We start from the raw sequence: 57,061 nt of genomic DNA on the forward strand, positions 1-57,061 counted from the left end.
GGGGATGCGAACTGCTCATGGACCCATCATCGTGGGTCGGTGATGGCTGTGAAGAGAGAGTCGAGATGCTCATCGGGGTCGTTTCTGATCTCGCCCTGCGGAGGCGGACTTGCTATGAACCACTGGTCTCAACTCACCCTGACACGCAGGGGTCGGGCGCACTCACCCGAACACGATGCAGTGCCTTCTGGAAGGCGATGTTCGAGACTTCCCTCTTCCATACTGCACCGCGACCTGGCTCCCCGCCTTCGCACAAAAGCAGGTCGCCCCGTTGCAAGGAGAACTTCTCGCGCTCCGGTTCGGTGAGGAGCACTGTGCGCAGGTCACGCAGGTCGAATTCACCCCAGCGCACGTTGATGTTGGCGAGGTAGGGCACGGGCTGCCCGGATGCCTTCTTGGCATCCAGCATCTTGCCCAGCTGGGTCGAGGCGATGGCACCGAGCGGTGTCATCGCAGTGGTGTTCCGTTCTCGCCAGGTTGTGAGGACGTTGTCAATCAAGCTGGAGACGCGGTGCTTCGCCTGACCGATACTGGCGTCGGCGGCGTCGAGGTGGGAGAGGTGCTCCTCGACGAGTTCCACGATCCGCCGCTGCTCGTTCAGAGAGGCAACCGGTAGCTGGAAGTTCGCGAAACGCCTCCACTCGATGGAAGCCACTGTCGTTCCCGCCTTGCGGCAGGTACTGAGAATCTGGCGCTCGAATGCACGCAGGCCGTACAGCACCCACTTCGGGTCAAGTCCTGGCCGTGGCGTCAGCGCCTTCATGTCCTGGTTCAGGGTGACATCGAAGGGGATGTAGGCAGAGGGCAGCGTGTGCTCCAAGATTCCGGAGCGGGTGACGATCGCAATCGAACCAGCAGGGACGAGCTTTGTGGAGGATTCCGCCACGGCTGTCGGTGAAATGTGGTCCTGCGTGTCGGAGAGAGTCAGCGTGCCCATGTCCTTGGGACTCAGCCATGGAATGTCTCCGCCCCAATAGTCCGATCGAGACTTCGAGGGCGTGCCGCCACCCGTCCAAACTCCCAGTTCCCCCAGTGGCACCATCTGCCAGGTCACGCGGTCAGCTCCTCGTTCAGGGCGGTCAGGATCTCCCCGGCGCGGGGGCCGAGGTCCCTGACGATCCCATCCACCCCACCCCGTTCGTCAAACGGGGCCACCTGCAGGTCATCGGTGGTGACGCCGGCGGAGTTCACCACCACCTCCACCATGTTGTCCAACCACCAGCGCTGCCTCTCGTCGAAGACCGAGCCCTGCTGCTCCTGCTGCAACAGCCATTCGGCGTAGCGGCGCTCCACCACCTCGCGATAGGGCACCAGCTCCACGTCGAGGCCCAGGGTGAAGCGCAGCAGGCTCACCAGGTCGGTCAGCGTGTGCCTGGTCGAGTGCTTCACCCGCCCGGCATCCACCTGCTCGTAGGCGGCCCACAGCTCGTCGGTGGTCCAGTTGTGCGGCGGGCGCGAAATGCGGTTGGCCAGCTCCTGTACGTCGGAGAACTTGATCCGCACCAGATGACCCTGCGCCTCCTGCAGCACCTGGATCGCGCTGATCTCGTCGCGGTGGTCCTCCAGGAACTGCTGCCAGGACTCCACCGTCGAGCGCGCCCGGTCCGGGTCGATCACGCCCTCGGCCAGGGTCAGCCGGTCGACGCTCACCTCGTCGATCACCCGGTCATGATGCCGACGCAGCTCCACGATGCGAGTACGCAGATCGGGATTGGTGGCCAGCGGCTTGATCGCCTCATCCAACAGGTCCTGCAGCGCGCGCTTCGGATCGCTGGCGCCGACGAGCATCTGGGCCTGCAATGCTGGGTCGACGGCCTCCACCAGACCCCGCACGATGTCGGTCGTCGACCGATCGGCCACCTCATCCAGCTCGGCGCGCTCGGCATCGGTGAGGTCCAGCTCCAGCTTCGCCAACCGCGAGGCCAGCGTTGCCACCTCATCCTCGCTGATCTCCAGCGTCGCGGCCTTCTTCAACAGCCGCTCCAGACTGATGCCTGCCACCCGGTTCAGCGGGGCGTCGCAGAAGGCGTGCTCTGTGACACCCACCGCATCCACCAACACGAAACGTGTCTTGGTCTTGGCATCGGGGGTGACGGCCTGGAAGTCCGCCGGATTGATCGTGCGGGCGCCACGACCCTTCATCTGCTCGAAGTACTGGCCCGAACGCACGTCGCGCATGAAAAAGACACATTCGAGGGGCTTCACGTCGATGCCGGGGGCAATCATGTCCACCGTCACCGCAATACGCAGCGACGGGGAATTGCGGAAGGCCTGCAGGTGACCCTTCGGATCACGCGCCTGGTAGGTGATCTTCGCCGCAAAGTCATTGCCCCTGCCGAAGACCTCCCGCACCTGCTGCACGATCTCCTCGGCATGCGCATCGTCCTTGGCGAAGATCAGCGTCTTGGGCACCTCCTCACGCTTCGGGAAGATCTCGGTGAACAGCTTGTCCCGGAAGGTCTCCAGCACCAGGCGGATCTGGCTCTTGGCCGTCACCGAGCGGTCCAACTGTGCCGGGACGTAGACCAGGTCATCCTCCAGCGCCTCCAGCCGCTCCTCTCGCGTGCGACGATCCACCTTCGGCACGATCGTCCCGGCGTCAATGGAACTTCCCTGCTCGCTGATCCGGGTGCTGATCCGGAAGATGTCGAAATCCACATTCACCCGGTCCGCCACCGACTGCGCATAGGTGTACTCACTGACCAGGTTCTGCCGGAAGAAGGCGAAGGTCTGCTTGCCCGGCGTAGCCGTCAGGCCAATCACGTGCGCATCGAAATACTCCAGCACATGCCGCCACACGCCATAGATGGACCGATGCGCCTCGTCGACGATCACCAGGTCAAAGGCCTCCGGCGGCAGGTCCGGGTTGTACGAGACCGTCACCGGGGAATCCGGGATGAAGGAATCCAGCTGCGGATCGTCGTCCTCGGGAACATCCTTGCCCTGCAGCACCGAATACACCCGCTGGATCGTCGAGATCACCACACTGCTGGAATCCAGCACGTGCGCACCCTTCAACTTCTGCACCGGCAACAGCTCCGTGAACCGGCGCCCCTCACCCGGGGTACGGAAGTTCTCGAACTCCGTCATCGTCTGGTCCGCCAGATTGTTCCTGTCCACCAGGAACAGGACCCGACGGAAACCGCCGGCCGTCAGCAGCCGATGGCACAGCGTGACCGCCGTGTACGTCTTGCCGGCGCCGGTGGCCATCTGCACCAACGACCGGTCGAAATGCTGATCGGCCAGGCTCTGCTCAATGCTCTGGATCGCCTCGATCTGTGCCGGCCGGAGCGGGGCCGTCGCCAGGGTGGGCATTGCCCGGACCTTGGCCCGCCACGTGGGATGCTGCGGGTTCTCCTGCGCCTCCCGGACAATCAGCGCCAACGTCTCCGGCTTCGGGAAATGGAAGAGCCTGCGCGACCGCGGCTGCGGATCGAAACCACTGGTGAAGCGCGTCTCGACGCCATTGGCCTCGAAGATGAAGGGCAACCTCCCGTCGACGAGTTCCGCCCGGCGCAACTGCGCGTCGGCATAGCTGGTCGACTGGAACTCCACACCGGTCAGCGAATGCCCCACCGGCTTCGCCTCGATCACCCCGACGACGGACCGCTCCACATAGAGCAGATAGTCGACGCGCCCATGCCCACGCTTGAGCACCGCCTCCCGACGCGCGACACCGGACGCAAAGGGATTCATCTGGTCGAGGCTCGCCACCTCCCACCCCGCCGCGCGCAGCTGGGCGTCGACCAGGTCACGCGCCCGTTCCTCCGCGTGAAGATTCGCGTCGTCGCTCATGGGTCGAAATATAGGACCCCTCATTGACTCTTTTCGTGAGACTGTGGAAAACGATGGCCCCGCGGGATGAATCCAGCGGGGCCATCGGGGCCCCCTTCGGCGGTCTCAGGGGGGGCGACGGCCCCCTTCGACAGGCTCAGGGAGCGGGCAGTCCCTTCGACAGGCTCAGGGGACGTGGGGCTCAGGCGTCCTCGGAATTGCTGGTGATGCCCGGCTTGCCGTCGTGGACGATCTTGCCCGGGTTCAGGTTGTGGCCGGGGTCGACGCCGTCGAAGAGCGCCTTCTGGATGGTGACGCCGCCCTCGCTGATGTCCTGGGCCATCCACGGCGAGTGCTCCTCGCCGACGCCGTGGTGGTGGCTGACCGTGCCGCCGTGCGCCATGAAGGAGTCCTGCACCGCGCGCTTGACCTGGTCATAGGTGCGCATGTTCTGCTCGGAGTCGTCGGCGATCGCGAAGGTGAAGTACTGGCAGGCACCCGCGTGGTAGCTGTGCGACAGGTGGCACATGATGAAGCCCCTCGTGCCGGCCTCCTCCCAGGCCTTCGTGGCGGCCTTGACCGTCTCGGTGTGGATCTCGACGGTGCGGCTCCACGGGGTGGCGGTCTCGGACACGTCGGCCGGCACGCCGATGTTGAGCAAGAAGTCGCGGATGTAGGGGATGTCGTACTTCTTCTGGTCGAACAGGGTGCCGGGGCCCTTGCCGACGTTCATCCCGCCCTGGCTGCGCACGATCTTGTTCACGGCGCCCTTGGCATAGCGCACGTGCACCGCGCTGCCCTCGAAGCCGACGAAGCTGATGCAGATCTGGTCCAGGTCCCAGCCCTTGGCCTCCATCAGCTTCTGGACCGCCTTGTTGGAGTAGTGGCTCACCTTCGACGAGCTCTTGCTGCCATTGGCCATCGAGAACTTGGTCTCGTTGGCGTCCGAGACGCGCAGCATCATCGGGCGCACGTCGGAGTGGGCGATCAGCTCGGCTGCCTTCAGCCCGGCCTCGTAGTTCGGGTAGAAGTAGGCCTGCACCTCACGCACCGGCGCCAGCTTGTGCACCTGCATCCACGCCTGGGTGATGATTCCCAGCCGTCCCTCGGAGCCGAGCACCATCTCGCGCACATTGGGGCCCGAGGAGTAGGACGGCAGCGGGCGCAGCTCCAGCAGCTGGGTGCGCTCGGCGTCGCCGGCCGGGGCGGGCATCACCATCTGCAGGCCACGGGTGACCTCGGAGATGTCACCGTACTTGTCCGACTGCGAACCGCTGGAACGGGTGGCGATCCAGCCGCCGACGGTGGACCAGACGAAGGAGTCGGGGAAGTGGCCCAGCGTCCAGCCCTCCTCGTTGAGCTGCGCCTCCATGTCGGGGCCCAGGGCGCCGGCCTGGATGAGGGCGATCTCGGCGGCCTCGTCGATCTCGAGGACCTTGTTCATCCGGCCCATGTTGACGCTCAGCACCTGGCGCTGCTCGCCGGGCTCCGCCTCCAGGGCGGCGACGATGTTCGAGCCGCCACCGTAGGGGATCACGACGGCATCGGCCTGGAGGGCGGCCTCCATCACGGCCTGCACCTCTTCGGTGCTGCCGGGGTAGATGACCGCGTCGGGCACGCGCCCCAGCTGGCCGCGGCGCACCCGCACCAGGTCGCGCACGCCCTTGCCGTAGGAGTGGATCACGCGCACCTCGTCATCGGTGTCCACATTGTCGGCGCCGACGGCCTCGACCAGGCGCTGGCGCAGCTCATCGGCCAGGATGCTGGCGGGCACGTCGAGCGCGGAGAAGTCCGGTGTCTGGAGGGGCTTGGCGAGGATGTCGACGCCCAGCACCTCCTGGGCGAAGGCGGGGAACTTCGGCTTGTTGTGCACCGCATAGGGCTTGTCGCCGTCGGCGCCCCACCCCCACCACTTCTGTCGCTTGACCTGGCTGCCCTGGGCGGGCTGGATGGGGCTGGGCTGGTCGCTGGTCTGGGTCACTGCTTCTCCTGCGTCTGGGAATCGGCGGTCTGGGGGTCCTGCGAGCTGCGGGCCTTCTCGAGGGCGGCGGTGTGGGCGTACTCGGCGAGCGTCTTCATGCCATAGGCGCGGGCGGTGGAGTCGTGCAGCTCCAGCACCTGGCGGCGCATCCGCTCGTTGAACTGGTGCGCGATCTCACCGGGCATGGGGTGCATCGGCGGGCCGATCACCACGTGGACGGTCGGACGGTTGAGCGGCATGGTCTTCTGCGTCGACGGCCATGCCGCGAAGGCGCCCACCAGGGCGACCGGGACGGCCGGCACGCTGCGCGAGATGCACAGCGCCGCCGCGCCCGGCTTGAAGGGCGCCATCGCCCCGGTGCGCGAGCGGGTACCCTCGGGGAAGAGCAGCAACGGGACGCCGTCGCTGAGCAGGTTGCCCGCGATCCCTTTGCGGCCACGGGTTCCCTTGCGGTCGACGGGGAAGGCGTTGAAGAACAGCGCGGTCGGCGCGGCCTTCCACCAGGCGTCGAAGAAGTAGTCCGCGGCGGCACCGGCCGAGAGGTACTGCGAGAGGCGACGCGGCAGCGAACCGATGATCAGTGGCGCGTCGAAATGGCTGGAGTGGTTGGCGACCGCGATGAAGGCGCCCTCCAGGTCGTCCAGGTTCTGCTTGCCGTGCACGTGCACGTCGAGCAGCCGCCAGATGGCCGGCTTGAGCATCAGCATCTGGGCGCTGCTGCGGGTGGCGGCCAGCGAACGGGAGCGGTAGCGGGCCCGCTCGCCGCCGGGGAAGTGGGGAAACTCGATGCGGGGCATCTTCAGTCGCCTTTCATGACCGGGAGCCGGGCTCTGGTCCTGGGGTCCGGGGGTCATTTCTTGTGCCTGCTCCTGGCCAGACGGCCCGACAGCAGGCGCACTACCGGCGGTGCCACCGGCAGGCTGGCCAGGAAGATGGCCGCCTTCCACTTGGCCGTGGGGATCGAGATGGTGCGTCCCTTCTCGGCGTCGGCCAGCGCCTCGCGCACCAGGACGTCGGGATCCACCCAGACGAAGCCGGGCAGGTTGTCGGTGCTGGCGCCGGCGCGCTGGTGGAACTCGGTGTGCACCCACCCGGGGCACAGGGCAGTCGCGGTGACGCCGGTGCCCTCCAGCTCGATGGCCAGCGCGACGGTGAAGCTGCGCACCCAGGCCTTGATGGCCGAGTAGTTGCCGCTGAAGATCCAGGCGCTGGTGGAGGAGACGTTGATGATGTGGCCGTGGCCGCGGGCCTTCATCGCGCGCCCGGCGGCGGCCGAGAGCTCCAGCACCGCGAAGGTCATCAGGTCCATCGCGCGACGCTGCGTCGGCAGGGCTTCCTTGTCGAGGATCTTGGCGTGCAGGCCGAAGCCGGCATTGTTCACCACCAGGTCGAGCGGATGGGCGGGGTCCTCGATCCAGTCCGCGATGCGTGTGACGTCCTCGGCCAGTGACAGGTCCGCCGTGAGGCAGGTGACCGTCACGCCGTGGATCTTTTCCATCTCGGCGGCCAGGGCCGTCATCCGCTCGGTGTCGCGGGCCACCACCACCACGTCGTCGCCGCGGGCGGCCAGTGCACGGACGAAGGCGTTGCCGATTCCCGAGGTTCCGCCGGTGACCAGAGCTGTTGCCATGCCTACAAACCTACGGCACTGTGGCGCCAGCCGTCGTCGTCGACGCCGGGCTCCAGGCCTCGACGCCAGGCGGTCGGCGCCCGCGAAGGCCTGCGGGGCAACTAGGATCGGGCAGGTCCGCACCCCGTCAGGAGTTCCCATGTCCGACCGTCGCCTGTTCGTTGTCCTCGCCCTCGCGCCCCTGTTCGCGCTCACCGGCTGTGGCGGTGACCAGGCCCCGAAGGCCGCGGACAGCCCTGCCGTCGAGGCCAGTGCGGCCTCCGAGGCGCCCGCCTCGCCCGTCGAGAGCGCGCTGCCCGAGGCTGCCGCCGTCGAGAGCGCCTCCGCCAGCCCGTCGGCCAGCCCCAGCGCCTCCGCCTCGGCCGCGGCACCCAGCGTCCGGCCCTCTGCAGCCGTGCCGAAGGATGCCAAGAAGTTCGCCACCGCCAAGCTTCCCGCCAAGGTCAAGGGCTACACCGGCCAGGTCGCCGAGCCCACCGACGGCACCAGCAATGGCATGTACACCGGCAAGAGCCAGGACGACATGCTGATGGCGACCCTCTCGCCCAGCCTCGACTTCACCCGCGTCGTCTCCGCCCTCGACAAGCCCACCACCACCGGGCGCAGCACCTGTGGCACGGCCAACGGCGTGGTCAGCTGCTTCGCCCAGCTCGACGGTGGAGTGCTGTGGGTGCAGGGCTCCAACAAGTCCACCGTCGACGGACTGGCCGCAGTGAGCAACGAGCTCTACGCCAGCTTCACGTAGTGGCGCCGGCTGGCCGGTTGCCGTGACGGCCGGTCAGCGCAGCCGGGTGTCCAGCTCGAAGGAGTCGCCCCGGTAGGAGTGCTCCCCGTACTCCAGGCCCCTGCCCTCGGCGTCGAAGCTGGTCCACTGCACCGTCAGCACCGCGTCGACGGCGGCCAGTGCCAGCAGGTGGCGCTCCCGGCTGGTGGCCAAGCGCGCCCGGATCCGCTGGTGGGCCTCGGCCTTGTGCATGCCGCGGCCGGCCAGCACGTCGTAGAGGCCGTGGTCGACGAAGTCCTCGGCCCGTACGTCGGTCAGGCTCGGCGGCAGCCAGGAGCGCAGCACCACCAGCGGGACCCCGTCGCTGTAGCGCAGGCGTTCCAGGTAGACCAGCGGGGTCTCGGGGGAGAGCCCCAGTGCCTCGGCCGCGATGGGGTGCGGGCGGGAGGCCTGCAGGCGCAGCACCTGGGTGCGCGGTTCGCGGCCGCTGGCCCGCAGCTCGTCGAACAGTGTGGTCAGGCCGTCGCGCTTGTGCACCACCTGGCTGGTGACGTGCGTGCCCACCCCGCGGCGGCGCACCAGCAGGCCCTGGCGGACCAGCTCGTTCATGGCCTTGCGGATGGTGGGACGGCTCAGGCGCAGGCGGGCGACCAGGGCGAGCTCGTTCTCGAAGGGGTCACCGGGCTTGAGTGCCCCGCTGCGGATGGCGTCGGCCCACTGCTCGGCGAGCTGGTGGTAGAGCGGCACGGGGCTCGTGCGGTCCACCACCACCGGGAGGGTCGTGGGCATGGGGACAAGCTAGCAGCAGGGTGTGAGGACGGTGGGCGCTGTAGGGTGACAATGTTCGACTTTGTCACCCCATCCGGGTGATTCCCTGTGACTGGTCGTCGACGACCCTCTGGAGGTCCCCGTGAACCCACGCCCCATTCCCGCCGTGCTGGCCGCCCTCGTGCTGCTCGCCTCCGGCTGTTCCGCCACCGGAGGCCGCGCCGCCGCCGAACGCTCCGCCTCCGCGGGCGGCTGCACCAGCACGACGATGACCGTCACCATGGTCACCCACTCGGCCCCCGGTGACGACTTCTGGGACCTCGTGCGCAAGGGGGCCGAGGACGCCGCCAGGAAGGACTGCATCAAGCTCGAGTACCAGGCCCACCCCGAGGGCGCCGAGCAGGCTGCCCTGGTCAACGCCGCCGTCGACAAGGGCGTCGACGGCATCGCCACCACCCTGTCCAAGCCCGACCAGATGTCTGGCGCCGTGCGCAATGCCGTCAAGGCAGGGATCCCGGTCGCCGCCATGAACGGCGGCGTCGACCAGTGGCAGAGGATGGGGGCCATCGGCTTCTTCGGCCAGGAGGACCGCGTCGCCGGCCAGAAGACCGGCGAGAAGCTCAAGACCGAGGGCGCCAGGAAGGTGCTGTGCATCCTGCACGAGCAGGGCAATGTGGGCAACGAGTCGCGCTGCGCCGGCGTCAAGGAGGTGCTGCCCAGCACCCAGACGCTCTACGTGACCGGCACCGACATCGCCGACGTACAGACCAAGGTGACCGCCAAGCTCCAGGAGGACAAGGAGATCGACACCGTCCTGGGGCTCAAGGCCTCGGTGGCGCTGACCGCGGTCAGTTCGGTCAAGGAGGCCGGCTCGAAGGCGAAGGTGGCCACCTTCGACACCAATGCCGAACTGGTCAAGGCCATCAAGGACGGCTCCATCAGCTTCGCCGTCGACCAGCAGCCCTACCTGCAGGGCTACCTGGCCGTCGATGCCCTGTGGCTGCACAAGACCAATGGCAACACCATCGGTGGCGGCAATCCCGTCTTCACCGGGCCGGCCTTCGTCGACAGGTCCAATGCCGACCAGATCGAGGCCTTCGCCAAGGCAGGAAAGCGATGAGCGGCTCCAGCGTCGTCGCCGCGGCCGGCGACGACCGCACCCGGCAACGCTCCCTGGTCACCCGGCTGCTGGTGCGCCCCGAGATCGGCTCGGTGGTGGCGGGCCTGGCGATCATGGCCTTCTTCCTGGCCGTGGCCCCGAGCTTCCGCAACCTCGACAACGTGGGCACGATCCTCTACCAGGCCTCGACCATCGGCATGATGGCGGTGCCGATCGCGATGCTGCTGATCGGCGGCGAATACGACCTGTCCGCGGGCGTGCTGGTGACCACGGCCGGCCTGGCCGCTGCCCTGCTCACCTGGTGGTTCAACCTGCACGTCTGGTTCGGGGTGCTGCTCGCCCTGCTGGTGACCCTGGCGGTCGCCCTGGTCAACGGCCTGCTGCTGGTGCGCACCCAGCTGCCCAGCTTCCTGACCAGCCTCAGCATGTTCTTCGTCCTGCAGGGCGTGAACCTCGGCATCACCCGTCTGGTCAGCGGCAATGTCTCCTCACGGGCCATCGACGACATGGCCGGCTGGAACTCCGCACGGGCCGTCTTCGCCTCGCAGTGGACCCTGCAGCTGGGCAGCCATGCCGTCGTGCTGCGCGTCACCCTGCTCTACTGGCTGCTGCTGACGCTGCTGGGGGCGTGGATCATGCTGCGCACCCGCCAGGGCAACTGGGTGCTGGCCGTGGGTGGCGACGAGTCCGCCGCCCGCGCCTCCGGTGTGCCGGTGCGACGCACCAAGGTGGCGCTCTACCTGTTCGTCGGCTTCTGTGCCTGGCTGTCGGGCATGCACCTGCTCTTCGGCTACGGCGTGGTGCAGTCCGGCGAGGGCGTGGGCAAGGAGTTCATCTTCATCATCGCCGCGGTGATCGGCGGCTGCCTCACCACGGGCGGTTTCGGTTCGGTGGTCGGCGCCTCCATCGGCGCCCTGATCTACGGCATGACCCAGCTGGGCATCAACTATGCCGGCTGGAATCCCGACTGGTTCAAGACCTTCCTCGGCGTGATGCTGCTGGCCTCCACGCTGCTGAACGTCTGGCTCAAGCGAAAGGCGGAACGTCGATGAACGCGGTTTCGAGCGGCCTCCCCACCCCGGAGCCTCCCGCGGCCAACCACCCTCGCTCGTCCCTCGCTCGGGGGCCAGTCCCATCCACGGCCCCGGGAGGCTCCCGTGGTGGGGAGAGCCCGATCCTCGAGCTTCGTGGGGCCGGCAAGAGCTACGGGAACGTCGAGGCGCTGCGCGGGGTGAACCTGGTGGCGCGGGGCGGTGAGGTCACCTGCGTGCTGGGCGACAACGGCGCCGGCAAGTCGACGCTGATCAAGATCATCGCGGGCCTGCACGCCCACAGCTCCGGCGAGCTGCTCGTCGACGGGCAACCGACGCGCTTCGAGTCACCCCGCGACGCGCAGGACGTCGGGATCGCCACCGTCTACCAGGACCTGGCGCTGGCGCCGCTGATGGCGGTGTGGCGCAACTTCTTCCTGGGCAACGAGATCACCCGCAAGCCCTTCGGCCGGCTCGACATCGCCCGGATGAAGCAGGTCAGCGGTGAGGCGCTGGAGCGGATGGGCATCGTCATCCCGGACCTCGAGACGCCCGTCGGCTCGCTCTCGGGCGGCCAGCGCCAGTGCGTCGCGATCGCCCGGGCCGTGCACTTCGGTGCCAAGGTGCTGGTGCTCGACGAGCCCACCGCGGCACTGGGCGTGAAGCAGTCCGGCGTCGTGCTGAAGTACATCGCACGCGCTCGGGAGGCCGGTGTGGCGGTCATCTTCATCACCCACAACCCGAACCATGCCTGGCTGGTGGGCGACCACTTCGTCGTGCTGAAACTGGGACGGGTCAGCCTGGACGGCACCAAACAGACCATCACCCTCGACCAGCTGACCGCCGAGATGGCCGGCGGTGCCGAGCTGGAGGCGCTGGCGCACGAGCTGCACGCCTGAGGCTCAGCCCTCACGTCGGTCCTCGACGGGCGCATCGGTCCACTCGACCACCTCGTCCAGGCTGACGCCGGGGGCCAGCTCGATCAGGGTGAAGGCCTCGCCCGTGACATCGAAGACGCCCAGGTCGGTCGCACCACCCCTGCCCTTGATCATGGCGCCCGGCACCGCCTCACTTGAGCAGGTCGCCGGACTCGAGGGACGGTCCCGAGAACCGCACAAAGGGTTCGACGCCCCGGCTGCGGCACACTGGCCAGATGCGTGTGCCAGACCTCTACCGACGTCTCTTCTGGCCCGTCTATGCCCCCTCGATCCTGTTCGGCGTCGCCGCAGGGTCGACCGTCCCGGTGCAGGTGCTCGCCGCCATGCACCTGGGTGCCTCGGCGGCGCTCGCGGCACTGGTGGTGGCCGTCGTCGGTCTGGTCCAGCTGGTCACGACGGTGCACTCCGGTCGTCTGATCGACCGCCTGGGCGACCGGCCCGCGATGCTGCTGGCCACGGTGGTGGCCGGTGCGCTGGAACTCGGCTCGGTCGCCGCACTGCTCTGGGACGGTCATGGTGCGCTGGCGCTGTTCATCGCCACCAGCCTGCTGCGCGCCCCGGTGGTGAACATCTGGAGCCTCGCCCGCCAGGCCTTCACCGCCGAGCGGGTCAGCGCCCACGAGGTCGGACGTGCCATGACCGGCCTGGGTGGCACCATGCGGATCGGCAACCTCATCGGGCCCCTGCTCGGCGGCGTGCTGCTCGTGTGGTGGCCGTTGTGGTCGGTCTACCTGCTCAGCGTCAGCTGCGCCGCGCTGGCGCTGGTGGTGCTCTACATCCCTGCGTTGGGCGGACAGCTGGAGGCTCCCGCGCTACGCCCGAACAGCGATCAAGGCCCGGTGACCGTATCGGCGCCCGGGCCCTCCCCGGCCGCACCGGGCAGGCGCCAGCCCCTCGGCGTCGACTGGTCGCGGGTGGTGCTCGCCGGCATGGCCATCACCTGCCTGCAGGTGGCCCGCGCCTCCCAACCCGTGGTGGTGCAGCTGTGGGGAGTCCACATCGGCATGCCCAGCTCCCACATCTCCTTGGTGGTCGCCCTTGGTGCCGCCGTCGAGGTGGTCCTGATGTTCCCCGGCGGTTACCTCAAGGACCGTCTGGGACGCGCGATCATCCTGGTGACCTGCCTGGTGGTCTATGGCCTCGGATTCCTGCTCATGGTGCCGCTCACCCACTGGGTGGGAGTGCCGGGCATGGTGCTCGCGGTGGTCGTGATGGCCCTGGGCAATGGGCTCGGGGCCGGGGTGAACATGACCATCGGGGCCGACCTCAGCCCGGCCGTCGGGCGCGCGCGTTTCCTGGGGGTCTGGGCCCTGTTCAGCAATGTCGGCGGGCTCGGCGGACCCTTGCTGATCTCGGGACTGGTGAAGACGGCCTCTGTCCCTGCTGCCGTCGCAGCTGTCGGCGTCGTCGCCGTCGCAGGTGCGGTGTGGATGGCGTCCACCGCGTCGCGCGTGGCGCTGCCCGCGGGAGTGCGTCGTTCGTCGGATGGCTGAGGCCCAGACGTGCGACGGGGCGCCCACCACGTGGTGGGCGCCCCGCCGTGACGTGTCGGGAGTTCAGGCGCCGATGGCCTTGATCGTCTCGCGCACCATCGCCAGCTCCTCATTGGTGGGGATCACCAGGATCTCGACCTTGGACTCCGGCGTGGAGATGCGGCGCGGCTGCTTGGAGCGGATCGCATTGGCCTGTTCGTCGAGCACGGCACCGAAGTAGCCGAGCTTGTCGACGACCATCTTGCGCACGTCGGAGGCGTTCTCGCCCACGCCGGCGGTGAAGGTGATGGCGTCGATGCCGCCCAGGTGGGCGATGTAGTTGCCGATGTAGCCCACCAAGCGGTGCACGTAGACGTCCATGCCGAGCTTTGCGTCCTCGTCCCCGGCCGCGATCAGGGCCGAGATGTCGCGCATGTCGGTCTTGCCGGTCAGTCCGAGCATGCCCGAGCGCTTGTTCAGCAGGGTGTCGATGTCGGCGACGTCCAGGTTCAGCTGCCGTCCCAGGTAGGCGTGCAGGCCGGGGTCGACGTCACCCGAACGGGTGCCCATCACCAGGCCCTGCAGTGGCGTGAGGCCCATCGTCGTCTCGATCGGGTGGCCACCGTCGATGGCCGACAGCGAGGCGCCATTGCCCAGGTGGCAGACGATCTGCTTGATCTCGCAGATGTCACGGCCCAGGAACTCGGCCACCCGGCCGCTGACGTACTGGTGCGAGGTTCCGTGGAAGCCGTAGCGGCGGATGCTGTGCTGCTTGGCCAACTGGCGGTCAATCGCGTAGGTGTAGGACTCGGGCGGCAGGTTGGAGAAGAAGGCGGTGTCGAAGACGGCCACGTGCGGCACCGAGGGCAGGATCTCCATGGCGGCACGGATGCCTGAGATTCCCGGCGGGTTGTGCAGCGGGGCCAGCCCGGACAGGTCCACCAGCTTCTGGATGACGGCGGAGTCGATGACGGTGGTGGAGTTGAACTCCTCGCCACCATGGACGGTGCGGTGACCCACGGCGACGGCGTCGCGGATCTCGGGACCGTGGCGGTGGAACATCTTGACGACGGCGGCGATGGCCTCGGTGTGGCTGGGGAAGTAGGTCTCGTCGTGGAATTCCTCGCCTCCGACCTCGTGGTCGATCGTCCCGGGCGTCGGATCCCCGACCTTCTGCACCAGGCCAACGGCCATCACGCTCTCGGTGGTGGCGTCGATCATCTGGTACTTGATGCTGGACGAACCACAGTTCAGCAGCAGGATGGGCTTCGGCATGCTGCCAGCCTAGTGTGCGGCACAGAGGCATGTTCACCCGGTCGGCCAGTTCTGGGGCGGGACCGTCTGCTCGTCCTGTGGCACGAGCAGGAGCGCAGAGAAGCCCCCGGGCCTAGCGTGGGGGAAGCGGCGCAGAACGGCCTGCGCCACCGTCCAGAGGAGTCCGTCGTGGCCACGCACCGCACGAGCGCCCGGGAATTCGTCGACCTGGTGGTCGACGAGGGCACCTTCCATTCGTGGAACCGTCCCGCCCCCGCACCCGCCGACCCGGTCTATGCCGCCGAGCTGGCGCAGGCCCGGGAGAGGTCCGGCCTGGACGAGGCGGTGCTCACCGGGCGGGCCAGCCTCGACGGCCACGAGGTGGTGCTGGTGGTGGGGGAGTTCGCCTTCCTCGGCGGCTCGGTGGGCCATGCCACCAGCGACCTGGTGCTGCGGGCCGTCACCCGCGCCACCGACGCGCGGCTGCCGCTGCTGGTGGCCCCCTGCTCGGGCGGCACCCGGATGCAGGAGGGCACCGCCGCCTTCGTGCAGATGGTCAAGATCGCCCACGCCGTGCAGACCCACCGACGGGCCGCACTGCCCTACCTGGTGCACCTGCGCCATCCCACCACCGGCGGGGTGCTGGCCAGCTGGGGCTCGCTGGGGCAGTACACCACGGCCGAGCCGGGGGCGCTGGTGGGTTTCCTGGGGCCGCGCGCCCAGCAGGCCATCACCGGGGAGCAGTTGCCCGAGGGGGTGCAGCGTGCCGAGAACCTGCAGTCCCGGGGCATCGTCGACGCGGTGGTCCCCGACGCACAGCTGCGCGGCGTCTGGGCGCGGCTGCTGGCCGCCCTGGGCACGCCGGCGGTCGAGGCCCCCAGCATCGACCGGGAGGACAGCACGCTCGCCGTCGCGGCAGACTCGTGGGAGGCCGTGCAGGCCAGCCGGCAAGACCAGCGCCCCGGCCTGGCCGAGCTGGTGCACTGGCAGGCATCCGACGTGGTGTGGTTCTCCGGGGCCGGCGACGGCACGGTGGACGGGGCGGTGCGAGCCGGTCTCGCGCGGATTGCGGGACGCAGCGTGGTGCTGGTGGGCCATGACCGCACCGTGCCCGTCGAGGAACGAGCCGTCACACCGGCAGGCCTGCGCCTGGCGCAGCGTGCCTACCGCCTGGCCGCCGAGCTGGGACTGGCGGTGGTCAACGTCATCGACACACCCGGAGCGGCGCTCTCGCAGCAGGCCGAGGAGGGTGCGCTGGCGGCCGAGATCGCCCGCACCCTGGGGCTGCTGGCCGACCTGGAGGTGCCGACGGTCTCGGTGCTGCTCGGCCAGGGCGGGGGAGGGGCCGCGCTGGCGCTGCTGCCGGCCGACCGCACCCTGTGTGCCGCCAATGGCTGGCTCGCACCGTTGCCGCCCGAGGGGGCCAGCGCCATCCTGCACCGCGACGGCTCCCGCGCCGACGAGATGGCCCGACGGCACCGGCTCTCGGCCGCCGACCTGCATGCCGACGGGGTGGTGCACGAGGTGCTGGGCGAGCCCTCGCCGATGGACGGCGAGGTCTTCAGCGCCGTGGTGACCGAGGCCGTCGGCCGTCACCTGGCCGAGCTGGAGGCGCTGGAGCCCGCCCTTCGGCTGGAGCTGCGCCACGAGCGCTTCCGCCTGCTGGGCTGAGCAGCCAGGGTCAGTACTGGGTCCCGCCCATGCGCTGGGCCTGCTGCTGCAGTCGCATGATGCGGTCGGCCGTCGGGGGATGGGTGGTGAACAGCTGGCGCACGTTCAGGCCCCCGAAGGGGTTGGCGATCATCATGTGGCTGGCATTGGCCAGCTGACGGGTGGGCTGCAGCGGAGCCATCTCCACGCCGCGCTCGATCTTGGCCAGGGCACTGGCCAGGGCCAGCGGGTCACCGGTGAGCTCGGAGCCGTCCTCGTCGGCGTCGAACTCGCGGGTGCGGCTGATCGACATCTGGATCACCGAGGCGGCCAGGGGAGCCACCAGTGCGGCCACCAGCACCCCGAGGCCGGAGCCGCGGTTCTCGTCGCTGCGTCCGCCGGAGAACATGGCGCCGAAGCTGAGCATCTGGCCCACCGAGCTGATCACACCGGCGATGGCGGCGGCCACCGAGCTGGTGAGGATGTCGCGGTTGTAGACGTGCATCAGCTCGTGGCCGAGCACGGCGCGCAGCTCGCGCTCGTCGAGCAGCTGCAGAATTCCCTGCGTGCAGCAGACGGCCGCGTGCTGCGGGTTGCGTCCGGTGGCGAAGGCATTGGGGCTGGCCGTCGGGCTCATGAACAGCCGTGGCATCGGCTGCCCTGCCTTGCCGGAGAGCTCCTCGACGATGCGGTACATCTCGGGTGCCTGCTCGCGGCTGACCGGCTGGGCCCCCATCGCGCGGATCGCCAACTTGTCGGAATTCCAGTAGCTGTAGAAGGTGGTGGCCACACCCATCAGGGCGAAGATCCAGATGAAGCTGGAGTTGTTGGTGAACGTGGCCATCGCGCCGCCGACCAGCAGCAGCAGGCCGAAGATGCCGCCGAACAGGGCCGCGGTCTTCAGTCCGTTGAAGTGCTTGTGCATGTCTCCCAGAACACCATGGCGCGCCAAATCCTTCCGTGAGGCCGGGCCCGGATGCCAAGGGGGACAGGGGGGCAGGAATGCCACGAGGGGCCGCCCGGATCGGACGGCCCCTCGTGGGGTGGTGCGTGATGGCTCAGAGCTCGCGCAGCGGCGATCCTGCGCCGGCCGGACGCTCCTGCGCCTGGATGGCGGTGATGGCGACGGTGTTGACGATGTCGTCCACGAGGGCACCACGCGAGAGGTCGTTGACCGCGCAGTTGAGGCCCTGCAGCACCGGCCCGACGGCCAGGGCACCGGAGGTGCGCTGGACTGCCTTGTAGGTGGTGTTGCCGGTGTTCAGGTCGGGGAAGATCAGCACCGTGGCGCGTCCTGCCACCTCGGAGCCGGGCATCTTCTTGTTGCCGGTGGCGGGGTCGACCGCGGCGTCGAACTGGATCGGTCCCTCGACGAGCAGCTCCGGGTCCTTCTCGCGCACGATCCGGGTGGCCTCGCGCACCGCGTCGACGTCCGGGCCGGAGCCCGACTCGCCGGTGGAGTAGGAGATCATCGCCACGCGCGGCTCGATGCCGAAGGCCTTGGCCGTCTGCGCCGAGCTGATGGCGATGTCGGCCAGCTGGTCCGGGTTCGGGTTCGGGTTCACGGCACAGTCGCCGTAGACGACGACCTTGTCGGGCATGCACATCAGGAAGGAGCTCGAGACGACGTTGACGCCCGGCTTGGTCTTGATGAACTCCAGGCTCGGACGGATCGTGTTGGCGGTGGTGTTCACCGCACCCGAGACCATGCCGTCGGCCATGCCGAAGTGCACCATCATCGTGCCGAAGTAGGACAGGTCGGCCATCCGCTCCTTCGCCTGCTCGAAGGTGACACCCTTCTTGGCGCGCAGGCGGGCGTACTCGGTGGCGAACTTGTTGAGCAGCTCGTCGTCGGAGGGGTTGACGATCTTGGCGGCCGACAGGTTGATGTCGAGCTTGCGGGCCCGCTGGTTGATCTCCAGCGAGTCGCCCAGCAGGACGATGTGGGCCACATTGCGCTCCAGGATCTCCGCGGCGGAGAGCAGGATGCGGTCGTCGGAGGCCTCCGGCAGCACGATGGTGCGCATGTCGTGGCGGGCCTGGTTCATCAGCTGGTTCTCGAACATGCGCGGGGTGCGCAGCTCGCTGGGGTGACGATCCAGCGAGTCGAGCAGCTGGGCCGCGTTGATGTTGTCGGTGAACAGTCGGCGCGACAGGTCCATCTTGCGCGGGGAGCTGGTGCGGGTGCCCTCGAGGCGTGCCAGGCGCTCGGCGGCCGCCAGCGTGGTCACCGTGGTGTAGGCGATGGGCAGGCGCTGGTCGATGGTCTGCAGCAGCTCGCGGATGCTCTCGGGAACCTCGTAGCCGCCGGTCAGGATGATGGCGGCCAGGTCGGGGAAGTCGTTCGAGACGTGGGCGGCCACCAGACCGGGCAGCAGGTCGGTGCGGTCGGCCGGGACGACGACCGTCTGGTCCTTCTCGAGGCGCTTGAGCAGGTTCGGCAGGGTCATGCCGGCCACCAGGATGCCCAGCGACTCCTTGCCCAGCTCACGGCTGCTGCCGCTCCACATCGTGGCCTGGAGGGCCTCCACCTGCATCTCCACTGTGGGCGCGGCCAGCTGGCTGGTCTCGGGCAGGACGCCGGTGACCAGGTCGGGGCGCAGGCCGGCCAGCGCGATGCGTGCCTCGTCGGCCAGCTTCGGGTCGACGCGGGTGGCGATGACGCCGAAGATCGAGTTGTGCGAGGCGGTGAACTCCTTGAGGCCCACCTCGGCGGAGCGCTTCACCTCGTCGACGGTGCGGTTCTTGCCGCGCACGGCCAGCAGCACCGGGGCGTTGAGGTTGGCGGCGACGCGGGCGTTGAAGTTCATCTCGATGGGGGCCGAGACGTCGGCGTGGTCGGAGCCCACGATCACCAGCGCGTCGTACTTGTCGCGCAGCTGGTCGTAGCGCTCGACGATCGTCGACATGGCCTGGTCGGGATCCTCGGCCAGTTCGGCGTAGCTGATACCGATGGCATCGTCGTACGACTGGGGCACGGCCTTCTGGGCCACCAGCGTGCGGGTGACGATGTCGTCATCGGCGTGCTTGACCAGCGGGCGGAAGACCCCGACGGACTTCACGGAGCGGGCAAAGGCTTCGACGAGTCCAAGAGCGATCGTGCTCTTGCCGACTCCACCTTCAGAGGACGCGATATAAACGGCTTTGGTCACGTCCCGAGACTATCCCCTCGCACCGCCGCCCCCAACCGCGGGAGCCACACTTGTCGCGGTGGTCCGTCCTCACCGGGGGGCGGCGCCGGGCATGCCGTGCTGCACCAGGTGGCCGACCACCAGGCCCGCCACCAGGCACAGGGCGCCTCCGGTGAGCACCAGCCAGTCGGCACCCCGCAGGGCGGCGGTGACGAAGACCAGCAGCAGGCCGGGCGCATAGGCCATCCAGAAGGCGCGCGTGAGGGACTGCTGCCGGGCCGCGGTGCTGCGGTGGGCGGTGACGAAGCGGGCGAAGACGCCGATGCAGATGGCCACCAGCACCAGGCCCAGCACGATCGCCACCGCCGGCACGAAGATCATCCACAGGGCGGCGGCCAGCGCGCCGGCCAACCCGAGCAGGACGAAGTGGAAGGCATACTTGCGGGTGGTTCGGGCGTCGATGGCGCGCACGCCCTCGCTGTCGGCGAGGGTGCCGGTGTTCTGGTTCATGCGTCCAGTCTGGCAAAGATCGCGGCGGGCGATGATTCGCACCCGTGCCCGATGTCGGGGCCGATGGGTAGGCTCGACGCATGATCCAGCTCGGTGCCCACGTCGACCAGACCAACCCGATTGCCGAGGCCGCCGCCATGGGTGCGACGGCCGTCCAGTTCTTCCTGGGCGACCCGCAGGGGTGGAAGGGCCCGAAGATCGCCTATGAGGGCGGCGCCGAAAAGCTGCGGGCCGATGCGCAGGAGGCAGGGGTCGAGCTGTGGATCCACTCGCCCTATGTGATCAACCTGGCGAGCACCAACAACCGCATCCGCATCCCCTCGCGCAAGCTGCTGCAGCAGACCGTGACGACCGCCGCCGAGATCGGCGCCGCAGGGGTCATCGTGCACGGCGGCCACGTCACCAAGGACGACGATCCGGCGGTCGGTTTCGACAACTGGCGCAAGGCGATCGACGGGCTCGACATGGCCTGCCCGGTGCTGATCGAGAACACCGCCGGCGGCCAGAACGCGATGGCCCGCCGTCTGGAGCGCATCGACCAGCTGTGGACGGCGATCTCCACCGCCAAGGGCTTCGAGCAGGTCGGTTTCTGCCTGGACACCTGCCATGCCCACGCCGGCGGCAACGAGCTGGTCGGATTGGTCGAGAAGGTGAAGGCCATCACCGGGCGCATCGACCTGGTGCACTGCAATGACTCCCGCGACGCCTTCGACTCCGGCGCCGACCGCCATGCCGCCCTGGGGCAGGGGCAGGTGGACCCCGAAGGGCTGGTCGAGGTGGTCCGGCTCGCCGGATCGTCGATCATCCTCGAGACCCCCGGCGACGCCGCATCGCACGCCACCGAGATCGACTACCTGAAGGAGAAGCTGGCCTGAGAGCCGCGAGCGCATGACCATCGACGAGAACACCACCGCACCAGCAGCCACAGCAGCACCAGGAGAGGGCTACCACCTGGCCAGGATGCTGGTCGACTCCGCCCAGCGCTTCGACCAGCTGCCCGCCTACCGCACCGAGGCGCCCGACGGCAGCTGGCGGACCACCAGCTACCGCGACTTCCACGCCCAGACCCAGCAGATGGCCTGCGCGTTGGTGGGCATGGGCCTGCACCCGGGGGAGCGGGTGGCGGTCTTCAGCGCGAACCGTCCCGAGTGGTCGATCACCGACTTCGGGACGCTGGCGGCCGGCGGCATCGTCGTGCCCATCTTTGCGGCCTCCAGCGCCCACGAGGTGCGTCATGTGCTCGACGACTCGGGCGCCCGGATCGTCTTCGTCGGCAGCGCGCGCGAGGCGGAGGTGCTCGGACGGGCACTGGCCGGGGCCTCCGAGGCCTTCACCGTCGTCGGCTTCGACGAGATCGACGGGCTGGACTCCTTCGAGCGCGTGATGGCCGGCGCCGACCGGTCGCTCCTGCCCGAGGTGGAGTCCCGCACCGCCGAGGGTTCGGCCAGCGACATCGCGACGATCGTCTACACCTCGGGCACCACCGGTCGCAGCAAGGGCGTGATGCTCACCCATGGCGGCTTCGGGCAGCAGTCCGAGGCGATCGACGACTGCTGGGACTTCCGCCCCGGCGACCAGTCGCTGTGCTTCCTGCCGCTGGCGCACTCCCTGGAGCGGCTGTGGACCTTCCACGTCTACCGCTCTGGCTGCCTCAACACCTACTGCACCGTCCCGAAGCAGGTGGCCCATCTGCTGGCCAAGGCACGCCCCAACCTGCTGGTGAGCGTGCCGATGCTCTTCGAGAAGATCATGGCCGGCGCCAAGGAGCAGGCCTCCAGCCCGGTGGCCGCACGCACCATGCGGTGGGCCCTGCGCGTCGGGGGACAGTGCCAGCGCGCACACCGCAAGGGCAAGCGGCCCCACCTGTGGTGGCGCTCCCAGCTGCCGCTGGCCGACAAGCTGGTGCTGTCGAAGATCCGCGGCGCCGTCGGGGGAAACAAGAAGCTGATGGTCAGTGGCGGGGCGCCGCTGCGCCGCGAGGTGGAGGAGTTCTTCTCCGCCGCGGGAATCCTGCTGGGGCAGGGTTATGGCCTCACCGAGGCGGGCCCGATGATGACCATCTACCGGCCCGATCACTACAAGCTGGGCACCGTCGGCTTCTGCATCAAGGGTGGAGAGCTCGGCATCGGTGCCGGTGGTGAGGTGCTGGTGCGCGGCGGCAGCGTGATGAAGGGCTACTGGAACCAGCCCGAGGCCACCGCCGAGGCCATCGACGCCGACGGCTGGCTCCACACCGGCGACGTCGGCTACGTGGACCCCGACGGTTTCGTCACCATCACCGACCGGATGAAGGACCTGATCGTCACCGCCAATGGCAAGAACGTCGCCCCGCAGGCAGTGGAGGCGGCGCTGATGGCCGATCCGCTCTTCGAGCAGGCTGTCGTGGTGGGTGACGCCCGGCCCTGCCTGGTGGCGATCCTGCAGCCGAGCCCCCAGGGCTGGGAACAGATCGCCGTCGAGCTGGGCCTGGAGGGACTCTCGCCGGAGCAGCTGGCCGTCGAGCCACGGGTGCGTGAGCACCTCAGGGAGCGGGCGGCCGTGCTGACCCAGGACCTGGCGCACCACGAGCAGGTGCGTGACGTCGTGCTCAGCCATGGGCGTATCACGATGGCCAGCGGATTGGTCACCGCCACCATGAAGGTGCGGCGACGTCTTGTGGGCAAGGAATTCGCAACCGAGGTGGCCGAGACCTACCGGGAACTGGCGGAGCGCAGACGACGCAGCTGAGGCTTCGCGGGCCCCTCAGCCGGTGGCGGAATGTGGTGGCTGGCGTGGTGAATGTCGTGATCAGGTGCCACAATCTAGAAGTCCTTCCTACGGAACCGTAGGTTTCACTCCTCCTGGAGGATCGCAATGGAGCATCTCGCCCACATGTTCCGCTCGACCGTCGCCGAGCACGGTCAGCGGCCCGCCACCCGCATCCGCCAGGACGACCACTGGCTGGTGCAGAGCTTCGACGAGCTCGACGCCGCCGTGCGCCGCAGCGCCGCCGCACTGGTCCATGCCGGGGTCAAGGCAGGCGACCGGGTGGCGATTTTTGCCAACAACTGCCCCGAATGGCTGCAGGTCGACTTCGCCTGCATGACCATCGGCGCCATCCCCACCCCGATCTATGCCACCAGCACGCCCGAGCAGATCCGCCACATCATCAACGACTCCGGCGCCAGCTTCGCCTTCGTCGGCGGCCCCTCCGAGGCCGAGCGCTGCCACTCGGCCCGCGACCAGATGCCCAGCCTGCTCGGCATCGTCAGTTTCGAGGCGACCGAGGTGGACCAGGTGCGCAGCCTCGCCGACTTCGACGCGCTGGAGGGGGCCGACCTCGACGCGCTGACCGAGGAGGTGGAGCGCCGCTTCGCCGCCGTCCGCCCCGAGGACCTGGCCCGCATCATCTACACCTCCGGGACCACGGGCGATCCCAAGGGTGTGATGCTCGAGCACAAGGCCGTGATGGCCCAGAGCGCTGCGCTACGCAAGGGCCTGCCGATCACGCCCGAGGACCACTCGCTGTCCTTCCTGCCCTTCTCGCACGCCTTCGAGTTCGCCTTCACCATGCTGAACCTGGAGTGTGGCGCGATGGTGACGTGCGTTCCCAATGCCAAGGACGTGGCCGACCAGCTGGTGCTGGCCAAGCCGACCCTGATCGCCAGCGTCCCCAAGCTCTACGAGAAGGTCTACGCCACCGCCCACGCCAAGGTGGCCGACGACCCTGTGCGCAAGCGCATCTTCGACTGGGCCCTGAGGGTGGGCGGCCAGTGCCAGCGCGCCCACCGCAAGGGCAAGCAGCCCAACCTCTACTGGCGTTCCCAGCTGCCGCTGGCCGACAAGCTGGTGCTGTCCAGCATCCGCGAGGCGATGGGTGGCAACAAGACCGTCATGGCCTGTGGCGGGGCGCCGCTGCGCATCCAGGTGGAAGAGTTCTTCTCGGCTGCCGGGCTGCTGATCCTGCAGGGCTACGGCCTGACCGAGGCCTCTCCGCTGGTGAGCTTCAACCAGCCGACCGGTTTTCGTTTTGGCACCTGCGGCCCCGTGATGGACGGCGGCGAGATCGGCATCGGCGAGGGCGGTGAGATCCTCTTCCGCGGACCCAACATGATGAAGGGCTACTGGAACCAGCCGGAGGCCACCGCCAAGACCATTGACGAGGACGGCTGGCTGCACACCGGCGACGGAGGCTACGTCGACAATGACGGCTATCTGGTGATCAATGACCGCCTGAAGGACATCATCGTCACCCTCAACGGCAAGAACATCGCCCCGCAGCCCATCGAGGGACTTCTGCTGGCCGATCCGCTGTTCGAGCACGCCGTGCTCCTGGGTGACAACCGGCCCTGCCTCACCCTGCTGGTGAAGCCATCGGCCCCGCACCTGGCCGAGATCGCCGAAAAGCGCGGCATCACCTACACCAGCCCGACCGAGCTGATGGAGAACTCCGAGGTGGTCGAGGAGGTCCGCCAGCGCGTGCAGGCCCTCACCGCGAAGCTGCCCAGTCACGAGCAGATCCGCGACCTGCGCGTCCTGCTCGACGAATTCACCATGGACAATGGCCTGCTCACCCCGACGCTGAAGGTGAAGCGTCGCGAGGTGGAGAAGCGCTTCAGCGAGATGGTCGACGAGATGTACGCCAAGCTGGCCGAGCGTCGCAAGGGGGGCCAGAACAGGTGACCCTGCGGCGGGGTCAGTCCTCGTCGGGGTCGGCCAGGCCGAGCTGGACGTCCTCGGCGTCCTGCTCGGCCTGTTCATCGGCCTCCAGCGCCTCGATCCGGTCCTCGTCGTCCATCCGGCCTGCGGGGCGGAAGTCCACCTCGGCGGCGCGGCAGACGCGCGCGTCGACCTCGGGCAGGTTCGTGGTCCACACCAGGCGGTTGGCCAGTGCCACCAGCTGTTCGGCGGTGAAGTGCAGCTGCTCGTAGGAGCCTTCACGGGTGGTGTGCGCGTCCTCGATCAGCGTGACGTCGTAGCCACGGTGCAGGGCGCCCATCGCTGTGCTGTGCACGCAGGAGTCGCTCTGGGCGCCGGTGATCCACAGGTGGCTGGCGCGGGCACCAGCTCGGGCACGACCTGCCAGCCCGGGCTGGCGGCGTCGAGGCCGCTCTCCTGGTGCCGCACCCAGACCACCGGAGTCCCGGCGATCCTGGCCCGGGCCACCAGGTCGGCGATGGTCTCGACGACCCGGTGCGGCTGCCAGCACCGGGCCATCACGTCCACCTGGACGTCGACGACCAGCAGGGCATCGCCGGTGCGGCTGGTGAAGGTGGTCATGCCGGGCTCCTCGGGTTGGGATGGGCATGATCCTAGAACCTTGCTGAACGGGGTTGTGGCCGGCTCCCCCGAGGGAGCCGGCCACAACCGGTCTATGGTGTGTTGTCGGCCGTGTGGCCGCGCCGGGTCAGGCGGGACGCACGGCGCCCGAGACGGGCATGGTGCCCATCGAGACCTTCTCGACGCTCTTGCCGGGGCGGGGCGCGTGGATGACGTCGCCGTCGCCGACGTAGATGCCGATGTGGCTGCCGCCGTAGAAGATCACCAGGTCGCCGGGCTGCAGGTTGCTGGTGGAGACCTTCTGCAGGCCACCCCACTGCGCGTAGCTGGTGCGCGGGATGCTCACGCCCGCGGCGCGCCAGGCGGCCCGGGTGAGGCCGGAGCAGTCGTAGCCGCCGTTTCCGGTGCCACCGTAGGAGTACGGGGTGCCGAGCTGGGCGTGGGCGAAGTTGACCGCGGCCTGGGCGCTGGAGGAGCTGGGTGCCGAGCTGTTCACCGAGGAGGTGACGCTGCGGGCGCTGCTGGTGGCGGCCAGGGCGCGCACGGTGCTGGCGCTGCTGGAACCCAGGGCGTCGAGGGTGCGGGCGGTCGCGCGGCCGGTCACGGTGATGCCCTTGGAGGCCTGGAAGTCCTCCAGGGCACCCTGGGTGATGGTGCCGAAGTAACCCGTGCGGGGAACCTCGAAGCCAGCCCGGGTGAGCTGGGCCTGCAGCTGGCGAATGGCCTCGCTGCGGTTGCCGAAGACGAGCCCGGAGCGGTCGGGTGCCTTGGTGGCCTTGACGGTGCGGGTCTGCTGAGCGGGGGCCGGCTTGGCCGAAGCGCTGTGCGAGCTGCCGCCGTCGTTGCCGCTGGGCGCGAAGGCCTGTGCGGAGGGAGCGGTCGCCATCAGGGAGCCGCCTCCCAGGGCGACGGCTGCGACGGCGGTGCTGGTGCTGATGCGGAACTTCGACATGGTCTTCCTTTGCTGGCGGGGCCTGGGGTGGGAGAGCCCGCCCGGTGGGGTTGGTCTTTCGGTGTCCGTTGCTGTCGCTGGTGCGACGGAGACCGACACTACGTTTCTAAGAAATTCTCACAAATAGCGAAAAGTCCGACCCGGCCAACACCCGTGCTTCCGGCAGTCGGCCAAATGCCTTGTGGGAATGCGATTCCGACGCCAATTCCGGGTGTTGCCGGGTGATGGAATCGCTCATTTCAAGTGAGCGAAGCTGAGGGGTCCTTGGCAAAGCCTGTGGATCAGCTGTAGCGCCAGCCGGTTCGGGAAGGCCACGAGGGGCACCCGATGACGGGTACCCCTCGTGGCATGGATCGCGGGCCCTGCCCGTCAGGGGTCACTTCTGGACGAAGACCGCCACGGTGCGCGCCGGCACGGTGAAGGAGGAGCTCTTCGCATTGAAGGCCGCCTGCTTGACCACCGGGTCGCTGCCCTTGGCCTGCACCGGGCTCAACTGGTAGCCCTGCGCGCCCGGCACCGTCTGCACGACGGCCTTCGGCGTGGTGTTCCAGACCACCACAAGACCCTTCAGCGCCGGGTCGGCGTCACGTCCGACGGTGTCGTCGATGCGCTGCACCAGCACGCCCTGACGCATCTGCTCGGTGCCCTGGACCGGGTAGGAGACCTTGGCCTTGACCTGCTCGGCCGAGCCCAGGCGGAACAGCGGCGTCGAGAAGCGCAGCTTCAACAGGTCGGCGGCCTGCGCCGAGGCCTGCTGCACCTGTGTCTGGCTGGGCTTGTTCTTCGCGTCGGCGAGCAGGGGCTGCATGAAGCCGTACTTGGCCTCGTTGTCAGCAGCCGGCGGGAGGCCCTTGCCGAAGCCGTTGTCGGCGCCCGTCCAGTCGAGCCGGTTGAACCAGTCACCCGAGTTGTAGGAGTTGCGGTCCAGCGACTTGCTGCGCAGCAGGTCGGCACCGGCGTGCCAGAAGGAGGGCGTCTGCGCCAGCGCCGTGGTCGACAGGCTGACGGTGTTCATCCGCACCCGGTCGTCCACCGACGTGGTCGGCGGCATCTTCATGGTGATCGAGTCCCACAGGGTCTCGTTGTCGTGCGCGTCGACATAGGTGATGACCTCACCGGGCTGGCTGGCATAGCCGGCCGGGGCCCCGTTGTAGTCCACCTCGGAACCCTTGACGACCTTGCCCTCGCTGGTGCGCAGTGCGTAGTCGGACAGGTTTCCTGCCAGGCCCAGCGCCACCAGGTCGGTGTCGTGGGCCAGACTCGCCGGGGCCTGCTCGTTGATCGGAGCCCCATTGGGGTCGGTGGCCTCGCCGGAGCCGAAGCCCTGCTTGCGCGGGTCCTCGTCGAAGGGGCCACCGCCGCGCACGGCATCACGCAGGCGGTCGTTGAAGGTGCCGATGTCGGTCCCGCCCAGCTGGCCCTGCTTGGCCTGGGTGAACAGGGCATTGTCGGCCACCTCGCCGAAGTTCCAGCCCTCGCCGTAGAGGTAGATGGCCTTGCCGTCCACCCCGTCGCGGGCCAGCGTCAGCCGGTCGAGGGCGGCGCGGACGTCGGCCATGTTCTGCACCGAGTGGTGGCCCATCAGGTCATAGCGGAAGCCGTCGACCTTGTAGGCCTTGGCCCACAGCACGGTGGAGTCGACCATCAGCTTGCCCATCATGGCGTGCTCGGTGGCGGTGTTCTGGCAGCAGGTGGAGGTCTGGACCGCACCCTTGGCGTCCAGGCGCTGGTAGTAGCCGGGCACCACCTTGTCGAGCACGCTCTTGGCATCCTGCCCGGCCGCCGGGGTGTGGTTGTAGACCTGGTCGAGCACCACGCGCAAGCCGTCGGCGTGCAGGGCACCCACCATGGTGCGGAACTCGGCGACGCGGTGGCCGCCGTCTGCCGCGCTGGCGGTGGAGGCGTAGCTGCCTTCCGGCGCCAGGTAGTGCAGCGGGTCGTAGCCCCAGTTGTAGCCGTCGGCGTCGGCGATCTTCTTGATGCAGGCCTGCTGCTCCTTCGAGTCGGCCGGGTAGGAGTCCAGGTCGCAGGGCGGCGTGGCCTGCTTGGCCTCGTCCTCCTCGATCGTGGCGATGTCGAAGGTGGGCAGCAGGTGCACCGTGTTCAGGCCCGCCTTCGCGAGGCTGCGCAGGTGCTTGGTTCCATCGCCACTGCTGGCGAAGGCCTTGTAGGAGCCGCGGTCGGCGGCCGGCACCGTCTGGTCACCGATCGAGAAGTCGCGCACGTGCAGCTCGTAGATGGTCGAGTCGACGCTCTGGGCGAGCTTCGGCGAGGCCGTGCTCGTCCACTGCTGCGGCTTCCACTTCTTGCTGGACAGGTCGACGGCCACCGAGCGCGTGGAGTTCAGGGTCAGCGCCACCGAGTAGGGATCGGTCACCAGGTTGGTGACCACCTTCTGCTCCGACGGAGCGAAGACCTTCACCTCGTAGAGGTAGCGGACGTTCTCCAAGCTCCGGCTGGTCACGGCCTGCCAGGTGCCCGAGGCATCCTTGGTCATCCGGGTGCGGGTGGCCTTCGACGCGTCCTGGTCGGGCGAACCCGCCGGCCAGGTCAGCAGGGTCACCTGCTGGGCGGTGGGGGCCCAGAGCTGGAAGCTGATCCCGGCACTGGTGAAGGTGGCGCCGAGCGTCTTGTCCTTGGCCTTGGCGGCGTACAGGTCGTCGAGCACCTTGGGGACCTGCACCCCGGTGGCATCCATCACCTGGCCGAGGTCGTCGTACTGGGCGACGGCCACCTGCCCGGTGAGGATCCTGCCGGCCTCGCGCACGGCCCGACGGTCGAGCTGCAGGGCCAGGTAGCCCTTCAGCTCGGGATGGGCCGCGAGCTGCTCGGCGGGGATGCCGGCCGGGTCGAGGGTCAGCTCGGCCTGCTGCGCGTCGGCGCCGGTGAGCGTCTCGGCATCGACGGCCAGGGCGCCGGTGGGCGACCAGTGCAGGCGCCAGTCGAGCGTCGACGGGTCGACGCCGGCGGGCACGGAGCTGGCGGGCCAGGCGATGGTGTCGCGGTCGAGCCAGATGGCCTTGGCGGCCTTCAGGTCGGGGGCGGCACCAGCCTTCGAGGCGCTGACGGTGGTCTTGTGCGTCGCCAGCTCGTAGCTGATCGTCATGACGGTGCCGTCGGCGGGCACGGCCATGGTGATGTTGTTGCCGTCCTTGGCGCCGCCGTCACCGTAGTTCTCGTCCCACGACAGGCCGTGGGCGATCTTGAAGTCGTAGTTGCCGGTCGGGATGGCCGCCGAGCTCCAGGTGTAGGTGCCGTCGCCGTCGGGATCGGTGAGCCACGGCCTCATGCAGTCCGGGGACCAGTCGGCGGCGCAGCCGAGCTTGGCCTGGAAGGAACCGGCCGCGGTGATGATCGGGCCCTCGGCGTCGCTGGTGGCGTAGTGACGGGCATGGTCGTAGTAGAAGGTGACCGTGCCGGGGCTGGTGTAGGTGAGGTTGGAGCCGCCTGCGGCACCGCCGGCGCCGTAGTTCTCGTCCCAGCCCTTGTCGATCGCGGCCTTGTAGGAGTGCTCGGCGGCCGGCACCTGGAAGGTCCCCTTCCACACCTGGTCCTTGGCGTCGAGCGTGAGCTGCGCCTGCTCACAGGCAGGCTGCCAGTCCTCGGAGCATCCCATCTCGGAGTTGTGGCTGCCCGGCACCGAGACGGCATCGGGCTGGGTCACGGGGCCGACGTCGCCGGTGGCAGGGTCGGCCGCCTTCTTCGGGGTGCCCACCTGCGCGTAGGTGCTGGTGGCGGAGACATTGCCCGAGGAGTCCTTCACGACGGCGCGGTACTCCACCAGCTGGCCCTTGGGCAGCGAGGAGGTGTCGGCGAAGACCCGGTAGGGGGCGTTGTCGTCGGTGCCCAGGGCGCGGAAGTCCTGGGTGCCGACCGGACGCCAGGCGAAGCTCACCTGGGCGAAGGTGTTCTCGGGCACCGAGGCGGCCACCTCGGTCCGGCCACCGACGACGGCACCGGCGGTGGGTGCCTTGAACTGGACGGCCGGGGCGGCGTCGCGGCCGGCGAAGGGCTCGACAGCCTTCCAGACGCTCACCGACAGGGCCGGGACCGTGACGCTGACGCGGGTGTCGCGGCCCGACTTCAGCACGGTGCTGGTGCCCAGCAGGGGCTTGTGGGCGACATTGCTGCCGTAGGTCTGGAAGCTGGCCGAGGCCGGCTTCGAGTCATTGTTGACGGCCACGACGTACTCGGTGCCGGTGGCGCGGTCGATCCGGCTGAAGGCGTAGATGCCGGCGCCGGAGCTGGCGAAGCGGTGCACCTGGGCGCCGTCGACCAGTGCCGGATGGGCCTGTCGCAGCGTCGCGAGCTGCTTGATATGGCGGTAGAGCGGGGCCTGGGTGGAGAAGTGCTCACCGGTGCCGATCGTGCCGCCGCCGATCAGCTCCTCGGCCTGGTACTGCGCGGTCCTCGAGGCGAACATGTCCTGGCGGGAGTCCTTGTCGCCGCCGGCGCCGATGAAGCCCTGCTCATCGCCGTAGTAGGTGATCGGGTTGCCGCGCACCAGGTACATCAGGGAATTGGCCAGCTCGGTGCGGCGCAGCAGCTCGTCACCGGAGTAGCCGGCCTTGGCCAGCATCATGCCGATGCGGCCCATGTCGTGGTTCCCCAGGAAGGTGGGCAGCTGGTAGGCATTCGAGTCGGTGTCGGTGTACCAGTCGTCGCTGGCGAAGAAGTCACGAAGACCCGTGGTGGCCTTGCCCTGCACGGCATTGACGGCCGCACCCTGGAAACCGAAGTCGAGGGTGGCGGGCAGCCTGCCCTGCGTGGTGTAGGTGCTGGTGAACTTCGGGTCGGAGTCGTAGACCTCGCCGAACATGAAGAAGTCCTTGGTGCCGGCCTGCTGGGCGGCCTTCATGACGGCGGGCGAGAACTCGCTCCAGAAGGGCGTGTTGACGTGCTTGACGGTGTCGATGCGGAAGCCGTCGATGCCGAAGTCTGCCCAGGTGGAGTAGATGTCGGTCATGCCCTTGACCACCTCGGGGCGCTCGGTGAACAGGTCGTCCAGGCCCGAGAAGTCGCCGTAGGTGGCCGACTCGCCGGCATAGGTCGAGTCGCCGCGGTTGTGGTACATCGTCGGGTCGTTGAGCCACGCCGGGACCTTCAGGTCCTCGTCGGCCTCGGCGACCGTCGGGGTGAGCGGGAAGCTGGTGGCGGCATCCAGCGCAGGGAAGTCGGCGCGCCCGGCGTACTCGGCGTCGTCGAAGACGGTGCCGGAGGCGTCCTTGTAGGGGGCCGTCGCCTTGCTCACGTACTCGTACTTGCCCTGCTCGTTGCCGATGACGTCGGCGGTGTGGTTGGTGATGATGTCGAAGTAGACCTTCATCCCCTTGGCATGGGCCTGGTCGATGAGCGCCTTCATGTCGGCATTGGTGCCCAGGTGCGGGTCGATCTGGGTGAAGTCGGTGATCCAGTAGCCGTGGTAGCCGGCCGAGGCATTCTCGCCCTCGCCCTGCACCGGGCGGTTCTTGAAGGACGGCGTCAGCCAGATGGCCGTGGTGCCCAGGCCCTTGATGTAGTCGAGCTTGCCGATGACGCCCTTCAGGTCGCCGCCGTGGTAGAAGCCCTTGTCAGTGGGGTCGAAGCCATGCTCCATCCGACCGCCGGAGATGCCGCCGGTGTCATTGGCGGTGCTGCCGTTGGCGAAGCGGTCGGCCATCAGGAAGTAGAAGTTCTCCTTCGTGGTGGCCGCGCGCAGGGAGTCCTTGGCCAGTGCCCGGTCGGCATCCGAGACGGCGCCGGCCAGCTTCGTGGGGCGCAGGCCAACCTGGTGGGTCTGGTCGTCATAGCTCACCTCCACCTCGGCGGGGCCGTCGAGCACGAGCCTGGCATTGCCGTCGCCCTCGCCATAGGACTCGTCCCAGGAGTGGTTGATGGCGATCTTGTACTCGTGGCTGCCCTCGGGCAGCGTCAGGATGCGGCGGTGGACGGTGCTGCCCGGCTGCTGCTCCAGTTCGGTGGCCTCGCAGTCGAGCTGCCAGTCCTTGGCGCAGCCGAGTTCGTCCTGCAGGCTGCCGACCAGCGTGGCCGTCCGTTCTGCGGCCAGGGCCCTGGGCGGCTGCGCGCCCATGCCGGCGGTGAGCGCCAGGACGGCTGCGGCCAGCGCACTCGTCTGACGCCAAAGGGTCTTCACCACGGGTTCTACTCCTGTGTCAGGCCGCGCAGGTGGGGGACTGCGCGGTTCCGAGCACCGTCGCCCGGACCACAAACACTAATCGTCAGGTCTGACAAAACAGAAGGTGGGGTCGGGGGTGATCTTCTGCGCCTGGTGCAGAAAGCCTGGTGGGGTCATCGCCTGAACCGCCCGACGACCCCCCCCAGACGGGCCAGTACAAGCTACTTGGCCAACTTCTTCAACGGCAGCGAGGGATCGGCCAGCTGCTCGGCGTCGACGACGATCCCGCGGTCGATGATGCGGCGCGCGGCACGCACCGTCTGGCCACCGTCGATGCAGGCAGCACCCACCATGCGGCCCGTGATGTCCAGGTTGAAGCTGGCCTGCACCACCCCGTCGAGCACCCGCGAGACCAGCTGTCCGCCGGCCAGGTTCCCGACGGCCTCGGCGTGCACGCCGTGACGATCCGACCACATCCACGGCGCCACCGGCTCGGGCACCGGCGCACCGGCCAGCACCGCCGCGAGGCGCTGGCCCGACTGCATCGCCGACTCCCAGTGGCCGTGGCCGGGCGCGAGGGAGCCGTCGGCACGCACCACGCGCGCGATGTCACCCACCGCGTACAGGTGCGGGACGGAGGTCTGCTGCCGCTCGTCGACCGTGATGCCGCCGTCGACGGCCACCCCGGCCGCCTCGGCCAGCGGCGCCTCGTTCTCGGAGCCGATCGCGACCAGCAAGGTCTCCACCTCGAGCACCTGGTCGCCGGAGAGCTCCACGCGGAAGTCGTCCACGGTTCGCTCCACGGCGTGCGGGACACCGGTGAGGACCGTGATCCCGGCATCGGCGTGCATCTGGTGCAGCCGCTCGGCCAGCGGCCTTCCCCACAAGGGGATGCAGGGCAGCGGCGAGGAGCTCACCAGGGTGACCTCGCAGCCCGCCTCGACCGCGGTGGAGGCCACCTCGGAACCGATCAGGCCGGCGCCGATGATGCCGACGCGACGCCCCTCGACCAGCTCCGCGCGCAGGGCATCGGCCTCGGCCCGGGTCTGCAGGTGGCAGATGCCGTCCAGGTCACCGCCCGGCACGGGCAGGCGACGGGGCAGGCCACCGATCGCCAGCACCACCTCGTCGGCCTCGATCCGCGAACCGTCCTCGAGCACGACGCCCAGGTTCGTCGGGTCCACCTCCGTGACGCGCCCGGTGACCAGTTCGACGGAGTTCTGGTCGAACCAGGACTGCTCGACGAAGGCCAGCTGTTCGGCCGTCGCCCTGCCGCGCAGGTAGTCCTTGCTCAGCGGCGGGCGGTCATAGGGCAGGCCTTGGGGGTCAACCAGCGTGATCGTCGCGTCACTGCCCAGCTTGCGCAGTTCTTGCGCGACGGTGAAACCGGCCAGGCCGCCACCGACGATGGCCACGCGCATCAGTCGGCCACCACGGCGCCGTCGACCGGGGTGCCCGGGTACAGCCAGACCTCGTCGCCGCGCAGCTCCACCTTGTGGGTGCGGGCGGGCTTGCTGGCGGGCAGGCACAGGGCGGCGCCGGTGCACAAGCTGAACTTGGCCGAGTGCAGCGGGCACTCAACCTCGTCGCCCTCGATCCACCCGTCGGACAGCTGGGCGTACTCGTGGGTGCAGATGTCATTGAACGCGTAGTACTTGCCGTCGGAGAAGAAGACGGCGATGTCCTCGCCCGTGCCGTTGGTCTCGCCGTCGACGACGATGGCCTCCTCGTCCTCGATGTCTCCTGCGGTGGCGACCTTGATCGGCTCGGGCATTGTTCTCTCCTTCATCGGTGTCCCGGCCTCGGTGCCGGGTGTCCAGTCTTCCAGTGTGACCCCGGTTCGGGGCAGGGCAAGGATGGCGCGATCAGCTGGCGGGCCAGACGATCGTGGTGGCCACCTGTGCCGCGTCGCACGGCATCCAGCGGTCGTAGTGGTGGGCGCAGCGCTGGCGTCGGTAGAACTCACGGGCCACCGGGCCGCGCTGCGGCTCGGCCGGGGCGAAGCGTTCGCAGCGGTAGAACTCGGTTGCGCCCTCGACCGGGTCGCCGGTGGCCACCAGGCGCCACAGCTCCGGGAACTCGCCGCCCAGCACCTGCTGCCAGAAGGCGTCGTGGGAGTCCTCGTCGAGCCAGGTCATGGTGAGGGCGTGGGAGTCCTCGCCGGCGGCCAGGCTGCGGTACAGCTCGGCCGAGTCGCAGCCGTCCAGGTCGCGCACCTGCGCCAGTTCGGCCAGCAGGAGCTCGGTGTCTTCGAGGGTGGGCAGCTAGTGCAGGACGCGGATCATCGCTGTTCCAGCGTGGAGTAGTCGACGGTCCAGTCGGGCGCCATGTACTCGTCCTTGGCGGGGAAGTGGCGCCACACGCCCTCGACGAGGAAGCCCGAGAGCGGCCCGAAGGTGTCGTAGTAGCAGTAGGCCGAGGCGCCGCCGCGCGGGTCGGAGCCCATCACGACGGGGCAGCCCAGGGCAGTCATGTCCTCGGCCACCTGCTCCCACTGGCCCTCGTCGGTGGTGAGGAAGGGGAACATGTGGTGGATGCCGGGGCCGCGCTGGTCGGTGAACTCACGGTTGTAGTGCGAGTCGCCGTACTTGCACTGGATGATCTCGAAGCCGAAGTCGCCGGCGAATCCCTGGGCGGTGAAGTAGCCGTGCTGGACGGGATCCTGGTCGCGGTAGAAGGGCTTGTCGAGACGGCCGAACCCGGTCTGCCAGGTCTTGATGTCGAACTTCTCGATGCCCTCATTGCGCAGGTGCGCCTCGATGGCCTGCTCGTCGTCCTCGGCGATGACGGTGAGGAAACAGATGCCCTCACCCCGGGAGAGGAGGAATTCGTTGAAGGGGCTCTCGCCACCAGTGGGCTGCACCAGCTCGAAGGGCGTCGGCCGGGGCTGCGCCCCCATCGGGCCGGGGCCTTCGGGGTCGAAGGGCGCGGCTCCGAAGGCCGAGCGGTAGGTGCCGTCACTGCGACGCCCGTGGCTGACCATCTCGGAGAGCTGGCCGGCTCCGCGCTCGTGCACCGCCCACTGGGTGATGCCGAGCAGGCGTGCGTAGTTCTCGACGGCCTTCTCGAGGTCGGCGACGACGACGCCGATGCTGACAAGGGTGGTGATCTTCACGTCTTCTCCCCTCCCGGGGTGCGGGTCTGCGGCTGGAACGGGATCAGTAGAACAGGCTGAGGTTCTTGTTCAGGATCATCGCCATGTCGAACAGCACGCAACGCTCCTTGACCAGGAAGCCCCAGGTGGAGTTCTCGTCGGCGACGATGATGTCGGTGCGCTCGCCGGTCACCGAGTCGTGGTAGCGCTGGCCGTTGGAGCGGTAGTCGTAGAAGTTCGACTTCACGATGTACTCGCCCTCGCGCAGCCCCTTGGTGACGCGGATGTTGCTGATGACGTGGCGCGCCCGCGACGGCGGCTCCTCGCCCCAGGCCATGTTGGTGAGCAGGCGGTCGACGCGCTGCGTCATCTGGATCTTGTTCTCCTCGAAGTAGACCGAGGTGCCGAACTTCTTGATCCGGTTCTCACGGCGTTCGCGGGCATAGCGTTCCTCCTGTACCGGGGCCCAGTAGAGGAGGTCGTCGGACAGGAAGTCGAGCCATTTGCCCCACTCCAGGTCGTCGAGCACCTGCACCTCCTCGTAGAGGAAGCGCTCGATGGCGCGCTGGGTCTCGGCGTCGACACCGTCCAGCAGGGCGGCGACGCGGTTGGTCTCGGGCAGTTCGGGCGTCCAGCCCTCCACCTCGGTGTGACGGACGGCGGACTGGTGGATCTTCAGCTCTTCGGGGTCCATGCCGTTGGGCATCGACGTGTCCGGGTTGTTGTTGCTCATGTCTGGCTCCTCGACGTCGTCGGCGTGGTCAGTTGGTGGGTTCGGCAGCCGCGGCTGTGGCCGTAGTCGCTGAAGAACTGGCGTCCGGTGGGGTTCTCGCCGCGCAGGGTGCGGTCGGTGGCATCGGAGGCCTTGTTGAGCACGGTGGCGGCCGAGACGTGGGTGATCTCGGAGTGCTGCATGTCGCTGGTGGGCTGCTCGGCCATGAACTTCCAGTTGTTGGGCAGCACCCAGCGGTTGAAGCTCACCACCTCCATGCCCTCGTCCCAGCGGTCGATGTAGCCGTCCAGGTAGTACTTGGCGCTGCCGAGGTATTCCTCGAAGTCGGGGGCGTCCTTGTCCCAGGTGCCGAACCAGAAGCCCTTGTAGTTGACCAGCTGCGGCACGGCGACGGCGTTGTAGCGGTCGTTGTCGAAGCCGGCGGGGTAGGTGTCGGCCTGGCGCGGGATGTTCTTGAGCTTGCCGTCGAGGTCATAGGACCAGCCGTGGAAGGAGCAGGTGAAGGCCTTGGCCTTGCCCGAGTCGACGCGGCAGATGCGCATGCCGCGGTGGCGGCACTGGTTGAGGAAGGCCTTGACACTGCCGTCCTTCTGGCGCACGACCATCACCGGGTCCTCGCCGATGTAGGTCTGGAAGAAGTCTCCCTTGGAGGGGATCTAGGAGTCGTGGGCGAGGAAGCACCAGGCGCGCTTCCAGACCTTCTCGAGCTCCTGCTGGTAGATGTCCTCGTCGGTGAACATGTCGCCGGCCAGGCGGCCGTTCTCGATGTCGACGAGATCGGTGATGTCGGTCATGGGGACTCCCTTGTCGGCTCTGACGGCGGTTCCTTGAGTAGGTGCTCAACTGTGAGTGATGTCACCGTAGGCGGCACTTGAGGGGGTGCTCAACGGGGTCGTTCCGTCAGGAGGAACAATGGGCGGGCGTGGATCTGCACGGCACAATGGGAGGGCTTCCTGGCAGCCGGGCCAGGGACGGCATGGAGGGATAGCCATGGAAGGGCACCAGGAGGGTGACGGCACGGCCGACACCCGGGAGCGGATCCTCGAGGCTGCTCGTTCGATTGCGCTGGAGCGCGGCTACAAGGGCACCACGCTGGCGATGATCCAGCAGCGGGCCCAGGTGCATCCGGGCTCCTTCTACTGGCACTTCAAGGACAAGGACGCCCTGTTCGCCGCGATGGTGGCCCAGGCCCGCGACGAGGTGGAATCCACCGTCGCGCACCTCGAGACCGGCACCAATCCGGTGAAGGCGGTGCTGGACCGCATCGTCGAACGACCCGAGCGCTTCGGTCTGTGGCGCTTCAACGTGCAGTTGATGATGGACCGGCAGATGCACGGCTCGGCCACCGCCGCCCAGATCCTCGAGCTGCGCGTGCACACCCAGCGCCAGCTCACCGCCGCCTGGCTCGAGCACATCCCGGCGCGCGTGCTGGAGGAGCTGCCGGGCCTGCCCGACCGGCTGGCCGACTATCTGCTGGCCACCGTCGAGGGCTGCGTGCTCTCCCGCGTGGCGGGAACCATCCGCGACGAGGAGTCCATCACCGCGATGTCTGCCGCCGTCATGGACCGGATGGTGGCCGCTGCCTGCCAGACGGTGGGTGAACCGGTGCCCGAGCTCTTCCTCGGCAGCGAGGGATGGGCCGACCGTCTCGTTGCGTCACTCGGAACGCGCGGTTGAGGGCGGGTCGGCGCCGGTCCTAGCGTCGACGTGGCCGGTGCCGGCCGCAGGAGCGACGAAGGAGTTCTCGATGGGATGGCTTGACGAGCAGGTGGTCGTGCTCACCGGTGGTGGATCGGGCCTGGGCCGTGCCCTGGTCGACACCGTGCTGGAGGAGGGGGCCCGCGTCGCCGTCCTGGAGTACTCCGCCGACAAGGCCACCCAGCTGCGCGAACAGTGCGACGAGCGGGTGCTCGTCGTGCAGGGCGATGCCGGCTCCTACGACGCCAACCGTGAGGTGGTCGCGGCCGCCGTCGGCGCCTTTGGCCGGGTGGACTGCTTCATCGCCAATGCCGGTTTGTGGGATGCCAACCGCGGCGTCGAGGCCATGACCCCGGAGCAGATCGAGGCCGGCTTCGACGACATCTTCCGGCTCAACGTGAAGGCGCCGCTGCTCGGCATGAAGGCCGTTGTCGACGAGCTGAGGGTCAGCAAGGGCTCCTTCATCGTCTCGCTGTCGAACTCCGCGCTCTACCCCGGCGGTGGTGGCCCGCTCTACATCGCCTCCAAGCACGCCGGAATGGACCTGGTGAAGCAGCTGGCCTATGAGCTGGCCCCCGACGTGCGGGTCAACGGCGTGGCGCCCGCGGGGATGGTCACCGACCTGCGCGGGCCTGCGTCGATGGGTCTGGAGGGGGCCGTCTTCGCCGACGCCGAGGCCTCCGCGCGTGCGGTGGCGGACAAGTCGGCGCTGCACCGCTGTCCTGACCCCGTCGACTACACCGGCGCCTATGTGCTGCTGGCCTCGCGCCGCTACGGCATCACCACATCGGGCTCGGTGCTGGACGTCGCCAATGGCAAGGGCCTGATCGGCCGGGTGGCCGACGACCTGCTCGCGGCCCGCTGAGACGATTGCCCCCGGGCCGCGGCCGTCCTCACTGCTTGTCGGCCGGGACTCCGGGGTGCAGCCAGACCTCGTCGCCGCGCAACTCGACCTTGTGGGTCTTCACCGCGACGGTGGCCGGCAGGCACAGGGCCGCGCCGGTGCACAGGCTGAAGCGGGCGGCGTGCACGGGGCACTCGACCTCGTCGCCCTCCACCCAGCCCTCGGCGAGCGAGGCGTCCTGGTGGGTGCAGGTGTCGTCGATGGCGTAGTAGGTGCCGTCGGAGAAGAAGACGGCGATGTCCTCGCCGGTGCCGTTGGTGGCGCCGTCGACGACGATGGCGCTCTCGTCCTCGATCTCGCCGACGGCGGCGACCTTGATGGCCTCGGGCATGGGAACCTCCTGGTGGTGGGTGCATCACTGCGCGTGATGGCCTCATCATCACCCCGACAAGGCGGCATGCCAACTCCGCAAGGCTTGTTCGCCCAGCGCCAGATTGCTTTCCCCCTCCCTTTGGGCGTGCTGTGATGGTCGCATGGGACTGCGCGAGCGACTGATCAACAAGATGACTCCCGACGGCGGCATCAGCGTCGACGAGGCGCTCAACCTGCTTGCCCAAGGAGGCGTGCTGGTCGACGTGCGTGGTCTGAAGGAGTACGAGGGCGGTCACGTGCCCGGCGCGCGCCTGGTCGACGTGCGGGCGCTCGCCGAGAATGTGATGGACGCCGTCTACGAGGGCGACCCCTTCGCCGAGCCAGACAAGACGATCGTGCTGATCTGCGACACCGGGCTGCGCTCCGGCCATGCCGTCAAGGTGGTGCGCGACCAGGGCTTCACCTGCGAGTTCGTCGACGGGGGACTGGTCGCCTGGCGCGATGCCGGACAGATCCTCATCCCGGGGCCCCCGCGCAAGCGGATCTGAGCACGCGCAAGCGGATCTGGGCCCACGGGGCACAAGTGGACGGGGAGCCGCAGCCCGGTCGGTCCGGCCGCGGCTCCCACCACCTCAGTCCACGTGGTCGGTGACGTACTGGCGCACCACGTCGTCGAAGTCCTGGTCGCGCACGAATCCGAGCGCGAGCTGGTGGTCGACGTCGAAGTCGCCCGGCCACGAGCACACGATGTCGGCCACGCGCTGGTCGTGCTCGTCGGTGACCAGGGCGCGCACCTCGGGGCCACCCACGCGTTCCAAGGCATCCAGCATCTCCTGGACGGTCACGCAGATTCCGGGGATGTTCATGCCGCGCCAGCGGCCCAGGTCCTCCTGGGGCAGTGCCATGGCGTGCACCAGGTTGGCGACGGCGGTGCGTGGCGAGGAGAGCCACATCCGGGTCGAGCGCGGCACGGGGCAGGTTGTGGGGATGCCGTTGAGGGGTTCGCGCAGGATGCCGCTGGCGAAGGAGCTGGCGGCGGAATTGGGCTTGCCGGGCCGCACCGAGATGGTGGGCAGCCGGCAGATCCGACCATCGAGGAAGCCCTTGCGGGAGTATTCGTTGACCAGCAGCTCCCCGACGGCCTTGAGGGCGCCGTAGGTCGAGTCGGGCTGCTGGGCCCAGTGCTCCGGCACCACCGTGGGCATGTCCCCGCCGAAGACGGCAAGAGAACTGGTGAAGACCAGACGCACGTCGCGACCTGTGTCCGAACCGACGTCGCGCAGGCGTTGGAGTAGCTCGCGCGTTGCATCGACATTGACCGACATGGCCAGGTCGAAGTCCTGTTCCGAGCCGCCGGACAGGACTGCGGCCAGGTGGTAGACGCCGACGGTGTCACGGGTGATGGCCTTGGACAGCAGTGACGCGTCGCCGATGTTCCCGACCACCGAGGTGACGCGCGGGTCCTCGACTGGCGAGGGCGCGAGGTCGAGCGAGACGATGCCGTCGGCGCCCAGCGGAGCCGTGCCGGCATCGATGCGGTCGAGCAGTGTCCGGGTCAGCATGCTTCCGAGAAAGCCGGCTCCACCAGTGATGACGATCTTCATTGATTCCTCCATCGGTTCGTGGGGCGGGGTGTGCCCCTGGGGCGGGTCAGACCAGGCGGATCTGCCGCGTCGCGGTCAAGGTCTGGTCCATGTGTTGGGCCATTGCGTCCGCGGCGGACTCGGCGTCGTGTTCTCGGAGCGCGGCCAGGATTCGGCGGTGCCACGCGAGGGCTTCGCGTCGCACCTGGGTGCTGCGCGAGGTCTCGCGTCGCACCTGCAGCAGCATCTGGGAGAGGGTGCCGAAGGCCTCGCTGAGGAAGGGGTTCTGGGCGGCTTGGAGGATGATCTCGTGGAAGCGGATGTCGGCCTGTGCGGACTCCTCCGGTGAGGGGGAGTCGAGGTGCTCCTCCATCAGCCGGACCTGCTCCTCCAGTGCGGACAGCTGCTCCGGGGTGATGCGGGTGGCTGCCAGCCGTGCCATGCCCACCTCGAGGACGCGCCTGGCCTCCATCAGGTCCTGCACCATCTGGGCGGTGTCATCATCGAGTTGGGCACGCACCGCCACCACCTCGGGATCCAGGACGGACCATTCGGTCATCGGCGCGATGCGGTTGCGGCGACCCTGCTGGACCTCCAGGATGCCGCTCGAGGCCAGGGAGCCCAGGGTCTCGCGCATGGTCAACCGCGAGACGCCGAAGCGCTCGGCGAGACGGGTCTCTGCGGGCAGTTCCTTGCCCACGTCGAACTCTCCCGCGGCCAGTGCTCCGAGGATCTCCTGCCTGGTTCGTTGTGATGCCTTCATCCTGCCCCTCTCGGCGGTCCTGACCGGGATCGACCCCTCCATCATTCACTGCCGGAACCATTGACAGTGGCTCACCCGGAACCTATCTTGTCAGACATCAGACAAGTTGTGGAGACCCGTTCTCCAGAACTTTCCCGAGATTCCATCCCCAGAGAACGACGACGTCCGAAGGGTTTTCGATGTCACCCACCATGCTGGTCCTGCTGGGCCTGGCGGCCGTGGGCGCGATCCTCGCGCTCATCATCAAGGCCAAGGCCCACCCATTCATCGCCATGATCGTGGTCTCCATCGCGCTCGCCCTCGTGGCCGGCATGCCGATGGCCGGGGTCGTTCCCGCGCTGCAGGAAGGCATGGGCAAGACCCTTGGTTCCGTAGCGCTGATCGTCACCCTCGGCGCCATGCTCGGCAAGATCATCGAGATCTCGGGCGGTGCCGAGGTCCTGGCCAAGGCCCTGTTGCGGGCCTTCGGGGAGAAGCGGGCGCCGTGGGCCCTGGGTGCCTCGGCCTTCATCTTCGGCATCCCGGTCTTCGTCGATGTCGCCACGATCGTGCTCGTCCCGATCGTGCTGGCCGTGGCGCGGAAGATGCCAGGGCGGGCCAACATGCTCACCCTCGCACTGCCCACCGTGATGGCGCTGTTGACCGTGCACGTCGTGCTGCCGCCCCACCCGGGCATCGTCGGCGGTTCGGAGCTCATGGGTGCCGACGTCGGCCTGGTCCTGCTTCTGGGATTCGTGCCCGCCATCATCATGTGGTTGTTCAGCCAGGTGCTGTCCGGCGTGCTGGTCAAGAAGAACTTCTCCGAGGTCCCCACGGAGGGCAGCGCGCTGGCCGGTGTCGAGCAGCAGGACGAGGTCGACGCAGCCGGTCGCGAGCCCAGTGTCGGCCTGGTGATGGCCATGATCGTCATCCCGCTGCTGCTGATCATGCTGCAGACGGTCACCGCCCTGACCCTGCCCGCCGGGCACGTGGTGCGCTCCTTCTTCGCCCTGGTGGGTGCCAGCCCGGCCGCGTTGTTGATCGGCGTTCTGCTCGCCAGCTACTTCCTGGGCGTGCGACGGGGCTGGGGGGCGTCGAAGATCGAGGACGTGTGCAGCGCCGCGCTGCCCGCCACGGCCGCGGTCATCCTGATCACGGGCGCCGGTGGCACCTTCGGTCACATCCTGTCCAGGACGGGCGTGGCCCAGGCCGTCGCCGATGTCCTGTCGGGTTCCGGACTGCCCATCATCTTCCTCGCCTGGCTGATGGCTGCCCTGATCCGCGCCGCCCAGGGCTCTGCGACGGTGGCCACCATCACCACGGCGCCGCTGATCGCACCGCTGGCCGCCAGCATGGGGTTGGAACCAGTGCAGATCGCGCTGGTGACCATCGCCATCGGCATCGGATCCATGGCCCTGTCGCACGTCAATGACTCGCTCTTCTGGGTGTGGAGCCGCTACTACCAGGTGAGCACGGCGACGGCCCTGAAGAGCTACACGGTGGCAACCACCGCCACCTCCATCGTCGGCTTCACCGTGGTGGCCCTGATGTGGCCGCTGGTCGGCATGGTTTCGTGAACAGCAGACAGGAAAGGGCAACCGACATGACGACCCAGACCACGCGCAGGCTCCTCGTGCTCGACGACGACCCCACCGGGTCCCAGTGCGTCGCCCACGTCGACATCGCCTTCCAGGAGGACCCGAAGATCCCCGCCACGGTGCTCCGGGAACCCGGCTCCACCTGCTTCGTGCTGATGAACACCCGGGCGCTGCCCGAGGCGGAGGCCGTGGCCAAGAACCGCAGGATCCTGGAGGGGGTGCTGGGCAGGGGGGTCGAGGCCTCCCAGCTGCACGTCGTCTCCCGCTCGGACTCGACGCTGCGGGGGCATGTGCTGGCCGAGCCGAATGCCCTCGCCGATGTCCTGGCCGAGCATGGCGTCGAGGTCGACGGGTTCCTGTTCTGTCCGGCCATGGTCGAGGCGGGACGCTTCACCCGCGACGACGTCCACTACGCCATGGTGCAGGAAAGCGCGCTCGAGGCTGCCGAGACCGACTTCGCGAAGGACGCCACCTTCGGCTACCGGGAGTCGAACCTGCGCCGATTCCTCGAGGAGCGTTCGGGCGGTCAGCTCAGCGCCGACGAGGTTGCCAGCATCGGGCTCGACGACATCCGCGAGGGTGGCGTCGACCGTGTCGAGGAGATCCTCGCCTCCGTCACAGGACGGCAGTGGGTGGTGGTCAATGCGACCGAGTACGAGGACATGGAGGTGGTGACCCAGGCCCTCGCCCGTCGGGAGGCAGCTGGGCGACACTTCATCACCCGCTGCGGACCGTCCTTCGTGCGCCCGCTCTCCGGGCAGCAGGGGGCCGTGGTGCTGGGCGAGGACGACATCGTCATCGACCCCACGCGCATACCCCACGGGCTGGTCGTGGTCGGATCCCATGTGGGCCTGACCACCCGACAGCTGCAGGCGGTGCAGCGCCGCGGGAGCCTGGTGGAGTTCGAGCTCGAGGTGACCAGGCTGCTGGACGAGGGCACCCGGGAAGAGCACCTGGCCGAGATCGTCGCCCGCCTGCGTGCACAGCTGTCCACGGACGACTGCGTGCTCTACACCAGCCGCGAGCTGGTCAGCACCGAGGACAAGGACGAATCACTCCAGATCGCCCGCACGGTCTCCGATGCCGTGGTGGAGGTGGTCCAGCAGGTGGTTGCGGCACGACCTGCCTGGGTCGTGGCCAAGGGCGGAATCACCTCACACGAGGTGGCTGCCAAGGGGCTGGGCATCAGCCACGCCGAAGTGCAGGGGCAGTTCTTCCCCGGCCAGGTCTCGCTGTTCACCGCCCGCCAGGCGCCGGCGGACACCATCGGCGTCCCCTATGTGGTCTTTCCCGGCAATGTCGGGGGCGACGAGGCGCTTGCCGACGTCGTCGAACGTCTGGTTGGAGCGACGCAACAGAACAGGAGCAAGTGATGGGCATCAGGACGATCGGTTGGGTGGGTCTGGGGGCCATGGGGACCCCGATGGCCCGCGTCGCGGCACAGGCCGGCTTCGAGGTGACGGCCTTCGACCTCAACGCGGACGCGGTGGCCTCGCTGGCGCCGGCGGTGACCGGCGAGTCCTCGGCGCGCGAAGCGGCCCGGGGCAAGGATCTCGTGGCGATCATGGTGGCCACCGGCGCCCAGTTGGACCAGGTGCTCTTCGGTGACCAGGGCATCGCCGAGGTGCTCGACGCCGACACTGCCGTGATGGTGATGGCCACCGTCGGTCCCTCGGCGATCGAGCAGGTCCGCGAGCGGCTGGCGCCCACCACCACCCACCTGGTGGACGCGCCGGTCTCGGGCGGCGTGGCACGGGCCGGGACCGGTGAGCTGTTGATGATGGTCTCCGGTGCCGAGGAGGACGTGGAGCTGGTGCGGCCGGTGCTGGACGCGCTGGCCTCCTCCGCCCCGAACGTCGGGCCGCTCCCCGGCGACGGGCAGCGCTTCAAGGTGGTCAACCAGCTGCTGTGCGGCGTGCACATCGCTGCTGCGGGTGAGGCCCTCGCCCTGGCCGACTCGATGGGGCTGGACGTCAAGCAGGTGCACGAGGTGCTGGGTGCCGGTGCCGCCGCCTCCTTCATGTTCGGCGACCGCGGCCAGCGCATGGTGGCCGGCAACCACGACGAGGTGCGCTCCGCGCTCGACATCTTCGTCAAGGACATGGGTCTGGTCTCCGAGGCCGCCCGCGAGGTGGCGCAGGAGGTTCCCCTGGCGTCCACCGCCGAGCAGCTCTACCTTCGCGGACGACGCCACGGACTGGGACGCAAGGACGACTCGGTCGTGGTGCAGCTGTTGAAGGGTGACAAGGACTGATCCTCGTCGCGCGGTGAACAGGACGGCTCGGGAGCCGACGATTCGTTCGTCGGCTCCCGAGCCGGGCCGATGAGATGGCCCAAGGGTGCAGGAGTTGGCCCAGGAGAGTCGGTACCAGGGGTTCAGTCCTGCCGGATGAGGTACTCCACCTCTGGTCGTCCGGCATGCCCGTAGCGCTCCCGGCGTTCCACCTGCCCGGTCGCCGTGAGGTGTTCCAGGTAGCGGCGTGCGGTCACACGCGAACTGCCGATCTCCTGCGCTACCTCGGAGGCCGACAGGCCACCGTCGCTGTTGTGGAGCAGGGCGGTGACGAGGTGCAGCGTCTCGCCCGCGATCCCCTTGGGTACGGCAGGCGCAGGGGCGGTGCTGCGCAGGTCGAAGAGGTGGTCCACCTCGGCCTGCTCGACGGCCCCGCGCGCGGAGGTGCCGGTCCGTCGCAGGTGGCTGCGGTAGGTGCGATAGTTCTCCAGCTTCGCGGTGAACAGGGCCTGGGTGAAGGGCTTGATCAGGTAGTGGGTGATCCCCATCGCCATCGCCCGGCGCACCACCTCCACGTCACGCACGGACGTGACGGCGATGACATCACAGAAGTGGCCCTGTGACCTCAACCGGTGCAAGAGCTCCAGCCCGTGACCGTCGGGCAGCCGCATGTCGAGCAGCACCAGGTCTGGTTCCTGCCGGACGATCGCCAGCATCGCCTGGGCGCAGGATGGTGCGCTGCCCACCATCTCGAAACCCTCCAGCTGCTCCAGGTAGGAGGCGTGGGCGCGGGCCACGATCGGCTCGTCCTCCACGACGACCACACGGATCATTGCTCCTCCTGTCCGGCCCGTCCATGCGCGAACGGGGCCCCCTCGGGCTGCTCGACACCAATCTCCACACTGAACAAGGCCCCGCCCAGCCCGGAACTGCCACAGGAGATCCTTCCGCCATGGCGGGTGACCACCTGCGAGACCAGGGCCAGGCCCAGGCCATGGCCCTGGTCGTCGGCCTTGCTGGTCCAGCCACGCTCGAAGATGCGGTCGCGCAGCTCGTCGGCGATACCCGGCCCCGAGTCCTCCACCTCGAACAGGAAGCTGTGCGTGGTCGACTCGATGAAGGCCTCGACCCGTCGGACGGCTTGCCCGCGGGTGGCCTCGAAGGCATTGTCCAGCAGGTTTCCCACCACGGTGACCGCCTCCCCCGGTGACAGGGGCATGCCGGCCAGGTGGCTGTCGGGATCCATCACCAGTTCGATCCCGGCCTCGCGGGCCTGGGCCAGCTTGCCCAGCAGCAGGGCCTCGAAGATCGGTTCGCGATGGCCGCCCGCGATCCGTCCGGTGATCGCCTGGCGGTCGGCCAGCTCCTCGGTGGCGAAGGCGGCAGCCTGGTGGGCCTCGCCCATCTCGATCAGGCTCACCACGGTGTGCAGACGGTTGGCCGCTTCGTGGTTCTGCGCCCTCAAGGTTTCGGTGAGCCCCCGTACCGTTGCCAGCTCACCGGTGATGGCCTGCAGCTCGGTGTGGTCGCGCAGTGTCACCACCGATCCGGTGTGGCGGCCCCGGAAGTCGGCCGGCTGCTGGTTCACCACCAGGATCCGTCCCGCCACCTGCAGCACCTGGTCGACGACCGGGGTCTCCGTGCGCAAGGGTGCCACCAGGACCTCGGGCAGTCCCAGGGCTTCCACCTGCTGTCCGGTGGGGTCCGTCGACAGCCCGAGCAGGCGGCGACCCTCCTCATTGCACAGCTGCACCCGGCCATCGCCGTCGAGCAGCAGCAGCCCCTCCCGGACCGCGTGCAGCATCGACTCGTGGTACTCGTACATGGCGGTCAGCTCCGCCGCGCCCAGCCCGTGGGTCTCGCGGCGAAGCCGCCGCACCAGCAGCAGCGCCCCGCCCAGCCCGGTGACCAGCAGCAGTGCCGAAAAGCCGGCGATGATGGCCAGCTGGGACGGCAGCGCCGACTGGATCCGGGTCACGGTCACGCCGGCCGACACGTAGCCGATGATCCGTCCGTCGTCGTGGACCGGGGTGACGGCCCGCACCGACGGGCCCAAGGTGCCCGAGTACTGCTGGGTGAAGGTCTGCCCCTGTGGCGCCGTGCCAAGGTCACCGAGGAAGGTCTGCCCCACCTGCCTGGGGTCGGGGTGGGTGTACCGGATGCGGTCGAGGTCCATCACCACCAGGAAGTCGATCGAGGAGGACGCCGTCACCCGTACCGCATAGTCCTGCAGTTCCCTGCTCGGACGCCCCGCCGCCAGGTCCGTCCGGGTGACGGGCGCCAGCGCGAGCGCCTGGGCCGTGTGGGCGCTGCGCACCCTGGCCCGGTCGAGCTGGTGCGAACGCGAATCCAGTGCCATCAGGCCAGCGGCCAGGGCCACCTCCACCAGCAGCAGCGCCACCAGCAGCACGAGGTAACGGCGTGCCAGCGGATGTCCCATGGCTCCATCCTCTCGTGGCGGTGCACGGATCACGGCCGGTGACCACAAAGAACACAACCGCGACAGCCCCAGCGCGATGGGATCGGATGGAAGCACCGGGTGCCGTCAGACAGAGCACCCTCGCAACAGGAGCTTTCGACGATGGTGTGGATCCAACTTCTGGTGGTGCTGGGATGTCTCATCCTCGGTACCCGTTATGGCGGCCTCGGCCTCGGCCTGATCAGCGGCTTCGGCCTGATGATCCTGGTCTTCGTCTTCGGCCTTCGGCCCGGCGACCCGCCGATCGACGTGATGATGACCATCCTGGCCGTCATCGGGTGTGCCTCGGTGCTGCAACAGGCCGGCGGCCTCGACGTCATGATGCGTTTCGCCGAGAAGGTGCTGCGCAAGCACCCCAGCCAGATCACCATCCTCGCGCCCCTGACCACCTGGGCCCTGACCCTGCTGTGTGGCACTGGGCATGTCGTCTACACGATGTTCCCGATCATCGGCGACATCGCCCTGAAGAAGGGCATCCGCCCCGAGCGTCCGATGGCCGTCTCCTCGGTCGCCGCCCAGGCCGGCATCACCGCCTCGCCCGTCTCGGTGGCCACCGTCACCCTGGCCTCCCTGCTCGCCGCCCACTCGCAGAGCACCGGCGGGCGCGTCTACTCGATCCCGCAGATCCTGATGGTCTCGATCCCCGCCACCTTCTGCGGTGTGCTCGTCGCAGCCCTGTGGAGCCTTCGCCGCGGAAAGGACCTCGACAAGGACCCCGAATTCCAGGCCAGGATCGCCGACCCGGTGCAGCGCGAGTACATCTACGCCGGTGGGTCCACCCTGCTCGACACGGTCTTCCCCAAGAGCGCCTACCGCGCCACCGGGATCTTCTTCCTCACCATCGCCATCGTCGTCCTGATGGGCGCCTTCGAGGGCTTGCGACCGATGCTGCCTGCCGAGGACGGCAGCATGAAGCGCTTGAGCATGAACCTGGTGATCCAGATGCTCATGCTGGTGGCCGGCGCGACGATCATGCTGGTCTGCAAGGTGAAGACCAGCGAGGTGCCCAACACCAATGTCTTCAAGGCTGGAATGGTCGCCATCTTCTCCGTCTTCGGCGTCGCCTGGATGGCCGAGACCTTCTTCGGAGCCCACATCGAGGGCCTGGAGGCGAACCTGACCAGCATGGTGCAGGAGCACGCCTGGACCTATGCGATCGCCCTCTTCCTGGTTTCGAAGCTGGTGAACTCGCAGGGTGCCGCGATCGCCGCGATGGCCCCGATCGGGTTGAAGATCGGCGTCGATCCCGTGACGATGATCGGCTTCGGCGCGGCCGCCTATGGCTACTTCATCCTGCCGACCTATCCGTCAGACCTCGCGTGCATCGGCTTCGACCGCACCGGCACCACGAGGATCGGAAAGTTCGTGATCAACCACTCCTTCATCATCCCCGGCACCATCATCGTGAGCGTCGGTTGCCTGGTCGGCTCGCTGCTGGCCCGGGTGGTCCTCTGAGGGCTGCCGGCACAGGGCATCCACCGGGGTCGTGCGCATCCTGTGCGGGGCCGTACTCGGATGGGGTGGTGATTCGGTGCAGCGGCCTGCCAACCGGTAGAGTTGCACCTTGGACGCCCGCACCCGATGCAGGTGTCCATGGCACACGCCCTCCTGCCATGGGATGGACCCATGGCCGTTGAGACCAGAGGAGGTGGAGTACGCGTATGCGCAAGTACGAAATCGTCGTGATCATCGATCCCGACACCGATGAGCGCCAGGTGACTCCCATCATGGAGAAGCACCTCAAGAACATCACCAATGCCGGCGGCACCGTCGACAACGTCGATGTCTGGGGCAAGCGTCGTCTCGCCTACGAGATCCGCAAGAAGCCCGAGGGCATCTACGTCGTGGTGAACGTCACGGCCGAGCCGACTGCCGTCCAGGAGATGGATCGTCTGATGACCATCGACGAGCAGATCATGCGGACCAAGGTGATGCGTCCTGATGCCCACTGAGCCCACGCTCAGCTGAACGTCACGACCGTCCGGACAACATCCGGACAACACCACGACAGTCCTTCGGGGGCTGGTGGGTGAGAAACTGTCAGCAGCAGCTGGCAGGCTCATTCCATCCAGTTCCCACGTCCGACCAGACCGGAGACACAACATGGCAGGCGAAACTCCCATCACCCTCGTCGGCAACCTCACTGCCGATCCCGAACTGCGCTTCACCCCTTCGGGTGCCGCCGTGGCGAACTTCACCGTCGCCTCGACGCCGCGCCAGTTCGACCGTCAGACCAACGAGTGGCGTGACGGTGATGCCATGTTCCTCAATTGTTCGGTGTGGCGTCAGGCCGCCGAGAACGTCGCGGAGTCCCTCACCAAGGGAATGCGCGTCGTCGTCCAGGGCCGCCTGAAGAGCCGTAGCTACGAAACCCGTGAGGGCGAGAAGCGCACCGTCTTCGAGGTTGATGTCGACGAGGTCGGTCCCTCCCTGCGGTACGCCACCGCGAAGGTCACCCGCACGACGGGTGGCGGTTCCGGCGGTGGCGGCAACTGGCAGGGTGGCAACCAGGGTGGCGGCTACAACGCCGGCGGCAATGCCGGTGGTGGCCAGCAGGGCTTCAACAGCAACCAGGGTGGCAACGCCGCTGGTGGCTGGCAGTCCGCACCCCAGGGCCAGGGTGGCGACAACCGCGGTGGTGGCGTCGATCCCTGGGCGCAGGCCCAGAGCGACGAGCCGCCGTTCTGATCGGCAGGGCCCGCCAGGCCCAACCGTGACGGCACCATCCAGTAATCCACGAAAGACCATTCCCTCTGGGAAGGCACATTCCGGCGTCACGCCGGGCTCGCGGGACCTGTCCCGCAGACAAGGAGCACCACAATGGCCGGTCCACAGCGCAAGCCTGTGAACAAGAAGAAGATCGTTCCGATGAAGTCAGTTCGCATCGACAACGTCGACTACAAGGACGCCGCAACCCTGCGGAAGTTCATCTCCGAGCGCGGAAAGATCCGTGCGCGTCGCGTCACGGGCCTCTCGGTCCAGGACCAGCGCAAGGTCGCCATCGCGATCAAGAACGCGCGCGAGCTCGCCCTGCTGCCCTACGCGTCCACCGCGCGCTGAGAACAGGAGTAACCCAATGAAGCTCATTCTCACCGCACCCGTCGAGAAGCTCGGCATCGCCGGCGACGTCGTCGAGGTCAAGGACGGCTACGGCCGCAACTACCTGCTGCCCACCGGCAAGGCGATCCGCTGGACCCGTGGCACCGAGAAGCAGATCGAGGGCATCAAGCGCGCTCGTGACGCCAAGGAGATCCGTGGCGTCGAGCACGCCAACGAGGTCAAGCAGCAGCTCGAGGGCCTGTCGGTCAGCTACGCAGCCCAGGCTGCCTCCGCCGAGGGCAAGCTCTTCGGCGCCGTCACCGCCTCCGACATCGCCCAGGCGATCAAGAAGGCCGGTGGCCCCGCCATCGACAAGCGCTCGATCCAGATCGCCAAGCCGATCAAGCTCGTCGGTAGCCACACCGTCGGCATCAAGCTGCACGAGGCCGTGAGCGCCCACATCACTGTGGACGTCACCGCCGCCAGCAAGTGATCCCCGCCCCCCGGGCCTGACCGTCCGGGGGCCAGGAACACATCAGCAGGGCCCGCACTTCGGTGCGGGCCCTGCTGTGTTGTGTGGGGCAGCTTGGTGTGGGGGCCCTGCTGCGTCAGCGGGGGGCAGCTTGGTGTGTGTGGGGACGGTCTGGTGTGGGACGGCCTCCGCCGACCTGCTCGGCCGGCTCGTAGGTGCGCAGCCGCAAGGAGTTGGAGACCACCAGCACCGAGCTCATCGCCATCGCCGCCGCCGCGATCAGCGGGTTCAGCAGGCCAGCGGCCGCGATCGGGATGGCGGCCACGTTGTAGCCGAAGGCCCACACCAGGTTCATCTTGATGGTGCGGATGGTGCGTCGGGACAACTGGATGGCGTCCACCACGCTGCGCAGGTCGTCGCGCACCACGATGATGTCGGCGCTCTTCATGGCGATGTCAGTGCCCTGGCCCATCGCGATGCCCAGGTTGGCCGTCGCCAGCGCCGCGGAGTCGTTGATCCCGTCGCCCACCATGGCGACGGTGCGGCCCTCGTCGCGCAGCTGCTGCACCACCGAGGCCTTCTCGTCGGGCAGCACCCGGGCGCGCACCTCGTCGATGCCCAGCTGGCCGGCGACGTGACGGGCCACCCGTTCCGAGTCGCCGGTGAGCAGCACCGTGCGCAGCCCCATCTGGCCGAACTTCTCCACCGCCGACGGCGCGCTCGGCTTGATCTGGTCGGCCAGCGTGACGACGCCCAACAGGCGCCCGCCGTGGCGCACCGCGACCGCCACCGACCCCGTGAGCTCGGCCTTCTCGATCGACTCGGCGGCCAGCCGCTCTGCCTCGGCATCGTCGGAGGCGGCGCTGGCATCCAGCCGCCCCACCAGGCACTCCTGGCCGTCGACGAGGGCCTTCGCGCCCCATCCGGGCAGGGCCTCGAAGCCGGTGGCACTCACCTCGCGCGGCGCGCGGCCACCACTGGCACCGCCGACGGCGGCGAGGTCGGCGGCGACCGTCACGATGGCGGTCGCGATCGGGTGCTCGGAGCCGCGCTCGACGGCGGCGGCCGGCACCAGGACATCGCTGGGGGTCAGCCCGGGGGAGGGGATGACGTCAGTGACGGCCATGGTGCCGGTGGTGAGGGTGCCGGTCTTGTCGAGCACGACGGTGTCGATGCGTCCCGAACTCTCCAGCGCGTCCTGGCCCTTCACCAGCACACCGAGCTGGCCTGCCCTGCCCACGCCCACCATCAGCGCGGTGGGGGTGGCCAGGCCCAGGGCGCAGGGGCAGGCGATGATCAACACGGCGACGGCCACGCTCAGGGCGCGGGCAGGTGAGCCGGTGGTGAACCACCAGCCGAGGCCCACCAGCAGGGCCAGTACGATCACGGCCGGCACGAAGTACTGGGTGATGCGGTCGGCGAGCTTCTGCACCCGCGACTTGCGGCGCTGTGCCTCGTCGGCGATGGCTGCCATCTGCGCCAACCGGGTGCGGGCGCCGACGGCCTCGGCCTTGACCACCAGCCGCCCGGTGAGGTTCGTGGTGCCGCCCAGCACCTGGTCGCCGGCGACGGCCTCGGCGGGCACCGACTCGCCGGTCATGGCGGAGGTGTCGATGGTGGACTGACCCTCGGTGACGACGCCGTCCGCGACGAAACGCTCCCCGGGCAGCACCACATAGTGCTCGCCGGTGCGCAACTGGTCGGCGGGCACGGTCTCGGTGCTGCCGTCCGGGCGCAGACGCCGAACCTCCTTCACGGCAAGGTTTCCCAGTGCGTGCAGCACCTCCCCGGCGCGGCGGCGGGCACGCGACTCGAAGTAGCGCCCGGCGAGCTGGAAGGTGACCATGCCGGCGGCCACGTCGAGGTAGACGGCATCGGCCCCGGCCGGGGTGTTGCCGAAGCCCAGCCAGTAGCCGGCCTCCTCGGTGGGGAAGGCAAGCGTCCACAGCGCCCACAGGAAACTGACGCTCGCCCCCAGTGAGATCAGGCTGTCCATGCTCAGGGAACGGTGCCGCAGGCCGCGGATCGTGGCCCGGTGGAAGGGCCAGGCACACCAGGTGACGATGGGCAGTGCCATCAGCACGCACAGCAGCTGCCAGCCGGTGAAGCGGACGCTGGGCACCAGCGCCAGCTGCAGGGTGAGCGACATCAGCGGGACGCTGAGCAGGGCGGCGACGGTGAGGCGGCGGCGCAGCGACGAGGTGCGCTCGGCGGCGGCGCGCTGGGTCCAGGTGTCGTCCTCGTCGTCGTGGACCGCGGCGCCGTAGCCGGCCTTCTTGACGGTCTCGATCGCCAGTGGCGCGTCGGCGGGGCCGAGCCCCTGCACCAGGGCGCGTTCGGTGGCCAGGTTGACCATGGCGGTGACGCCGTCGAGCCTGTTCAGCTTGCGCTCGATGCGGTTGGCGCAGGCCGCGCAGGTCATGCCCGAGATGTCGAGCTCCAGCTGCGGCAGCTCGTCGGTCGTCCCGGAGCCTGCCGTCGCCCTGCTTGTTGCCACGTCTGTACCCAGCCTTTCGTCTGGCCCCAGCCTACTGACCCGGCCGGAGGGTGCCGCCCGCGTCGCTGCTCGGGGGTGCTGCTGGGCCGCCAACGTCGTGGCAAGGGGCAACACGGCAGGGGAAGCGGCCGTGCGCCGGGGCCCTACTCGTTGTGGCGGCGGGTGGCGCGGTCCCCGAGGGTGGTGAGCCGGTCGACCAGCGGCGAGGACAGGCGCTCCCGGGCGGTACGGCCGTCGACCACCTCGGAGGAAGACCCCTTGGGCAGCAGGCGGCTCGCCAGCCCCATGGCGTGGACGGTCAGGTTCGGCGCCAGGCCGTGCACGCGGGTTCCGATGTGGCTCAGCGGTGAGATGAGGGCCACCGGACGCCCGGTCAGCACCCCGTCGACCATCTTCGAGGCCGCCTTGTGGGCATCCATGGACAGCAGCGGCAGGGAGGCGGCCGGCGCGAACCAGGCGTACTGCTTGGCCGCGTCGCCGAAGAACTTCGCCTGCACGTGCGATCCGGTGCGCATCAGGCCCGGGACGATGGTGGTGGCGGTGACGCCCGTGCCGGCCAGTTCGGCCGACAACCCCTCGACGAAACCGACCGCACCGAACTTCGCCGTCGAATAGGGCAGCAGGCGCGGGGGGCTCACCTTCCCGCCGATCGACGTGACGACGCCGAAGCGGCCGTGGCCGCGTTCGGTCATGCGCGGCACGACGGCCAGGGCCAGGTTGATCGGTCCCCACAGCATGATGTCGATGGCCTGCTCGAAGTGGTCGTGGTGGCTCGCCTGCCAGGGGCCGACCTGGATGATGCCGGCGACGTGGATGGCCACCTCGACCGGCCCGAGGGCCTGTTCGGTGGAGTCGACCAGGTCTCGCACCTGCTGCTCGTCGGCGACGTCACAGGCCATGGTGTGCACCCGCGCCTCGGGAACGCAGCGCAGGATCTGATCGCGTCCCTGCTGGAGGCTCTGCTCGTCGCGGGAGCAGATGGCCACGTCGTGGCCGCGGGCGGCCAGGTCGGTGGCGATCAGCAGCCCGAGGCCGCGGGAGGCCCCCGCCACCAGTGCGACGGGCCGGGTGCCGGGGGCGGGAGGCTGCGCCATGGCTCAGACCTCCACGACGCCGGACTTGCCGGCCTGGGGACGGTGGCCGCCGAGCACGCCCTTGGCGACCTCGAGCAGGGTTCCGGCGGCGTGGGGGGTGTCCCAGTAGCCGACGGAATCGGCGTCGACGCGGATCAGCGCCACCTTCGGGTCGGTGGACTCGCACTGCATCCAGGCCGCGACGCGGGTGTCCCAGAGCTCGTCGATGACGGACTGGTCCTTGACGATGACGGCAGTTCCGCTGACCGAGAGCTGGTCGCCGTCGGTGAAGGCAAGGTTGGTGCGGGGATCGGCCGCGATCTGGCGGGCCTTGTCGCTGTCGGCGACGGCGAAGAACCAGATGGTGGCGTCATCGTCGACGCGCTGGACGCCCATCGGGCGCGAGACCATGGCGTCCCCGTCGATGGTTGTCATCATGGCGATGTGCTGCTGACGCAGCATGGCCACGACCTCGTCGACGGACTTCTGCTCGGATTCGGTGCTCACGTTCTGTCTCCTTGGCTGGGGGCTTGTGCCTGTGAGCCTGCCCTGTCCGGGGGTCGCCCTCAAGGCTTTCACGCCAAGGAGGTGCGCGATTACGCCGATGGCGTGGCGCGGGCCGGTCGGCTCAGCCCCTGCGATCACGCTCCGCCAGCTGCGTCAGCATCTGGTTGTAGGCGTCGAGGGACTCGTCGTCACCGGAGTCGATGCCCTGGTCGAAGCTGTCGCTCTCCTTCTTGTCCTGGCGGGCCCACTGGACGAACAGCGCCCCCAGGGCGACGGCCAGCGGGAACTCACCACCGGCCCAGGCGATGGTGCCACCCACCCACTGGTCGTGCGCCAGCCCCCGGGCCGCCATCCACGGGTGGCCGATGGAGTTCAGGAAGTCCTCGGCGTAGACGGAGGTCTTGCTCATCAGGATCACGCCGAAGAAGGCGTGGAAGGGCATGGCGCCGATGATGAGGCCCAGCCGTCCCAGGTGGGGCAGGGGATGGACCGGCTGGTCGACACCGATGATCAGCCCGTAGAAGATGCACCCGCTGACCAGGAAGTGCAGGTAGAACAGCTGGTGCAGCCAGTGCACCTCGAGGCTGCGGGTGAACAGGCTGGTGAGGTAGAAGACGTAGTAGGTGCCGGTCATGAAGACCAGCGCGATCAGCGGGTGGTGGAGCAGGGCCACCAGCCGGGAGCGCATGAAGGTCTGGACCCATTCGTGCACCCCGGCCGAGTGCTGCTCGCCACGCGGCGGCACGGCCTGCAGCACCAGCGTCAGGTAGCCGCCCAGCACCAGCACCATGGCGGCCAGCATGTTGAGTCCCAGGTTCATGAACATGTGGACGCTGAAGACCACCGGGGCATAGCGGCCGACCCCGGAGCTGGTGAGCAGCACCACGATGACCCAGCCGATCACCCAGGCGGCGGTGCGTCCGGCGGGCCAGTGCTTGCCCTGCTGGTGGACGCGGTGCACGAGCCACAGGTAGCTCGCCACGGCGGCGACGGCCAGGCACAGGAAGAAGGGGTTGATGCGCCACTTGACCACCAGGTTCACCAGGGTGGGCCAGTCGGCCACGGAGTAGCCGATCGCGGCGACGTCGACGGCGAGGCGTGGGTTCTCGGTGGGGACGGCGCGGAAGGCGCTGGCGGCGGCGAACTGTCCCATCATGCCGATCACGGCCATTGCCAGGGAGGCGGCTGCGGAGCTGGACCACCAGCACAGGGCGCCGATCACCAGCGCGGCACCGGCCCGTGCCAGGTGCCAGGAGGCGTCCTCGTCGGTGAGCGGGCCGGGCAGGGCGGCAGCGGTGACCACGTCGGCCATGACGGTGGTCACGGCCAGCACACAGCTCAGCAGGCGCATCCGGAAACAGACGATGCGGTCGCGGGCGTCGTCGGCGCTGAGGAAGAGCCGGCAGGCCCAGGTTCCGGCCAGCAGCGTGAAGCAGACGGCGGCGATCATGCGGGTGTCACCGGTGAGGTCGTGGTTGAGCGGGACCCGGCGCTCGGTGGCGGCGATCGGGGCCACCAGTGCGACCGACTGCAGCAGCAGGGCGTAGAGCGCAGACTCCCAGTGCTTCCAGAAGGTGAGCAGGGTGCTGGCCAGGCCGAAGCCGACGGCGACGCACCAGCCCATTGACTCCCCGTGCGAGTAGCCGCCCGACAGGTCGCGGGACAGGACGGCCATCACGGCACTGGCGCCGGCCCCGATGAGTCCCGACAGGCGGGCCAGGCCGAGCAGTCGGTCCCCGACGAGCCGTTCGCGCTGTGGGCCCCGGCGGGGGCGAATGAAGGCGGCGG

At 68.7% G+C, this 57,061-nt stretch carries 48 protein-coding genes and 2 pseudogenes (1 of these 50 cut by a window edge); 20 read left to right on the forward strand and 30 right to left on the reverse strand.

What is annotated here, in order from left to right; all coding sequences use genetic code 11:
• Positions 1-133: 133 nt before the first annotated feature.
• The 5 genes and pseudogenes from ACYVKA_RS12350 to ACYVKA_RS12370 all read right to left on the reverse strand — a co-directional run bounded on the left by ACYVKA_RS12350 (position 134) and on the right by ACYVKA_RS12370 (position 7,385).
• Positions 134-1,054: a restriction endonuclease subunit S gene (locus ACYVKA_RS12350; RefSeq protein ID WP_460705801.1), complete on the reverse strand. Its 921-nt coding sequence runs from the start codon at positions 1,052-1,054 to the stop codon at positions 134-136.
• On the reverse strand, positions 1,051-3,795 hold the full coding sequence (locus tag ACYVKA_RS12355; RefSeq protein ID WP_460705803.1) for a type I restriction endonuclease subunit R: 2,745 nt from the start codon (positions 3,793-3,795) through the stop codon (positions 1,051-1,053). Before ACYVKA_RS12355 ends, ACYVKA_RS12350 begins: the two co-directional genes overlap by 4 nt.
• Positions 3,796-3,976: 181 nt before the next feature.
• The gene (locus ACYVKA_RS12360; protein WP_460705805.1) at positions 3,977-5,755 is read right to left on the reverse strand and encodes an FAD-binding oxidoreductase; all 1,779 of its coding nucleotides are present in this window, start codon (positions 5,753-5,755) and stop codon (positions 3,977-3,979) included.
• The gene (locus ACYVKA_RS12365; protein WP_460705807.1) at positions 5,752-6,552 is read right to left on the reverse strand and encodes a lysophospholipid acyltransferase family protein; all 801 of its coding nucleotides are present in this window, start codon (positions 6,550-6,552) and stop codon (positions 5,752-5,754) included. The genes ACYVKA_RS12360 and ACYVKA_RS12365 overlap by 4 nt, the downstream gene beginning before the upstream one ends.
• A gap of 13 nt (positions 6,553-6,565) precedes the next feature.
• Positions 6,566-7,385: pseudogene (locus ACYVKA_RS12370) on the reverse strand (SDR family NAD(P)-dependent oxidoreductase).
• Positions 7,386-7,524: 139 nt separating this feature from the next.
• Between ACYVKA_RS12370 and ACYVKA_RS12375 the strand changes: the two are divergent.
• Entirely contained in the window at positions 7,525-8,130 is a 606-nt protein-coding gene (locus ACYVKA_RS12375; RefSeq protein ID WP_460705809.1) for a hypothetical protein, read from the forward strand.
• Between the two features lie 33 nt (positions 8,131-8,163).
• Here ACYVKA_RS12375 and ACYVKA_RS12380 read toward each other — a convergent pair whose 3' ends face one another.
• Entirely contained in the window at positions 8,164-8,898 is a 735-nt protein-coding gene (locus ACYVKA_RS12380; protein ID WP_460705811.1) for a GntR family transcriptional regulator, read from the reverse strand.
• 121 nt (positions 8,899-9,019) lie between these two features.
• Between ACYVKA_RS12380 and ACYVKA_RS12385 the strand changes: the two genes are divergently transcribed.
• Genes ACYVKA_RS12385 through ACYVKA_RS12395 form a run of 3 tightly spaced genes read left to right on the forward strand, consistent with a single transcriptional unit; the run spans position 9,020 to position 11,927 of the window.
• Positions 9,020-9,997, forward strand: coding sequence for a substrate-binding domain-containing protein (locus ACYVKA_RS12385; protein ID WP_460705813.1), 978 nt, complete (start codon positions 9,020-9,022; stop codon positions 9,995-9,997).
• The gene (locus ACYVKA_RS12390; protein ID WP_394275902.1) at positions 9,994-11,049 is read left to right on the forward strand and encodes an ABC transporter permease; all 1,056 of its coding nucleotides are present in this window, start codon (positions 9,994-9,996) and stop codon (positions 11,047-11,049) included. Before ACYVKA_RS12385 ends, ACYVKA_RS12390 begins: the two co-directional genes overlap by 4 nt.
• The gene (locus tag ACYVKA_RS12395; protein WP_460705815.1) at positions 11,046-11,927 is read left to right on the forward strand and encodes an ATP-binding cassette domain-containing protein; all 882 of its coding nucleotides are present in this window, start codon (positions 11,046-11,048) and stop codon (positions 11,925-11,927) included. The genes ACYVKA_RS12390 and ACYVKA_RS12395 overlap by 4 nt, the downstream gene beginning before the upstream one ends.
• A 3-nt stretch (positions 11,928-11,930) precedes the next feature.
• On the opposite strand, the gene ACYVKA_RS12400 is transcribed toward ACYVKA_RS12395, so the two are convergent.
• Positions 11,931-12,080, reverse strand: a complete 150-nt coding sequence (locus tag ACYVKA_RS12400; protein WP_460705817.1) for a hypothetical protein — start codon at positions 12,078-12,080, stop codon at positions 11,931-11,933.
• A gap of 101 nt (positions 12,081-12,181) precedes the next feature.
• On the opposite strand from ACYVKA_RS12400, the gene ACYVKA_RS12405 reads away from it, so the two are divergent.
• Positions 12,182-13,459, forward strand: a complete 1,278-nt coding sequence (locus ACYVKA_RS12405; RefSeq protein WP_460705819.1) for an MFS transporter — start codon at positions 12,182-12,184, stop codon at positions 13,457-13,459.
• 63 nt (positions 13,460-13,522) lie between these two features.
• On the opposite strand, the gene ACYVKA_RS12410 is transcribed toward ACYVKA_RS12405, so the two are convergent.
• On the reverse strand, positions 13,523-14,713 hold the full coding sequence (locus tag ACYVKA_RS12410) for an acetate/propionate family kinase (protein ID WP_460705821.1): 1,191 nt from the start codon (positions 14,711-14,713) through the stop codon (positions 13,523-13,525).
• Between the two features lie 168 nt (positions 14,714-14,881).
• Here ACYVKA_RS12410 and ACYVKA_RS12415 point away from each other — a divergent pair, with 168 nt between their 5' ends.
• Entirely contained in the window at positions 14,882-16,363 is a 1,482-nt protein-coding gene (locus ACYVKA_RS12415; protein WP_460705822.1) for a carboxyl transferase domain-containing protein, read from the forward strand.
• Between the two features lie 10 nt (positions 16,364-16,373).
• Here ACYVKA_RS12415 and htpX read toward each other — a convergent pair whose 3' ends face one another.
• The 3 genes from htpX to ACYVKA_RS12430 all read right to left on the reverse strand — a co-directional run bounded on the left by htpX (position 16,374) and on the right by ACYVKA_RS12430 (position 19,983).
• The gene (gene htpX / locus ACYVKA_RS12420; RefSeq protein ID WP_460705824.1) at positions 16,374-17,267 is read right to left on the reverse strand and encodes a zinc metalloprotease HtpX; all 894 of its coding nucleotides are present in this window, start codon (positions 17,265-17,267) and stop codon (positions 16,374-16,376) included.
• Positions 17,268-17,400: 133 nt separating this feature from the next.
• Entirely contained in the window at positions 17,401-19,494 is a 2,094-nt protein-coding gene (gene pta / locus ACYVKA_RS12425; protein ID WP_460705826.1) for a phosphate acetyltransferase, read from the reverse strand.
• A 69-nt stretch (positions 19,495-19,563) separates the two neighbouring features.
• Entirely contained in the window at positions 19,564-19,983 is a 420-nt protein-coding gene (locus ACYVKA_RS12430; RefSeq protein ID WP_460705828.1) for a hypothetical protein, read from the reverse strand.
• A gap of 80 nt (positions 19,984-20,063) precedes the next feature.
• Here ACYVKA_RS12430 and ACYVKA_RS12435 point away from each other — a divergent pair, with 80 nt between their 5' ends.
• The 3 genes from ACYVKA_RS12435 to ACYVKA_RS12445 all read left to right on the forward strand — a co-directional run bounded on the left by ACYVKA_RS12435 (position 20,064) and on the right by ACYVKA_RS12445 (position 24,645).
• Positions 20,064-20,858, forward strand: coding sequence for a deoxyribonuclease IV (locus ACYVKA_RS12435; protein ID WP_460705830.1), 795 nt, complete (start codon positions 20,064-20,066; stop codon positions 20,856-20,858).
• A 13-nt stretch (positions 20,859-20,871) separates the two neighbouring features.
• On the forward strand, positions 20,872-22,710 hold the full coding sequence (locus tag ACYVKA_RS12440) for an AMP-dependent synthetase/ligase (protein ID WP_460705832.1): 1,839 nt from the start codon (positions 20,872-20,874) through the stop codon (positions 22,708-22,710).
• A gap of 126 nt (positions 22,711-22,836) precedes the next feature.
• The gene (locus ACYVKA_RS12445) at positions 22,837-24,645 is read left to right on the forward strand and encodes an AMP-dependent synthetase/ligase (protein WP_460705834.1); all 1,809 of its coding nucleotides are present in this window, start codon (positions 22,837-22,839) and stop codon (positions 24,643-24,645) included.
• A gap of 13 nt (positions 24,646-24,658) precedes the next feature.
• Here ACYVKA_RS12445 and ACYVKA_RS12450 read toward each other — a convergent pair.
• The 10 genes and pseudogenes from ACYVKA_RS12450 to ACYVKA_RS12495 form a co-directional block, all read right to left on the reverse strand.
• Positions 24,659-25,242 (reverse strand): annotated as a pseudogene (locus ACYVKA_RS12450) (isochorismatase family protein).
• A 127-nt stretch (positions 25,243-25,369) separates the two neighbouring features.
• Positions 25,370-26,194: a C40 family peptidase gene (locus ACYVKA_RS12455; RefSeq protein ID WP_460705836.1), complete on the reverse strand. Its 825-nt coding sequence runs from the start codon at positions 26,192-26,194 to the stop codon at positions 25,370-25,372.
• 376 nt (positions 26,195-26,570) lie between these two features.
• Positions 26,571-32,330 (reverse strand): pullulanase-type alpha-1,6-glucosidase, encoded by a 5,760-nt coding sequence (gene pulA / locus ACYVKA_RS12460; protein WP_460705838.1) that lies wholly within the window; start codon positions 32,328-32,330, stop codon positions 26,571-26,573.
• Between the two features lie 200 nt (positions 32,331-32,530).
• A complete protein-coding gene (locus tag ACYVKA_RS12465) occupies positions 32,531-33,724 on the reverse strand; it encodes an NAD(P)/FAD-dependent oxidoreductase (RefSeq protein WP_460705840.1) in 1,194 nt (397 codons plus the stop codon).
• Between the two features lie 5 nt (positions 33,725-33,729).
• The gene (locus ACYVKA_RS12470; RefSeq protein ID WP_394277369.1) at positions 33,730-34,083 is read right to left on the reverse strand and encodes a non-heme iron oxygenase ferredoxin subunit; all 354 of its coding nucleotides are present in this window, start codon (positions 34,081-34,083) and stop codon (positions 33,730-33,732) included.
• Positions 34,084-34,174: 91 nt separating this feature from the next.
• Positions 34,175-34,525, reverse strand: a complete 351-nt coding sequence (locus ACYVKA_RS12475) for a hypothetical protein (protein ID WP_460705842.1) — start codon at positions 34,523-34,525, stop codon at positions 34,175-34,177.
• A gap of 65 nt (positions 34,526-34,590) precedes the next feature.
• The gene (locus tag ACYVKA_RS12480) at positions 34,591-35,424 is read right to left on the reverse strand and encodes a VOC family protein (RefSeq protein WP_460705844.1); all 834 of its coding nucleotides are present in this window, start codon (positions 35,422-35,424) and stop codon (positions 34,591-34,593) included.
• Between the two features lie 43 nt (positions 35,425-35,467).
• Positions 35,468-36,136 carry an aromatic-ring-hydroxylating dioxygenase subunit beta gene (locus tag ACYVKA_RS12485; RefSeq protein WP_460705846.1) on the reverse strand — a complete coding sequence of 223 codons (669 nt, stop codon included), beginning with the start codon at positions 36,134-36,136 and terminating at the stop codon, positions 35,468-35,470.
• Complete coding sequence (locus tag ACYVKA_RS12490) at positions 36,133-36,792, reverse strand: aromatic ring-hydroxylating oxygenase subunit alpha (protein WP_460706180.1); 660 nt, start codon at positions 36,790-36,792, stop codon at positions 36,133-36,135. Before ACYVKA_RS12490 ends, ACYVKA_RS12485 begins: the two co-directional genes overlap by 4 nt.
• Positions 36,793-36,930, reverse strand: a complete 138-nt coding sequence (locus tag ACYVKA_RS12495) for a hypothetical protein (protein ID WP_460705848.1) — start codon at positions 36,928-36,930, stop codon at positions 36,793-36,795.
• Positions 36,931-37,126: 196 nt separating this feature from the next.
• On the opposite strand from ACYVKA_RS12495, the gene ACYVKA_RS12500 reads away from it, so the two are divergent.
• Positions 37,127-37,813, forward strand: coding sequence for a TetR/AcrR family transcriptional regulator (locus ACYVKA_RS12500; protein WP_460705850.1), 687 nt, complete (start codon positions 37,127-37,129; stop codon positions 37,811-37,813).
• Between the two features lie 70 nt (positions 37,814-37,883).
• The gene (locus tag ACYVKA_RS12505; protein ID WP_460705852.1) at positions 37,884-38,699 is read left to right on the forward strand and encodes an SDR family NAD(P)-dependent oxidoreductase; all 816 of its coding nucleotides are present in this window, start codon (positions 37,884-37,886) and stop codon (positions 38,697-38,699) included.
• Positions 38,700-38,727: 28 nt separating this feature from the next.
• Here ACYVKA_RS12505 and ACYVKA_RS12510 read toward each other — a convergent pair whose 3' ends face one another.
• Positions 38,728-39,069 (reverse strand): bifunctional 3-phenylpropionate/cinnamic acid dioxygenase ferredoxin subunit, encoded by a 342-nt coding sequence (locus tag ACYVKA_RS12510; RefSeq protein WP_394277362.1) that lies wholly within the window; start codon positions 39,067-39,069, stop codon positions 38,728-38,730.
• 142 nt (positions 39,070-39,211) lie between these two features.
• On the opposite strand from ACYVKA_RS12510, the gene ACYVKA_RS12515 reads away from it, so the two are divergent.
• The gene (locus ACYVKA_RS12515; protein WP_460705854.1) at positions 39,212-39,598 is read left to right on the forward strand and encodes a rhodanese-like domain-containing protein; all 387 of its coding nucleotides are present in this window, start codon (positions 39,212-39,214) and stop codon (positions 39,596-39,598) included.
• 84 nt (positions 39,599-39,682) lie between these two features.
• Here the strand turns inward: ACYVKA_RS12515 and denD are convergent, their stop codons facing one another.
• Positions 39,683-40,654, reverse strand: a complete 972-nt coding sequence (gene denD, locus ACYVKA_RS12520; RefSeq protein ID WP_394276577.1) for a D-erythronate dehydrogenase — start codon at positions 40,652-40,654, stop codon at positions 39,683-39,685.
• Between the two features lie 46 nt (positions 40,655-40,700).
• Entirely contained in the window at positions 40,701-41,396 is a 696-nt protein-coding gene (locus tag ACYVKA_RS12525) for a FadR/GntR family transcriptional regulator (RefSeq protein ID WP_460705856.1), read from the reverse strand.
• 179 nt (positions 41,397-41,575) lie between these two features.
• Here ACYVKA_RS12525 and ACYVKA_RS12530 point away from each other — a divergent pair, with 179 nt between their 5' ends.
• Genes ACYVKA_RS12530 through ACYVKA_RS12540 form a run of 3 tightly spaced genes read left to right on the forward strand, consistent with a single transcriptional unit; the run spans position 41,576 to position 45,227 of the window.
• Positions 41,576-42,952: a GntT/GntP/DsdX family permease gene (locus ACYVKA_RS12530; protein ID WP_460705858.1), complete on the forward strand. Its 1,377-nt coding sequence runs from the start codon at positions 41,576-41,578 to the stop codon at positions 42,950-42,952.
• A 26-nt stretch (positions 42,953-42,978) separates the two neighbouring features.
• Positions 42,979-44,346 carry a four-carbon acid sugar kinase family protein gene (locus ACYVKA_RS12535; protein WP_460705859.1) on the forward strand — a complete coding sequence of 456 codons (1,368 nt, stop codon included), beginning with the start codon at positions 42,979-42,981 and terminating at the stop codon, positions 44,344-44,346.
• Positions 44,346-45,227, forward strand: coding sequence for an NAD(P)-dependent oxidoreductase (locus ACYVKA_RS12540; RefSeq protein WP_460705862.1), 882 nt, complete (start codon positions 44,346-44,348; stop codon positions 45,225-45,227). Before ACYVKA_RS12535 ends, ACYVKA_RS12540 begins: the two co-directional genes overlap by 1 nt.
• Before the next feature lie 122 nt (positions 45,228-45,349).
• Here the strand turns inward: ACYVKA_RS12540 and ACYVKA_RS12545 are convergent, their stop codons facing one another.
• Both ACYVKA_RS12545 and ACYVKA_RS12550 read right to left on the reverse strand, forming a co-directional pair.
• Positions 45,350-46,039 carry a response regulator gene (locus tag ACYVKA_RS12545; protein WP_460705864.1) on the reverse strand — a complete coding sequence of 230 codons (690 nt, stop codon included), beginning with the start codon at positions 46,037-46,039 and terminating at the stop codon, positions 45,350-45,352.
• Positions 46,036-47,646, reverse strand: coding sequence for a sensor histidine kinase (locus ACYVKA_RS12550; protein WP_460705866.1), 1,611 nt, complete (start codon positions 47,644-47,646; stop codon positions 46,036-46,038). Before ACYVKA_RS12550 ends, ACYVKA_RS12545 begins: the two co-directional genes overlap by 4 nt.
• Positions 47,647-47,787: 141 nt before the next feature.
• Here ACYVKA_RS12550 and ACYVKA_RS12555 point away from each other — a divergent pair, with 141 nt between their 5' ends.
• From ACYVKA_RS12555 to rplI, 5 genes are all read left to right on the forward strand, one after another.
• Positions 47,788-49,140 carry an anaerobic C4-dicarboxylate transporter gene (locus tag ACYVKA_RS12555; protein ID WP_460705868.1) on the forward strand — a complete coding sequence of 451 codons (1,353 nt, stop codon included), beginning with the start codon at positions 47,788-47,790 and terminating at the stop codon, positions 49,138-49,140.
• Positions 49,141-49,346: 206 nt separating this feature from the next.
• Positions 49,347-49,637: a 30S ribosomal protein S6 gene (rpsF, locus tag ACYVKA_RS12560; RefSeq protein WP_394276181.1), complete on the forward strand. Its 291-nt coding sequence runs from the start codon at positions 49,347-49,349 to the stop codon at positions 49,635-49,637.
• 151 nt (positions 49,638-49,788) lie between these two features.
• On the forward strand, positions 49,789-50,373 hold the full coding sequence (locus tag ACYVKA_RS12565) for a single-stranded DNA-binding protein (protein ID WP_394276182.1): 585 nt from the start codon (positions 49,789-49,791) through the stop codon (positions 50,371-50,373).
• 132 nt (positions 50,374-50,505) lie between these two features.
• Positions 50,506-50,745, forward strand: a complete 240-nt coding sequence (gene rpsR, locus ACYVKA_RS12570) for a 30S ribosomal protein S18 (RefSeq protein WP_094765601.1) — start codon at positions 50,506-50,508, stop codon at positions 50,743-50,745.
• A gap of 16 nt (positions 50,746-50,761) precedes the next feature.
• A complete protein-coding gene (gene rplI / locus ACYVKA_RS12575) occupies positions 50,762-51,217 on the forward strand; it encodes a 50S ribosomal protein L9 (protein ID WP_460705870.1) in 456 nt (151 codons plus the stop codon).
• A 115-nt stretch (positions 51,218-51,332) separates the two neighbouring features.
• Here rplI and ACYVKA_RS12580 read toward each other — a convergent pair whose 3' ends face one another.
• The 4 genes from ACYVKA_RS12580 to ACYVKA_RS12595 all read right to left on the reverse strand — a co-directional run.
• Positions 51,333-53,693, reverse strand: coding sequence for a heavy metal translocating P-type ATPase (locus tag ACYVKA_RS12580; protein ID WP_460705872.1), 2,361 nt, complete (start codon positions 53,691-53,693; stop codon positions 51,333-51,335).
• A gap of 143 nt (positions 53,694-53,836) precedes the next feature.
• The gene (locus ACYVKA_RS12585; RefSeq protein ID WP_460705874.1) at positions 53,837-54,787 is read right to left on the reverse strand and encodes an SDR family NAD(P)-dependent oxidoreductase; all 951 of its coding nucleotides are present in this window, start codon (positions 54,785-54,787) and stop codon (positions 53,837-53,839) included.
• Between the two features lie 3 nt (positions 54,788-54,790).
• Complete coding sequence (locus ACYVKA_RS12590) at positions 54,791-55,273, reverse strand: pyridoxamine 5'-phosphate oxidase family protein (protein ID WP_394276186.1); 483 nt, start codon at positions 55,271-55,273, stop codon at positions 54,791-54,793.
• Positions 55,274-55,394: 121 nt separating this feature from the next.
• On the reverse strand, positions 55,395-57,061 hold the 3' portion of the coding sequence (locus ACYVKA_RS12595) for a cytochrome c oxidase assembly protein (RefSeq protein WP_460705876.1). It continues 76 nt past the right edge of the window; 1,667 of the gene's 1,743 nt are visible here — the last part of the coding sequence; its start codon lies beyond the right edge, outside the window; the stop codon is at positions 55,395-55,397.

The organism is Luteococcus sediminum (assembly GCF_054783495.1).

Bases quoted from the DNA above. Each gene is read 5' to 3' on its own strand.
- htpX (WP_460705824.1), bottom strand. From the start codon at position 17,267: ATGCACAAGCACTTCAACGGACTGAAGACCGCGGCCCTGTTCGGCGGC.
- ACYVKA_RS12455 (WP_460705836.1), bottom strand. From the start codon at position 26,194: ATGTCGAAGTTCCGCATCAGCACCAGCACCGCCGTCGCAGCCGTCGCC.
- ACYVKA_RS12355 (WP_460705803.1), bottom strand. From the start codon at position 3,795: ATGAGCGACGACGCGAATCTTCACGCGGAGGAACGGGCGCGTGACCTG.
- ACYVKA_RS12440 (WP_460705832.1), top strand. From the start codon at position 20,872: ATGACCATCGACGAGAACACCACCGCACCAGCAGCCACAGCAGCACCA.
- ACYVKA_RS12470 (WP_394277369.1), bottom strand. From the start codon at position 34,083: ATGCCCGAGCCGATCAAGGTCGCCACCGCAGGAGACATCGAGGACGAG.
- ACYVKA_RS12390 (WP_394275902.1), top strand. From the start codon at position 9,994: ATGAGCGGCTCCAGCGTCGTCGCCGCGGCCGGCGACGACCGCACCCGG.
- ACYVKA_RS12435 (WP_460705830.1), top strand. From the start codon at position 20,064: ATGATCCAGCTCGGTGCCCACGTCGACCAGACCAACCCGATTGCCGAG.
- ACYVKA_RS12550 (WP_460705866.1), bottom strand. From the start codon at position 47,646: ATGGGACATCCGCTGGCACGCCGTTACCTCGTGCTGCTGGTGGCGCTG.
- ACYVKA_RS12495 (WP_460705848.1), bottom strand. From the start codon at position 36,930: ATGACCGACATCACCGATCTCGTCGACATCGAGAACGGCCGCCTGGCC.
- ACYVKA_RS12365 (WP_460705807.1), bottom strand. From the start codon at position 6,552: ATGCCCCGCATCGAGTTTCCCCACTTCCCCGGCGGCGAGCGGGCCCGC.
- ACYVKA_RS12445 (WP_460705834.1), top strand. From the start codon at position 22,837: ATGGAGCATCTCGCCCACATGTTCCGCTCGACCGTCGCCGAGCACGGT.
- ACYVKA_RS12505 (WP_460705852.1), top strand. From the start codon at position 37,884: ATGGGATGGCTTGACGAGCAGGTGGTCGTGCTCACCGGTGGTGGATCG.
- ACYVKA_RS12430 (WP_460705828.1), bottom strand. From the start codon at position 19,983: ATGAACCAGAACACCGGCACCCTCGCCGACAGCGAGGGCGTGCGCGCC.
- ACYVKA_RS12500 (WP_460705850.1), top strand. From the start codon at position 37,127: ATGGAAGGGCACCAGGAGGGTGACGGCACGGCCGACACCCGGGAGCGG.
- ACYVKA_RS12400 (WP_460705817.1), bottom strand. From the start codon at position 12,080: ATGATCAAGGGCAGGGGTGGTGCGACCGACCTGGGCGTCTTCGATGTC.
- ACYVKA_RS12555 (WP_460705868.1), top strand. From the start codon at position 47,788: ATGGTGTGGATCCAACTTCTGGTGGTGCTGGGATGTCTCATCCTCGGT.
- ACYVKA_RS12540 (WP_460705862.1), top strand. From the start codon at position 44,346: ATGGGCATCAGGACGATCGGTTGGGTGGGTCTGGGGGCCATGGGGACC.
- ACYVKA_RS12515 (WP_460705854.1), top strand. From the start codon at position 39,212: ATGGGACTGCGCGAGCGACTGATCAACAAGATGACTCCCGACGGCGGC.
- ACYVKA_RS12585 (WP_460705874.1), bottom strand. From the start codon at position 54,787: ATGGCGCAGCCTCCCGCCCCCGGCACCCGGCCCGTCGCACTGGTGGCG.
- ACYVKA_RS12405 (WP_460705819.1), top strand. From the start codon at position 12,182: ATGCGTGTGCCAGACCTCTACCGACGTCTCTTCTGGCCCGTCTATGCC.
- ACYVKA_RS12530 (WP_460705858.1), top strand. From the start codon at position 41,576: ATGTCACCCACCATGCTGGTCCTGCTGGGCCTGGCGGCCGTGGGCGCG.
- ACYVKA_RS12380 (WP_460705811.1), bottom strand. From the start codon at position 8,898: ATGCCCACGACCCTCCCGGTGGTGGTGGACCGCACGAGCCCCGTGCCG.
- ACYVKA_RS12545 (WP_460705864.1), bottom strand. From the start codon at position 46,039: ATGATCCGTGTGGTCGTCGTGGAGGACGAGCCGATCGTGGCCCGCGCC.
- rpsF (WP_394276181.1), top strand. From the start codon at position 49,347: ATGCGCAAGTACGAAATCGTCGTGATCATCGATCCCGACACCGATGAG.
- rpsR (WP_094765601.1), top strand. From the start codon at position 50,506: ATGGCCGGTCCACAGCGCAAGCCTGTGAACAAGAAGAAGATCGTTCCG.
- ACYVKA_RS12375 (WP_460705809.1), top strand. From the start codon at position 7,525: ATGTCCGACCGTCGCCTGTTCGTTGTCCTCGCCCTCGCGCCCCTGTTC.
- rplI (WP_460705870.1), top strand. From the start codon at position 50,762: ATGAAGCTCATTCTCACCGCACCCGTCGAGAAGCTCGGCATCGCCGGC.
- ACYVKA_RS12565 (WP_394276182.1), top strand. From the start codon at position 49,789: ATGGCAGGCGAAACTCCCATCACCCTCGTCGGCAACCTCACTGCCGAT.
- ACYVKA_RS12410 (WP_460705821.1), bottom strand. From the start codon at position 14,713: ATGCCGAAGCCCATCCTGCTGCTGAACTGTGGTTCGTCCAGCATCAAG.
- denD (WP_394276577.1), bottom strand. From the start codon at position 40,654: ATGAAGATCGTCATCACTGGTGGAGCCGGCTTTCTCGGAAGCATGCTG.
- ACYVKA_RS12525 (WP_460705856.1), bottom strand. From the start codon at position 41,396: ATGAAGGCATCACAACGAACCAGGCAGGAGATCCTCGGAGCACTGGCC.
- ACYVKA_RS12510 (WP_394277362.1), bottom strand. From the start codon at position 39,069: ATGCCCGAGGCCATCAAGGTCGCCGCCGTCGGCGAGATCGAGGACGAG.
- ACYVKA_RS12395 (WP_460705815.1), top strand. From the start codon at position 11,046: ATGAACGCGGTTTCGAGCGGCCTCCCCACCCCGGAGCCTCCCGCGGCC.
- ACYVKA_RS12485 (WP_460705846.1), bottom strand. From the start codon at position 36,136: ATGAGCAACAACAACCCGGACACGTCGATGCCCAACGGCATGGACCCC.
- ACYVKA_RS12535 (WP_460705859.1), top strand. From the start codon at position 42,979: ATGACGACCCAGACCACGCGCAGGCTCCTCGTGCTCGACGACGACCCC.